Raw genomic sequence first — 56,893 nt, 5'->3', positions numbered from 1 at the left:
AAGACGAGTCGGCCACCGGGCACCCGCAGCTGACCGAGCCCGAAGCCGGCCATCGTCGCGATGAGCACCGACACCGGTACGACACCGGCCACGATGAGCAGGCTGGAGCGGAGCAGGGCGCCCATGTTCGCGGCGGTGAAGGCGTCGGCGAAGTTCCCCCACTGCGGGTCGGACGGCCACTCGAGCCCGCTGGGCACGGTGCCCCGGGGCTGCAACGCCGCCGAGAGCATGCTCACGAACGGCAGCAGGGTGACGACGATCAGGGCGATCAGGAAGACCCGGCCGGTCAGCTGTTCGCGTCGGCTCAGGTTCACGGCTTCTCCCCTCGGCTCAGGCGCTGGATCGGCAGCACACACGCCAGCACGAGCAGCATGAGTACGACAGCGAGCGCCGAGGCGAGCCCCACCTGCCGCTGCGAGAAGGCCAACCGGTAGATCTCCAGGCCCGGCACCGTGGTCTGGAGGCCGGGGCCGCCGCTGGTGGAGATGTAGACGATGTCGAAGCTCGCCAGCGCCGCGATGATCGTCACGGTGAGGCAGACGCCGATCTCCTGGCGCAGGCTGGGCAGTGTCACGGCGAGGAACTCGCGGACCGGACCGGCACCGTCCAGGCGGGCGGCCTCGTACAGCGCCGGATCGATCTTGCTCATGCCGGTGACCAGCAGAATCGTGCAGAGGCCGAGCAGGACCCAGGCCCCGATGACGCCGACGGCAGGCAGCGCCGTGTCGAAGTCGCCGAGCCAGGCGCGGGCGACACCACCCAGCCCGACCGCGCGCAGCGCCTGGTTGACCAGACCGTTCGACGAGAGCAGCCAGCTCCACGCGATGCCCGCCGCCACCAGGGGGATGACCTGCGGTAGGAACAGGATGGTCCGGACGACGGTGCCGAACGCGCCGGTGGTGATCCGGCGAACCATGCTCGCCACCAACAGCCCGAGCGCGACGGGGATGAAGCTGAAGAAGACGATCAGGACGATCGCGTTGCCGATGATTTTCAGCAGGTCGCTGTCGGTGAAGACGGTGAGGTAGTTGTCCAGGCCCACCCAGCGGGCCACCCCGATGCCGTTCCAGTCGTAGAGCGAGTACTGAAGCGTCAGGACGAGCGGGCGCAGGACGAACACCGCGTACATCACCAGGGCGGGCAGGACGTACAACCAGCCGGTCCCGGCCGCGCGGGCCCACCGGAATCGGTGGGCCCGCACGGTGGGGCGGGCGCGACGATCGTCGCGCCCGGTTGGTGCGCTGCCGAGGGCAGACGTCATCGGGACAGTTCCTTCTGATACTCGGCCTGGACCGCCTTCACGTACCCCTCGGGCGTCTGCTGACCGGCGATCAGCTTCTGCATCTCCGGCGTGATCGCGGCGGCGAAGATGCCGCCGGTCGCGTTCGCGGTGAAGTCCACGGCGCCGTTCTCCGCACCGAGCTGCTGTGACGCCTTCAGGGTCTCGGCCAGCACGGTGTTCGGGGCTGCGCTCGGCACCGGCAGGTCACTCGGGCCGCCGGGGCTGGAGCCGCCGACGGTCACCGAGATCTCGCGGGCCTTGGCGTTGGTGTGCACCCAGTTCAGGAAGTACGCGGCGGCGTCCGGATTCTTGGCCTTGGCGGAGACGCCGAAGGTGTTGGGGGCGGACATCGCCACGTGCTTTCCGCCGGGAGACTCGGTGGGGAAGAGGAAGAAGCCCACGTTGCCGGGCATCGACTTGTCGAGGTTGGCCGACTCCCAGTCGCCGTTGAACATGAACAGGCCGTTGCCCTTCTGGAACTCCCCCACCATGCCCGCGTAGTCCAGGGCGTTGGCGTCCTTGGTGAAGTAGCCGGCCTGGGCCCACTTCTGAATGGTCTGGGTGGCCTTCAGGGCGGCCGGGGTGTCGAACGTGGCCCCCGACTTCTGGAAGATCCAGTCGGCGACCTGGGTCGGGTCGCCGAACTGGTTCTGCAGTGCCTGGTGCGGGAAGTTGATGCCCGCGGTGTTCTTGTTGAACTGCATGATCGGCTGGACCCCGCCGGTCTTCGCCTTGGCCAGCAGATCCTCGAACTCGGCGACCGTGGCCGGTGGCTGGGTCATGCCGATCTGGCTGGCCAGCTTCTTGTTGTAGAAGACGCCGGTGACGCTGTAGCCGAGCCCCATCCCGTACAGCGAGCCGGTGCCCCGGGTGTTCTCGCCGACGCGCAGCTGCATGAGCTGTGAGGCGGGGAACTTGTCCCAGCCGTACGCGGTGAAGTACGGGTCGAGGTTCTTGAGCAGGTCGTCCTTGACCAGGTCGACCATGGTCGGTAGCCGGATGATGTCGGGCGAGTTGTCCGAGGCCATCACCCGCGGCGCGTTCTCCACGATCACCGTGAACTGGTCCTCACGGATGTTGAACTTGACGTTCGAGTGCTGCTTGGAGAACTCGTCGGCCAACGCCTTGGCCAGCGGGAAGCCGGTCTCCGCGTACATCTCCAGGGTGACCGGGTCGGTGCCCAGCTCCGTCTTGACGGCGGCATCGGACTTCTGGGTCGACGACCGGTCCTCGCCCGGCGCGCTACAGGCCGTCGCGGTCATCCCGACCGCCAGCAGCGACGCGAGGAGCACAGTTCTCCGTCGCGGAAACTTTGTCAGCAATTCTGCCATTTCATGACTCCTTGACATCTCCACGCGTACGCCGTGACCAGTCGCCCGAGCGCAGCACCCCGTTCGGTCAGCTAAAAGAACCATCGAAGGCGCCTCTGGATGCACCAGAAGTGGTCGCTAAACTGATTTAGCAGAGCATGCGCGCGGCACGGGAAGCTGTCAAGGACAACTTGGCAACGGTGCGGAAACGTCGGGTTCACACCACGCCGACGTGACCGGCGCTCGATCCCGGACGGCGACGCATCATGATGGGCAGGAGCGGCGCCTGTGGCACCGCGCCTGATTCGGAGGACTGATGGGCCGCAACAGAGCAACACTCGCCGACGTCGCGCGGAGAGCCGGGCTGTCCAAGACCGCCGCGTCGATGGTGCTCAACGGCAGGGAGGGCACTCGCCTCTCGGCCGAGGCGCACCAGCGGGTGTTCGCCGCCGCCGAGGAGCTCGGCTACCGGCCCAACCTCGCCGCGCGCAGCCTGCGCACCCGCAAGACGGCCACCATCGCGTTCGTCTCCGACATCGTGGCCACCACGCGGTTCGCCGGCGACCTCATCCGCGGCGCCCTCGACGCGGCCCGCGAACGGGACCACGTCCTGCTCATCACCGAGACGCAGGGCGACGCCACCTTCGAGCAGTACGCCATCGAGGCCGTCCTGGACCGGCAGGTTGACGGGGTGATCTATGCGGCGATGGCGACCCGACGGCTGACGGTGCCCGCGGCCATCCTCGGCGGCCCGGTGGTGCTGCTCAACGCCACCAGCCCCGACGGTTTGCCCAGCGTGGTCCCCGACGACGAGGGGGCTGGCCGCTCCGTCGCCACCGCCCTGCTGGAGCTTGGCCACCGCGACGCGATCGCGCTCATCGGCCGCAACCGGCTCAAGGAGGACGACCCGGAGGTCTCGCTCGCCGCCCGAGCCCGCCTGCACGGCATTCGGCAGACGCTGGACGAGGCGGAGGTCGGCCTGCTGGCCGAGTGTTTCTGCACCGAGTGGTTGCCCGAGCACGGGTACGCCGCCATGCGCGGCCTGCTGAGCAGGCCGAAGCGACCCAGCGCGATCATCTGCATGAACGACCGGCTGGCCTTCGGCGCCTACCAGGCACTCGGCGAGGCGGGGCTGACCGTCCCGGAGGACATCTCGGTCATCTCGTTCGACGACGACCCGATCGCCGCCTGGTTGCGTCCCAGCCTGGCCACCACGGCGTTGCCGCACGAGCAGATGGGGCGGCGCGCTGTCGAACTGCTCCTGGACGGGGGCGCCGCCGAACCCTCGCTCGTCCCGATGCCCCTGCGCCGACGCCGGTCCCTCGCCCCTCCGGCCGGCTGACCACCGGCCCTCCGACCCGTACCGCCGGGTTGGCCTTTACCGACGCTAAAACGGTTTAGTGCTAGGTTTCGGACCATGCTTCGTCTACCCGACCACTGGGTGTGGGACAGCTGGTACACGCGGGACGACAACGGCCTCTGGCACGTGTTCTTCCTGCGCGCGTCCCGCGCCCTGCACGACCCGCACCGCCGCCACCGCCGGGCCACCATCGGCCACGCCGTCTCGGCGGACCTGCGCTCGTGGCACCTGGTCGCCGACGCCGTGGTCCCCGCCGACGCGCCCAGCTGGGACGACCTGGCGACCTGGACGGGCTGCACGGTCCGCGGGCCGGACGGACGGTGGTACCTGTTCTACACCGGGGTCGGTCGCGCCGAGGACGGGCTCGTCCAACGCATCGGACTGGCCGTCTCCGACGACCTCATGACCTGGCACCGGCACGGCACCGAACCGATCGTCCAGGCCGACCCCACCTGGTACGAGCTGCTGGACAAGGAACTGTGGTACGAGCAGGCGTGGCGTGACCCGTGGGTGTTCCCCGACCCCGGCGGCGAGGGTTGGCACATGCTCATCACCGCCCGCGCCAACACCGGCCCGGCGAACACCCGTGGCGTCGTCGGCCACGCCACCTCCACCGACATGGTCACCTGGACCGTCGCGCCGCCGCTGTCGGCACCGGCCGGCTTCGGTCACCTGGAGGTGCCCCAGGTCGCGGTCCTCGACGGACAGCCGCTGCTGCTCTTCTCCACCGAGGCCACCGGCAGCGCTCGACGCGACGACCACCGGATCTGGGTGGCGACCGGCGAGACCACCCTCGGGCCGTGGGACATCGCGTCGGCCCAACCGTTCGCCCACCCGCACCTGTACGCGCCCCGGCTGGTCCCCGGACCCGCCGACGACTGGTCCCTCATCGGCTTCCTCGACCACGTCGACGAGACGTTCATCGGAGAACTCACCGATCCCATCCCGGTCCGCTACGGCTCCTCGACCGGGCTGACCGTGGTCGAAGAGCCGTAACCGGACAGGTCCGGGCCGAGGCGTCTCGCCCCGACCCGGACCCGTCGGTGTCCGGCTGCTAGCTCAGCTGCGCAGCTGCCACTGCTGGTTGGCGCCGCCGGTGCAGGACCAGAGGATCAACTTCGTGCCGTTCGCCGTCGCGGCGGCGTTGGCGTCCAGGCAGAGACCCGACTGCACTCCCGTGATCGTGCCGTTGGCGTTGACGTTCCACTGCTGGTTGGGCTGACCGTTGCAGTCCCAGATCACCACAGTGGTGCCGTTGCTGGTGCCCTGGCCGGAGGCGTCCAGGCACTTGGTGCCGTACACCATGAGCTGCCGGCTGGCCGTGTGGGTCCACCGCTGGTTGGTGGCCGTACTGATGCAGTCCCAGATCTGAGCCTGCGTGCCGTTGGTGGTGCTGGAGTTGCCGATCTCGGCGCACCGGCCCGACTGGGCGCCCACGATCTGCACGTTCTGCGGGTTGGTGCCGCCGCCGCTCTGCACGCCAGCCGCGTTGATCACGGTCTGCGCACCCGACGGCCAACTGCCGTTGCTGACCGTGACGTTGCCGTTGACCACGTTGCCGCGGTCGCCGTTGGTCACGTTCGTGGAGTTGTTCGTCGACCAGTTGTTAGTGACGGTGAAGTTGCCCATGTTCTCCGCGTACCAGTAGTTGGCGGTGGCCCAGGTGCCGGTGGAGGAGAACACGTTGTTACGGGCGGTGTAGTAACGCGAGCCCTCGTCGAAGTAGAGCCCGAACCAGCCGTTGGTCCGCAGGCAGTAGTTCTGGTTGATGGTTCCGCCCGGGTTAGCCGACAACGTGTAGATGCAGCCGCCGTCGGTCATCTGCTGCATCACGTCGTGCACGTAGTTGCCGATGACCTGGTTGTTGGCCGCGGTGGTCGCCGTGGTGTAGCGCGGCTGGTAGTTGTACAGACCCCGGTTCGCGTAGTGCTGACTGCCGCCGGCGTCGTTGGCGCCCCAGCCGTAGCCGACCGACAGGCCGGTGTACGGCATGTTGTAGACCTCGTTGTACGAGACCGTCGCCGTGTTCACGTAGGTGGTCAGGATCGAGACCACGCCCCGGTACTCCAGGCCGAGATCGTGCACCCGGTTGTTGCTGATGGTGATGTTGCGGTTGACCATCCGCTGGTCACTGGGGTGGTGGGCGTCGGCCCGCACGCCACCGACCACGACGCCACCGGCGGAGTTGCGCGCGATCTCGGAGCGGGTGACGGTGATGTTGCTGGCGCCCAGGCCGACACCGCTGGCGTGGGCGTTGGCGTCGTTGCCGATGCCGATCGCGGTCTGCCCGAGGTTGACGAACTGGGAGTCGCTGAAGGTGATGGTGTTGGCAGCGGAGACCTGCACGGCGGCGGGCATCTGGTTCCAGTTCGGCCGGGTGGCCTCGAACTGGGGGCAACCGGCCTGGCAGGAGGTCAGCGCGTCGGACGGCCGGGACCAGGTGCCGGTGATGTGGGCGCCGGTCTGCTGGTCGGCGAAGCCGTTGCTGCTGCTCGGGCCGAGCCAGCTGGTGCCGGTGAAGGTGATGCCGCTGAACGAGATGTGGTGTGCCGGCGAGGCGAGGGTGCCGCCCAGGTTGACCAGGGACTGCAGCTGCGGCAACTCGACGCTGACCGAGCTCATGTTCTGCCCGGCGAGGGGGATGTAGTTGAGCTGGCCGTTGCTGGGGTTGAGATACCACTCCCCCGCCGAGTCCAGGAACTCGTACGCGTTGGTCAGATAGAAGGGGCCGGCGCGGTGCGGGCTGGAGAGGGTGTCGAACCCGAAGGTGTTGTTGTTCCAGGCGGGCTGCTGCATCGTCAGGAAGTTTCCGCTGATGCTCTGCACCGGCGAGTACCGGTCGGTGAACGAGCCGACGCTCTCCACCTCGACCCGGTTCTGGTTGCCGAGGTTGTTCAGGTAGCTCAGCGCGCCGTTGGTGAACCGCATGCCGGACGTGGTGAAGGTGAAGTCGGATCGGTTCACGGCGGTGCGTGCCCGGGTGGCGACCGCCCCGTTGACGTAGAGCTGACGGGAGTCGAGCCCGGCGCCGACGTTGGCCCGCCAGATGTTCTTCCCGGAGTCGACGAGCGACCAACCGGTGACCGCCCGGGCGCCGGTGATCGTCGGACGTGCGCCGGAGGCCGCCCGCCAGATCACCTGATAGCCGTTGTTGCCCGAGTCGGCCGCGGTGAACCGCAGCGGCGACGAGAGCCGGTACGCGCCGTTGGCCAACTCGACGACGATGTCACCGGACATCGCGCTGTTGATCGCCCGCACCGCGGTCTGGGCGGCGGTCAGCGAACACGGTTGGCTGGCGGAACATGCGGTGCCGGTGCCGGAGGGGGACGCGTAGAGAGTGGTGGTGGCCGCGAGGGCCGGGGACGCCGAGGCGGTTACCGCGACCAGGGCGGTCACCGCTGTCGCGGCGGCGCCGGCCAGCAGCCGGCGCAGCGACGAGAGGGACGAGGACACGGGACGGTGCTCCTGACGTGAGAACGGGGTGGGGGTGGCGGAACGGCCTCGACCAGCGCGGGGGTGGCGGGTCGGGGCGGTTATCCGAGGATCTCCCGGAGATAGCGCAGGCCGTCCGTGGCGAGACGGTCCTGCGAGGGGGCCAACGGACGCCAGATCGCTGCGGCGGTGGCGATGGCCTCGTTCTCCGCCGTGAACGACTCGATGCAGATCGCGCCCTGGTAGCCGGTGTCCCGCAGGACGTCGAAGAAGCGGGGCCAGTCGAAGTGGTCAGCACCGGGAGCGCCCCGGTTGGTGCCGCTGACCTGGACGTGCTTGATGTGCCGGCCCGCGACGGCGAGGGCCGCGTAGGGGTCGGCCTCCTCGATGTTCATGTGGTAGGTATCGATCATGATGCCGACGTTCGGCGGGAGCCCGTCGATCAACTCGACCGTCTGCTCGATCGTGTTGACGACGCTCGTCTCGTAGCGGTTCAACGCCTCGACACCGATGCTCACGCCCACCTCGCCGGCCTGCTCGGCAACCGGCGCCAGGGCCCGCCGGAAATCCGCGTAGCAGGCCGCGCGAGCCGCCGGCGACATCCGCCAGGTGCGGCCGACCGAGGCGTACGCGGGACCGCCGACGCATCCAGCGCCGACGGCCGCCGCGCTCGCCACGCAGCCCAACAGGTACGCCACCGTCGACTCGACGACCGCTGGTGCGGCGTCGACCAGCTCCCGCCCCGGCGGGGTGACCGCGCAGACGCCGGCGGCGACGAGGCCGTGCGCCGCCAACAGGTCCCGGGTACGGATCGGGTCCCAGTCGCCGAGCTGCTCGATCGGCAACTCGACCGCGTCGAAGCCGAACGCGGCGATCCGCGGGATCAGCTCGGCCAGGGCCTTGTCGTCGACCGGCGAGGCCCAGACCCAGGGGTTGACGCCGATGGCGTACATCGGACCCTACTTCCAGCGCTGCGGGTAACCGGGCAGGTCGGTGCAGCCGCACATCGCGTAGTGCAGCGGCGGCATGCCCGCGTCGATGTACTGGTCGAGGTTGTCCTGGGTGACGGTCGGCTGCGGCAGCTTCCACGGGCTGGACACCTGCTGGCCGTCGAGGATCCGCAGCGCCGCGATGATCGGCGTACGCCACTGGTAGGTCGGGTAGGTCGGCGCGATCGCTGTGAGCTTCTTGTCCTTCCAGATCTTCAGGAAGTCGAGTTGGTCCTCACCGTTCATCGGCGGAACGGGCTTGCCCGCGTCCTGGAACGCCTCGACCGCCGCGACGGCCACCGCTCCAGCGTCCATCCAGACCCCGTCGATAGTGCCGTACCGCTGGATGTAGTCGTCGACGATCTTCTTGGTCTTGGCCGGATCACCGTCGGTGAACTCGACACCGACGACGTCGACCTTCGCCTTGTCGAACGCCACCTTCGCCGCCGACCAGCGGGTCTCCAGGACGTCGACGCCGGGCAGGATCCGCAGGGCGAGGACCTTGCCGCCGGGCTTCATCTTCTGGCTGACGAACTCGGCCCCGACGTGGCCGAACCCGTAACCGCCGATGGGGTTGATGAACGTCACCGGGCACTTCGTGTTGACACCACGGTCGAAGACGACGACCGGCAGCCCCGCCTTGCAAGCCGCCTCGACGGCCGGGGTGAGCGTGGCGGTGGTGTTCGGCGAGACGATGAGCGCGTCGCAGCCCTTGCCGAGCAGATCGTTGATGTCCGCGATCTGCTTCTGGTCCTTGCCCTCGGCGTCGACGTGCACGAACTCCTTGATGCGGCTCTTCTGCGCCTCGACCTCGGCCTGCATGGTCTTGAACCCGACCTGCCGCCAGGGGTTGTTCAAGGCCGCGTTCGAGAAGCAGATCTTGTGTGGGCCGTTCTTCTTGAACTTGGCGGTGTCGACCATCGTCGGGTTGAGCACCTGCTCCCACGGCTTGTCGGCCGGGCCCGTCGGTGCCGCGTCGAGCAGCGCCAGCTCGGCGTCATAGTCGGCCTGCACGAAGAACTTCGACTGGTCCCCGGTGCCGGACCCAGCGGCGGTGGATGCACTTCCCGACGGGCCCGCGGCCGGCTCGTCTGTGGAACAGGCGGCGAGGGACAGCAGGGTGAGAGCGGCAATCGCCGCCATGGAACGTCGCACTATGATTTCCCCTTTATCTCGACGAAGAACGCGTTGCCGAGACCGCCACGGCGAGCAGGATGATCCCGCCCTGGACGGTCGACCTGAGGGCGCCGGAGACGCCGTAGAAATTCATGAGGGCGAACAGCAGTTCGAGGGTCAGCGCGCCGAGCATCGCCCCGACGACCGCGCCGCGACCCCCGCCGAGCGCCACCCCACCGAGGACGACCGCGGTGATCGCACCGAACTCCAGGCCCGCGCCGGCCTGGAACGACACGCCGCTGTAGCCGCCCAGGAGGATCGCCGCCACCGCCGCCGCGAGCCCGCTGAGGATGAAGGCGAAGGTCCGGGTACGCCACACGCGTACGCCGCTCAGCTCGGCGGTGCGCGGGTTGTCGCCGACGGCGACCAACGTCCGGCCGAAGTCGGAGCGCATCAGCAGCACGGCCGCCACCGCAAGGACCACCAGGACCAGCAGCGCGTACGGCACGCGGCCCAGCACCGGCACGTCCTCGAAGGCCCGCCGGCCGAACCGCCGGAACTCCTCGGAGAGGCCGCCCTTCGGGGCGCCGTCGGACCACAGGTAGACCGCGCCGACGAGGATCAGGAACATGCCGAGGGTGGTGATGAACGACGGCACCCGCAGCCGTGTCGTGATCAGGCCGTTGACCAGGCCGACCAGTGCGCCGAAGGCGAGCAGGAGCAGCACCACCGGCCAGGTACGCGCCGGGTCGCTGTCGATCAGCCGGGCGGCGACCACCACCTGAGCGGTGACCAGGGAACCGACCGAGAGGTCGAACTCGCCGGACACGATCACGAAGTACTGGCCGGCAGCGAGCAGGATGATCGGCGCCGAACGACCGAGGAAGGACATCAGCGACTGCGGGGCCAGGAAGTCGGGCTGCCGAATGCCGACGAGCACCAACAGCACCGCGAGAATCGCGAGGATCGGCAGGACACCACCGGGACGCACCCGCGGCAGACGCAGCGGCAGGGAACGGGGCTGGACGGTCTGCATGGCTAGGCCGCCTTTCGCATGGCCCGGCGGGCGTAGACGGCGACCGCGGCGATGATGATGACGCCCCGGATCACCTGCTTGAAGAAGGCGTCGACCTCGAGCTGGTTGAAGATGGCGTCGATGCTGGCCAGCAGCAGCACCCCGCCGACCGTGCCGATGACGCCGCCGCGCCCACCGGCGAGGGCGGTACCGCCGATCACCACCGCGGCGATCGACTCCAGGTCGTAGAGGCCCTCGGTGCCGACGCGCGGGGCGCCCGAGCCGAGCCGACTGGCGAGGTAGATGCCGGCGAGCCCCGCGCACATCGAGCACAGGACGTGGGCGGTGACGAGGACCCGGTCGTTGCGGACGCCGGAGAGCCGGGCCACCTCCGGATCCCCGCCGACGGCGACCAGATGGTGGCCGAAGCGGGTCCGCGAGAGCGCGAACCACGCCGCCGCGGTGACCGCTATCAACAGCAGGAACGACACCGGCACCGGTCCGACGCGCTGGTAGCCGAGCGCCTGCACCAGCGAGGGTGCGGTGGTGCCCGCCGGGCCGTCGTAGCCGTTGTCGAGGTAACCCTTGAGCAGCAGCCCGACGCCGAGGGTCGCAATGAACGCGTTGACCCGGAACCTGGTGACCAGGAGCCCGTTGAGCAACCCGACGCCGGCGCTGACGACCAGCACCAGGCCGATCGCCGGAAGCACCGCGCCGTCGCTGCCGTTCATCGTCTCGGCCGCGACGAGGGTGCTGAGGCTGATCACGAACGCCACCGAGAGATCGAGCGAGCCCCCCAGGATGACCAGGGTCTGGCCCACCGCGACCAGCCCGAGGCCGGCGGCGACGTGCAGCAGACTCACAGTGGTGGACTGGTTGAAGAGCTGACCACCGTCGAGCAGGACGACCAGCCAGCCGATCGTCAGGGTCAGGGTCAGGGCCACGAACACGCCCGGTACGGAACGCCGGGCCGGCAACAGCGACAGAGCGCTCATTGGGCCACCTCAGTTCGCGACTGCGGGGCTCGCAAACCCGGCTCACTCCTCGCGCTCACTGGACGGTCTCCCGGACGGTGCCGACCGCCAGCGCGACGACCTCCTCCTCGGTCGCGCCGGCGGGCAGCTCGCCCGCGACGTGGCCGTCCCGCATGACGACGATCCGGTCACTCATCCCCAGCAGCTCCGGTAGATCGGACGAGATCATCAGCACGGCCGCGCCATCACGGGCGAGGCGGCGGACGAGGTCGTGGATGGCTGACTTCGCGCCCACGTCGATGCCCCGGGTCGGCTCGTCGAAGAGCAGGATCCGCGGGCTGAGCGCGAGCCATCGGGCCAGCACGACCTTCTGCTGGTTGCCCCCGGACAGAAAGCGAATCTCCTGGTCGTCGCCGGCGCCGCGGATCTCCACGGCGGCCAGCAACTCGCGCACCCGGGCGGTCCTCGCCGCCCGGCCGGACCGGGCAGCGAAGACGGCCCGGCTGGCGAGCAGCGCGTTGTCCAGCACCGACTGCCGGGGGACGATCCCCTCGCCCTTACGGTCCTCGGTGACGTAGGCGATGCCGGCCCGCATCGCGCTGCGGGGTGAGCGCAGTCGGATCGGCCGGTCGTCGAGCGTGACGTCGCCGGTCGTGAACGGCGACACCCCGAAGATCGCACGGGCCAGCGCCGAGCGCCCGGAGCCCTGTAGGCCGCCGATGCCGAGCACCTCGCCGGCGCGCAACTGAAGGTTGACGTCTCGCAGCTTCCGGTTTCCCGCGTCGCGAAGGTTGAGCCGCACCGGGCCCCGGTCCTCGGGGGCGGCCCGGTCCGGGTAGTAGCTGGACAGTTCCCGGCCGACCATGTGCCGCACCAACTCGTCGGCCGTGGTGTCCGCGGTGTCCACCGTGGTGACCCGCCGGCCGTCCTTGAGCACGGTGATTCGACCGGACAGGTCGAAGACCTCGGCGAGCCGGTGCGACACGTACAGCAGCCCGATGCCCCGCTCCTGGAGCCGGCGCACCAGCCCGTAGAGCAGCTCGACCTCGTGGTCGGCCAGCGCGGCGGTCGGCTCGTCCATGATGAGCAGCCGCGCGTCCAGGGCGAGCGCCTTGGCGATCTCGACAACCTGCTGCTGCGCGACACCCAGCTGCCCCACGCGGGCGTCGGCCGGCAACGTCGTCTCACCGATCGAGGCGAGCAGCCGCGTGGTGCGGTCGAGCATCCCCCGACGATCGACGAGCCCGCGCCGGACCGGCTCGTGCCCCAGGTAGACGTTCTCGGCGACGGTGCGCTCCGGGAGCAGGTTGAACTCCTGGTGGATGATGCCGATACCGGCCCGCTGCGCGTCGCGCGGGCCACGGAACGTACGCGTCGCACCGGCGAACTCGACGGTGCCCCCGTCCGGGGCGTACCCGCCCGAGACGATCTTCATGAGGGTCGACTTCCCGGCCCCGTTCTCGCCGACCACGGCGTGCACCTCGCCCGGCGCGACATCGAGGTCGACACCGTCGAGAACGCGGACTCCGAGGAAGGACTTGCCGATGCCCCGAAGGGTGAGAAGCGGCGTCGGTGGTGGGTCTGACATCCCGAAAGCCCTCACAGACAGTAGTCATCGACAAGATTAAATGCCACACTACGGTGGCTTCGAGGCGCTGAACAACAAACTTTCGTGCCAACAGCGAAGACTTACGTTCTTGCGGTGCAAACATTTCCTTGACATCGAGGAAACATCACACGTATGAAGATAGATGTTTGGATGCGGGTCCGCAATCCTCGATCAAGCCCGACTGCCAGGCCGGGCCGCGATCGGCAGGCGGTGCCGCAGCGAGGGAGCCGAGCGCGACCGCCGTCCACCGGGCAGGACGTCGGATGTTCCTTCCGTGCATTGACAGTCTTCGATCTCTAGCTCATCCTGACCTCGTGGACCACCGGGACGAGAACCACAGCCAGCATCACGCTGTGTGACGTCCCGCAGGTCTGACTGCCGTTGCGGCGAACGGCATGAGGACAGACCAGCGCGCCCGTGTCCCCTCACGTGTCCAGGGTCAACCTGACGCGTCGTAGGGCCCGTGGTCGCAATCCCTACGCCCGCCCAACCTAGGAGACGGCATGCGTCGTAACACATTGCTCATCTCGGTGATCGCCGGCCTGTTACTGGCGCTCGGACTCGCCCCACCCGCATCGGCGGCGCCGGCCTTCCGCGCCCTGCTGTTCACCAAGACCGCCGGCTACCGGCACGACTCGATCCCCGCCGGGATCGCCATGTTCCAGCAGCAGGCGGCGGCGAACAACTTCGAGCTGGTGGCGACCGAGGACTCAAGCGTCTTCACCGCCAGCAACCTGGCGACCTTCGACGTCATCATCATGTTCCAGACCTCCGGCATGGTCTGGACCTCGGCGGCCCAGCGTCAGGCGGTGGAGGGTTACCTCGCCAGCGGCAAGGGAATCGTCGGCATCCACAACGCCACCGACATGGGCATCGACACCGAGTACCCGTGGTGGGACCAGACCATCAACGGCGGCGCCCACATGCCCGAGCACTCCCCCGGCGTGCTGCCCGGCACCGCCATCGTCGCCGACAAGAAGCACCCGTCGACGGCCGGCCTGCCGGATCGGTGGAACCGCAGCGAGGAGTGGTACAACTTCGACACCAACCCGCGCGGCAAGGTGCACGTCTTGGTGACCGCCGACGAGCGCACCTACAACCCGGGATCCCGGGCGATGGGCCCGGACCACCCGATCTCCTGGTGCCGCAACACCGCCGGCGGGCGGGTGTGGGCCACCGCGATGGGCCACGCGATCGCCTCCTACAGCGAGACGAACTTCCAGAACCACGTTCTCGGTGGCGTGAAGTGGGCCGCCGGTAACGTCCCCGGTGACTGCGGCGGCACCGTCTGGGGCAACTTCGAGAAGCGCACCCTGGACGACAACACCGTCGACCCGATGGCGATGGCCGTGGCACCGGACGGGCGCGTGCTCTACGCCCAGCGTGGCGGGCAGCTGAAGATCTTCAAGCCCTCCACCAACAGCACCGTCACCGCCGGCACGCTGAGCGTCTACACCGGCGGCGAGGACGGCCTCACCGGCATGGCGCTGGACCCCAACTTCGCCACCAACGGGTACGTGTACCTGTACCACTCACCGGCGAGCAGCTCGACCGACGTCAACCGCGTCTCCCGCTACACTCTCAGTGGCGACACGCTGAACATGTCCAGCGGTGTGACGATCATCGACATCCCGGCGTACCGGGACCGGACGTTCCCGGAGCCCGGCCACACCGGCGGTTACATCGAGTTCGGTCCGGACGGCAACCTATACATCGGCACCGGCGACGACACGCCCCCGAACCTCGACCCCAACTGGCAGGGCTACGCCCCACTGGACTGGCGCTCGGGCAAGTCCAACCTGGACGCCGCCCGGACCGCGGGCAACACCAACGACCTGCGCGGCAAGCTGCTGCGCATCCGCCCCGGAGCCAGCGGCAGCTACACCATCCCGAGCGGCAACCTCTACCCCCAGGGCACGGCGCAGACCAAGCCGGAAATCTACGCGATGGGCTTCCGCAACCCGTTCCGTTTCTCGATCGACGCGGCCACCGGCTGGGTCTACCTGGCCGACTACGGGCCGGACCGCAACCCGCCCACCACCAACCGAGGCCCGGAGGGCCTGGTCGAGCTCAACGTGATCAAGACGCCCGGCAACTACGGCTGGCCGTTCTGTCACGGTGACAACCAGCCCTACGCGCCGTTCAACCCCGACACCGGCGTCGTCGGCTCGAAGTTCAACTGCTCCTCGCCGGTGAACAACTCGCCCAACAACACCGGCCTGACCAGCTTGAAGCCGGTCGTCGCGCCCAACATCTGGTACGGCTACGGCACCTCGCCGACCTTCCCGGAGCTGGGTTCCGGCGGCTCCGCGCCGATGGGCGGGCCGGTCTACCGGTACGACGCGTCAAACCCGTCCGCGACGAAGTTCCCGCCCTACTACGACGGCGTGCACTTCTTCTACGAGTGGTCGCGCAGCTACATCAAGGAGGTGCACTTCGACTCCTCCTCGGCGGTGACCCGCACCAACCCGTTCCTGCCCGGCGGTGGGTACAACAAGCCGATGGACATGGAGTTCGGTAAGGACGGCTCGCTCTACCTGCTGGAGTGGGGCACCAACTTCGGTGGTGGCAACAGCGACTCCGGGCTCTACCGGATCGACTACATCCAGGGCGGCCGGTCACCGATCGTCAAGGCCACCGGCACACCCACCAGTGGCACCGCACCGCTCACCGTCCAGTTCAGCAGCGCGGGCACGTCCGACCCGGACGGCAACACGCTGAGCTACCTGTGGACGTTCGGCGACGGCACCACCTCCACCGCGGCCAACCCGTCGAAGGTGTACACCTCCAACGGCAACTACACGGCCCAGTTGAAGGTCACCGACAGCACCGGTAAGACCGGCTTCGCCAACGTCCCGATCACCGTCGGCAACAGCGCCCCGGTGGTCACCATCACCACACCGGGCAACGGAGGCATGCTGACCTTCGGCGACAAGGTGTCGTACCAGATCACCGTGACCGATCCGGACGGCGGCACTGTCGACTGTTCGAAGGTCATCCTCAACCCGGCGCTGGGTCACGACGACCACGCTCACGAGACCACTGAGTACCCGGGCTGCTCGGGCACCATCTCCACCGACCTGCTCGGTGGGCACCCCGATGGCGCCAACCTGTTCTACGTGCTGAACGCGCGGTACACCGACAACGGCGGCTCGGGAGGCGGGTCCCCGCTCACCGGCACCGCGCAGGCGATCCTGCAACCGAAGCACAAGCAGTCCGAGTACTTCAGCAGCCAGTCGGGGGTCCGGGTCGTCGACCAGGCCGCCGCGGAGAGCACCAAGCGCATCGGTGACATCTCCACCAACGACTGGATCGCGTTCAGCCCGATGAACCTGTCGGGCATTTCGACGGTCAGCTACCGGGTGTCGTCGCCTTCCGGTGGCGGTTCGATCGAGCTGCGCGCCGGCTCGCCGACCGGCACCCTGCTGGCCACCACCACGGTGCCCAGTACGGGCGGCTGGGACAACTACCAGTCCACGACTCCGGTGAGCGTCGCCGCGCTCAGCGGGACACAGACGCTCTACATGGTGTTCAAGAACAGCAGCAACTCGTTCGATCTGGACTCGCACACCTTCGGCGGCAACGGCGTCGGAACACCCGGCACCGGCGGTGGCCTGGCGGGGAAGACCTACACGGTCACGGCACAGCACAGCAACAAGCTGATGGACGTCAGCGGTGTCTCCACCGCCGACGGCGCCCAGATCACCCAGTGGGCGTCCACCGGTGGCAACAACCAGAAGTGGCAGGCTGTCGACGCCGGCAGCGGCGCGGTCTACCTGAAGGCGGTGCACAGCGGCAAGTGCGTCGAGGTGGTCGGCAGTTCCACAGCGGCGGGTGCCTTCCTCCAGCAGGCCACCTGCAACAACGGCAACCAGCAGAAGTTCACCGCCACGGCGACGGGAACCTCCGGCGTGTACACGGTGCGCAATGTGCTGAGCGGGCTCTGCGTGGACGTCAACGGTGCCGCCACCACCGACGGCGCCCGGCTGTTGCAGTGGACCTGCCACAGCGCCGCCAACCAGCAGTGGCGGTTCACCGCAGTGTGACCCCGCGGCTGTCGCGGTGACAACTGACGTCCCGGTCGGGACCGGTATCCGAGGAACGGAGCCGGTCCCGGCCGGGACGTCGTCGTCGATCAGGCAGGCCGACCGGGCGGCGCGGCGAGCAGCCCGGCCGCCGCCAGGTCGTCCCACAACTCCTCCGGCACGACGATCCCGGACCGTCGTACCGTCTCGACCGCCTGCGCCTCGTTGCGGACGCCGACCACCGTCGACACCACGGCCGGGTGCCGGCGGACGAAGGCGAGGGCAGCCTGCGGCAGGGTCACCCCGTACGTCTCGCAGACCGTGGCGAGCCGCTGCGCCCGCTCGATCAGCGCCGCCGGGGCCTGCTGGTAGTTGTAGACGGCGTCGGCCGGCGGCCGGTCCCGCGAGAGCAGCCCCGAGTTGTAGACGCCCGCGATGACCACGCCCACCCCCCGGTTCTCGGCGGCCGGCAGCAGGTCGGCGGCCGCGCCCTGTTCGAGCAGGGTGTACCGCCCGGCGCACATCATCACGTCGACGTCGGTCTCCCGGACGAACCGCGCCAGCATCGCCGACTGGTTCATGCCGGCACCGATGGCACCCACGACGCCCTGGTCCCGCAGGTCGATCAGGGCGGGTACGGCTTCGTGCGCGGCCTGCTCCCAGTGGTCGTCCGGGTCGTGCAGGTAGACGACGTCGATCCGGTCCAGCCCGGTCCGCTCCAGGCTGGCCTCGATGGAGCGGAGCACGCCGTCGCGGCTGAAGTCCCACACCCGCCGGTGGGTCGCGGGCACATCGAACCCGTCGGAGTCCCGCAGGTGCGCGTCCTCGGGCGACGGCACCAGGAGTCGCCCGACCTTCGTCGACACCACGTACTCGTCGCGCGGCCGTTGGCGCAGCGCGGCGCCGAGACGGCGTTCGGACAGCCCGAGGCCGTAGTGCGGCGCGGTGTCGAAGTACCGGACGCCGGCCTCCCACGCGGCGTCGACCGCCGAGGCGAACTCCTCGTCCGTCGTCGTCCGGTACAGGTTGCCCCCCTGGGCCGCGCCGAAGCCCAGCTCGGTGAGCCGTAGCTGCGGGCGGCGCGGCAGTGCGCGCGCCATCATGACGGCTCCAGCCCGTAGACGCGGCGTGCCGTCCCGCCCCAGACCGACGCCCGGTCGGCCCCGTCCTGGCCCTCCAGCAGCTCTGCCAGGGTGTCGACCCACCGCTGGTACGAACTGGCGAGCAGACAGACCGGCCAGTCCGAGCCGAACATCAGTCGGTCCGGCCCGAACGCGTCGAGAGCGTCCTCGACGGCGGGTCGAAGGTCAGCCGGCGTCCAGTGCGGGAGCGGCACCTCCGTCACCAGCCCGGAGAGCTTCGCCGTGGTGTTGGGCGAGGCCGCCAGCGACAGCAGGTCCCGGCTCCACTCGGCCATCTCCGGACGGCCGAGCGCGGGCTTGCCCAGGTGGTCGAGGACGAAGCTCACCTCGGGCAGGTCGCGCGTGAGACGCGCGGCCATGGGGAGCTGGTGTTGGCGTACCAGCAGATCGAAGACGAGGCCGGCGGCGCCCACCGCCGCGATCCCCCGACGCACGTCGGGACGGTCCAGGTACGCCGGGTCGCTCTCGGACTGCACGAGGTGGCGGATGCCGACGAGGCGTTCCCCACCTCGGGCGGCCCGCAGACCGTCGAGGCGCTCCGGAACGTCGTCGGCGGTCAGGTCCACCCAGCCGACGACGCCACGGACCACTGTGTCCTCGGCCGCCACGCGCAGCAGGTCGACCGTCTCCGTGTCGGAGGCGATGGACTGCACCACCACGGTCGCGGTGATCCCGGCCGCCCGGGCCAGCGGCGCGAGATCGGCGGGTTCGAAGTCGGCGTCGATGGCCGCCATGGTCACCGGGTCGATCCACGGTTGCGGGTGCCGGGCGCGGACCCAGAGGTGGTGGTGTGCGTCGACGATCCCGGCGCGCCCGGGCTCCTGTGCCCCCGTCATCGGCCCAACCAGCCGCCGTCGACGGGCAGCACGACGCCGTTGACGTAGTCCGACGCGGTCGACGCCAGGAATACCGTGGCACCGACGAGATCGTCGGCCCGGCCCCACCGCCCGGCCGGGATCCGGCCGAGGATCGCCTGGTTGCGGTCGGGGTCGTCGCGCAGCGCCTGGGTGTTGTCGGTGGCGATGTAGCCGGGCGCGATGGCGTTGACGTTCACCCCGTGGGCCGCCCACTCGTTCGCCAGCGCCTTGGTGAGGCCGGCCACGCCCGACTTCGACGCGGCGTAACCGGGGACGGTGATGCCGCCCTGGAAACTCAACAGCGACGCGGTGAAAATGATCTTCCCTCGGCCGCGCTCGACCATCGTCCGGCCGATCTCCCGGCTGAGGATGAACTGGCTGCTGAGGTTCACCTCGATCACGTGGTCCCACATCTCGTCCGGGTGCTCCGCGGCGGGGGTCCGGGCGATCGTGCCGCCGTTGTTCACCAGGATGTCGACCGGCCCGAGGGCCACGATGTCGCGGGCCAACCGGTGCACGGCCGCCCGGTCGCCGAGGTCCGCCCGCAGCGCGGTGAACCGGCGGCCGGCGGCGTGCACCCGGCGTTCGACCTCGCTGCCCTCCGCTTCGAGCTGGGCGGAGACGCCCACGATGTCGGCGCCGGCCAGGGCCAGGGCCTCGGCCATGGCGAGGCCGATGCCGCGCCGCGCCCCGGTGACGACGGCGGTCTGGCCGGACAGGTCGAACAACGCCGTCACTGGTTACCCTCCCGCACATCGAGCAGCACCTTCATGACGCCGCCACCCTCCAGCGCCTCGAAGGCCGCGCTGGCCGCCTCGACCGGCTCGACCCGGGAGATCAGCTGCCGTGCCGGGATCGCGCCCGAGGCGACCAACCGGATCGCCTCCACCATGTCGTCGCGCTGATACAGCCGGGCACCGAGGAGTTCCAGCTCACGCCAGAAGAACCGGTGCAGGTTGACCTCGCGGGGCTGGGGATGGATCGCCACCATGACCAGCCTCCCGCGAGTGGTGAGGACGTCGACCGCCGTGGTGACGCCGGCCGGGGAGCCGGACACCTCGAAGGCGATGTCGGCGCCCGCGCCATCGGTACGGTCGTTGACGAGCGCCACGACATCGGTCGCTCGCGGGTCGACCGCCTCGATCCCGATCCCCTCGGCCACCTCGCGTCGGAACGGGTCCGGCTCGACGAGGAGCACCCGCGCGCCACGGCTCCGCGCGACGGTGGCGATGAGAACGCCGACCGGCCCACCACCGACCACGACCACCTGGTCGTCGGCGGTCACGTTCCCCCGGCGTACGTCGTGCACGGCGACCGCCACCGGCTCGACGAGCGCCGCGTGGTCGAGGGGCAACTCCTCCGGAAGCGGCAGGACCAGCTCCACCGGCACGGTCCAGGAGGACTGCATGGCACCCGGTGAGTCGATGCCGAGGAAGTTCATCGAGTGACAGACGTGGGAGTTGCCCCGCTGGCAGGCGGCGCAGCGTCCGCAGGGTCGGGTCGGCATCACGGTCACGGGCTGACCGATGTTCCAACCGGTCACGCCCTCGCCGACGGCTGCGATCCGCCCGGACATCTCGTGCCCGATGATGGCGGAGTCACCGACCCGGGCGTCCATGTCCCCGTGGTAGATGTGCAGATCCGTACCGCAGATCCCGGTGTACGCCACCTCGATCCGCACCTGGCCGCGACCCGGTGGCTCCGGGTCGCGGTTCTCGATTCCGAGGTGTCGCGCTCCCCGGTAGACGACTGCCTTCATCGTTCCTCCGTCTCGACGGTCGGTACGTCGGTCGTGCCGACCGGGCATGGCCGTGGGTGCATCGCCGTCGCGATGCACCCACGCCTTCCCTGTTCTGGTGATCAGCTCAGTGCCGTACGGTCGGCGACACCTCGTTACGGGAGTTCAGCGGCACGACAGGCACCTGGCGGGTGGGGATCACCCCGTCCACCCCGGCCAGCAGCCGTCGTCCGGCCCGCTCCGGCCGGACGTTGGGGCTGTCGGCCGTCTGCGCCTGCGGGCGGCGGTTGACCGCCCGGATCCGCTCCTCGTCCACCCGGACCCCCAGCCCGGGTGAGTCGCCGAGGATGAAGGCGCCATCCTCGACGTGCAGGTCGATGGAGACACCAACCGGCGCGTGCAGGTCCTGCAACTCGCTCGTCAGGTGGTTCGGCACCGAGGTCGCGGCGTGCAGCAGCCCGACCGGGCTGTTGCCGATCGGGCTGACCGGCAGGTCATGGGCGTGGGCCAGGGCGGACGCCCGCAGGAAGTGAGTGACCCCCCAGACGGCCGCCATCTGGACGATGTCGACCGCGCCGGCGGCGATCAGCGGACGGTACTGTTCGAGCCCGGTGAGATTCTCACCGGTGGCTACCGACGCGGACACGCCTCGGCTGACCGCGGCGAGACCCTCGGCGTCCCAGCGCCGCACCGGCTCCTCGATCCAGATGAGGTCCAGTGTGCGTTCCAGTTCGCAGACATGCCGGACCGCCTGCTTACGGGTCCACGCCTCGTTGACGTCGAGCATCAGGCCCGGCCGCCGACCGTGCCCGGCCTCGGTCAGAACCTCCTTGACCAGGCTCAGACGGTGCCGATCACGCTCGATGTCGAGGCCGCCCTTGAGCTTGGCCGCTCGCAGGCCGTGGCTCGCGTAGACCTCGTACTCGGCGACCAGCTCGTCGTCGGTGAGCCCGATGTCCAGCCCGGACGCGTAGGCGGTGACCCGTCGGTCCCGTCCACCCAGCAGGCGCCACAGCGGTTCGCCGGCGGCCTGCGCCTTGATGTCCCACAGTGCGGTGTCCAGAGCACCGATGGTGCCGAACACCGGCCCGGCGTGGCCCGCCTTGAAGGTGTGCCGCAACATGCGGTCGTACAGGGACGTCACGGCCCGGGGGTCTTCGCCCTCGATGGCTGGGAAGATCCGCTCGATCTCGACGTGCGGCCCGAGGCCGACTCCTGAAATGCCCTCGTCGGTGTCGACCATGACGATCGAGACCGGGACCACCCCGTCGGCGAACACCCCGTTGGCGTCGCCGACGGGTCGCCCCCATTCCTGGACCGTGGTGAGCGTCCGATATCCCGTGATCCGCATGTCAACCCTTCGTGGAACCGGCGGCCACGCCGTCGGCAATTTGGCGCTGGAGGAACAGGTAGACCAACAGGACGGGTATCGCGGCGATCAGCACCCCGGAGGCGAACGTGGGGATGTTGTCGGAGTACTGCCCGCGCAACGAGGTCACCCCGATCATGAGCGTCCGGTGATCGGCCGAGGGCATCATCACCAGCGCCATGAGGACGTCGTTCCAGCAGAACAGGGCGTTGAGGATGCCGACCGACAGCAGCGCCGGGGTGCCCAGCGGCAGCATGATCCGGCGGTACACGCCGTACACCGTGCTGCCGTCGATCCGCGCGGCGTCGACGATCTCCGGCGGAATGCCCTTGTAGTAACTCGTCATGAGGAAGACCGTGAAGGGCAGGAACTGGGCCACGTAGACCAGGATCAGACCCGGGTACGTGTCGATGAGCGCGGTGTCGGCCATGATCCGAGCGAGCGGCACCATGATCACCTGGAACGGGATGAAGAGCCCCGCGAGGCAACCCAGGAAGAGCGCCGACGAGCCGCGGAACCGCAGTTGGCTCAGGGCGAAGCCGGCCATCGACCCGAACAGCAGCAGCAGGAGCACCGACACCGTCACCACGAACAGCGAGTTGACGAAGTAGCGGCCCATGCCGACGCTGTTCCACGCCGCGCTGATGTTCTCCCAGCGCAGGGCATCGGTCAGGCCGAACCGGTCGAGGATGTAGTCACGCCGGGTCTTCATCGCGACGTTGGCGGTGAACAGCAGGGGGTAGATCGTCGCCAGGGCGAGCAGCGACATGGGGATGGCGATCAGCCACCGTCCCAGGCGGAGGCGGGACATCAGTCCTCCTTTCCGGATCGTTCGAGCAGCTTGATCTGCAACAGCCCCACCACGAGCATGATCATGAAGAGGATCGTCGACGCTGCCGACGCGAGAGCCGGACGGTTCATCTGGCCCTGCTGCTTCCAGATGTAGAACTCCGGCAGGTACGTCGACCCTTCTGGCCCGCCGCTGGTCATGATGTAGAGGAGGCCGAACATCGAGGTCAGCATCCCGATCATCGTGGTCACGAAGACGAACTGGATGGTGCGCGAGAGGGCCGGGATGATCACGTGCCAAACGACCTGGCCGAGCGTCGCCCCGTCCACCCGTGCGGCGTCCAGGAGCGCGGCGTCCAGCGTGGCGAAGCCGGCGAGGAACACCACCAGGGCCATCCCGAAGGTGGCCCAGATATGCACACCCACCACCATGAACATCGCGATGCCCGGGTCCCCGAGCCAGTCCACCGGACCGACACCGAACGACCCGAGCACGGCGTTGAGCGGGCCGTCGAAGGCGAGCAGCAGGTTGAAGATCGCACCGACGATGACCGGCGACAGCACCGCCGGGAAGAAGTAGACGCTGCGGTAGAAGCGGTGGCCCGGCACCCGAAGGTAGATGAACGTCGCGAGCAGACCGGGGATCGCCACCGCCACCGGCAGCAGGAGCACTAGCAGTCCGACGTTTTTCAGCGCGGTCTGGAACAACGGGTCGGCGAAGAGCTCGCGATAGTTGCCGAACCCGACAGCCGTCCCGTTCTGCTCACCGTCGCCGGTGAAGGAGAAGTTGACGCCGAGGAGCAGCGGGTAGAGCCGCAGCAGCACGATGATCAGGACGGCCGGGAGGACCAGGATGTAGGGGGCGTAGCGCTCGGCCCTCAGGCCACCACGGGTGCGACGGGGTCGTGCGCCACTTCGATGCGCGGCAGGGGTGACCGCCGCCGCCCCGCCGGTCCGTCCGGCCGAAGCCGGACGGACCGACGGTTGCGTGTTTCCCATCGGCACGAGGTCAGCCCGCCTGGTCGGAAGCGGCCAACTGCTTCACCACCTCGTCGACGGTGATCGAACCGCTGAGCAGCTGCTGGGAGAGGCGCCCCATCAGGTCCAGCGTCTTCGAGGAGAGCGCCACGTGCAGAGCGGGCTTGCCGGTCTTCAGCTCGCCGACGATCGTGGCGACGGCCGGCCCGGCCTGCGACACGTCGATGGTGGTGTCGGCGGCGATCGCGCCGGCGTCGGCGTAGAAGGCCTTCAACGCGTCGGCCGAGCTCAGGGAGCGCACCAGGTCGGCGGCAACCTTCGGGTCCTTCGTCCACTTGGCGACCGCGTAGCCGATGCCACCGTCGTACGGGAGGCTCGGGGTGGTGCCGGCGGTGACGACCGGGGCCTTCATGACGCCGAGCTTCTCCGGGGTCAGGAACTCGTTGAAGTCCTGCCAGTGCCCCACGTCCGACATGAGACCCATGACGTGCGCGGCCTTGCCGGACTGGAAGAGGGCGAAGGAGTCGTTGAACATGGCGGTCGAGTTGGCCCCGTCGCTGTTCATCTTCTTGTCGCCGGTCTCCTTCCAGAGTTGGAAGAGCCGCTTGACGTTTGCCGAGTTCCAGTCGCGCTTGCCGGCGATCCAGGCGTCGTACTCCGCGGCGGTGAGGGTGGTCGAGCCCATGCTGGAAAGCCAGAACTGGATGCCGACACCCTCCTTGTTGCCGAGGGCGAAGCACTTGGAGCCGGCCTTGGCGACGGCGGCGCAGTCGGCGACGAACTTGTCCCACGTGGTGGCCGGGCTCGCCGGGTCGAGGTTCGCCTTCTGGTAGATCGCCTTGTTGTAGTAGATGGGGTAACCCTGGAGCGTCACCGGGGCGGCGTAGGTCTTGCCGTCCTTGCCGAACGCCTCCCAGCCGGCCAACCGCTGCTTGTCCTCGGCCACGTAGTCGTCGAGCGGCACCAGCGCGTCCACCCGGTCGCGGATCTGGCCGCCACCGTTGAACAGCATGACGTCCGGGCCCTTGCCGGACTGGATCGCCGCACCGAGCAGGGTGTAGTACTGGTCGAAGGGCTGCGCGACGAACTCGACCTCGACGTCGGCGTGCTTCTTCTTGAAGTCGGCCTTGGCCTTCTCCAGATAGGATTTGGCGAACGGCTCGCCGGACTTCCAGTCCCACACGACCAACTTGCCGTCCGAGCTGGTTGACTTGCCCGAATCGCTAGCACTTCCACAACCGGCCAGGGCCAGGCCCACAACGAGGACGGCCGACCATATTGCGCGCTGTCTCATCGATTGTCACCTCTATATGGGGGGTGGCCGGCGGGTGTCCCGCGAGCCAAATGTTGACCGGAAGGTAACTCGTATGACGTGTGACGTCAACAGTCGGCCGTACACTGACCCAGACGTCGTGCCACGGCGAGCCATTCGGAGGGGGACATGACGCCACCGCAGGAGACAGCCCTGAACAGCCCGGCGACCCCGGCGTGGGTGCGTCGGCCGACCAACCTCGCCAGGGCGGTCACCGCCGAACTGGTGGAGCGCATCGTCCGCGGCGTACACCCGTCCGGGACATCTCTGCCCCCCGAGCCGATCCTCTGCGAGACCTTCGGCGTGAGCCGGACCGTCGTCCGGGAAGCAGTGAAGATCCTTCAGGAGAAGGGGCTGGTGCAGGTCCGCCAGGGCGCCGGCACCATGGTCACCCCACCGTCACACTGGGACATGCTCGACGAACTCGTCCTCGCGGCCACCATCGCTGTGGACGACAGTCTCGCCATCCTCGACGACCTGGTCGTCACCCGGCGGGTGCTGGAGTCCGACATGGCGAACGTCGCCGCCCGCCTCGCCGACAGCGAGACCGTCGAGCGACTGCGGGCCATGGTGGACCGGATGGACGAACTCGTCGACGACCACGTCACCTACCACGACCACGACCGGGCCTTCCACGACACGATCATGCAGGCATCCGGGAACCGCATCGCTCGTGGCGTCGTCCGCGCGCTGGAGAGCCAGGTCATCAACACCGCCCGGTACATGGGCCGGACCGAACGCGCGTTGTGCGTGGCGTCCAACCAGGGTCACCGACGCATCTACGAACGCATCGCGGCCCACGACCCCAACGGCGCCGCCGAGGCGATGTTCACCCACATCACCGAGGCCTGGCTGGTCCGTCGCAGTGGCTCGGGGAGCCCGGTCCGCCTCGAACGCTGACCGTCACGGGTAACAGACGGCGCCCGCCCCCAGGTACGGGAGCAGGCGCCGCCAGCTGTGGCCGACAGGTGTCACGAGAACTGGGCGAAGAACCTCCAGATCTCACCCTTGGTCCAGGTGGTGATGCCGCTCTCGGCATAGGTGCCGTCCACCGGGCCGGGCATGTGGCCGTTGTCGTACGCGGCCCACTGCACCGGGTATCCGGCCCGGCAACCCGAGTAGGCGGTCGTGATGTGGGTGCGACTGCCGCCGGCCGGCTCGCGCGGGCTCTGGGCAGTGCAACCGTTGTTGCGGACGAAGGTGTCCCGCAGCGCCCTGCCCTGGGAGATGTTCAGGACGTTGTCCGAGATGCCGTGCAGCCCGAAGTAGGCGATCGGCTGCGTACCGCCGCTGCACCCGCTGATCTGCGCGCCGGAGATGACCGCGACGGCCCGGAAGACGTTGGCCCGCGCGCACGCGACGGCGTAGCTCATGCCGCCACCCCAGCTGAAGCCGAGCGCGAACCGCTGCCTCGGGTTGACGCAGAGGCTGCTCTCGATCCGGCTGATCATGTCGTCGACGAAGGTGATGTCCTCACCGCCGGAGTTGCCCCAGCCGTTGCCGAATCCCTGGGGCGCGACCAGGATCGCGCTGTTGTTCGACTGCTCCTGCTGCCCGTAGTAGGACCACGCGGTCCCGCTGGTGCCGCCGGAGGAGATCTCCTGCATGGTGCCGCCGCGCCAGTGGAAGGCGAAGATCAGCCGGTACGGGTTGCTGTTGTTGTAGTTGGCGGGCACCCGCAGGATGAAGGTCCGGCTCTTGCCGTTGCTCTGGATCGTGTGCGTGCCGCTGGCCAGCGTCGGCGCCTTGCCGCACCCGCTACCACCCGACGGCGGCGGGTCGCCGCCGCCCACCTGGACGAGCTGCCACTGCTGGTTGGTGCCGCCCCAGTCGGCGTACTGCACGACGTTTCCACCGTCGGCCGTGGACGCGCCCTGCACCTCCACGGCCTTGTTGCTGTTGCGGTTGATCAGCCGAACGTAACCACCGTCCGAGTCGGCCAACCGGAACTGCTGGTTCGTCCCGTTCAGATCGCCCCACTGCACGATCGCACCACCGTCAGCGGTGGAGAAACCACTCACGTCGAGCACCTTGCCCGAGTGCCGCGACTTGACCCGGTAATAGCCACCCCCGGAATCCACGAACTGCCACTGCTGATTGACGCCGTTGTTACGCGTCCACTGGCTGATCCGCGCCCCGTCATTGGTGGCCGAGGCATACAGGTCCAACGCCTTACCACTGTTCCGGTTCACCAACACATACGAGGCGTTGGTGTCCACTGTCGCTGCCGCCGCTGGCGCCGCGTTGACCGCGACGAGTGTGCTGGCTGCCATGGCCGCGGCCGCCGCCGCGGCCAACCCTGACCGCCAGCGTCTCTGTCGAGAGGCGGGACGAGCCTCACCGAGGGCTTTCATGGTCCACTCCTTCGATCGGGGTCACCCGCGAGCAGAACGCCCGCGCGTGCCCTGGCGTGCGTGCCGGCGTCTGGTGGTGGCGTCAGCACGTCTGGGGGATGTTGTGCGGGCAGCCCGCGGCCAACGGCGTCCGTCGATGGCGATGCCACGATCCGGGCTTCGTGGCAGGCCCGCGCCAAACCCGCGCGGTGCGACGTCCTGGCTCCCGGTGACCGGGTGGCCCGCAGGGTGAAATTAGCGGTCAAGACGTCATACGTCAAACGATTGATATCGATCCGCGCGATCGCGGCCAGCGGCATCCTGACGGCCATGGCGGCCCGCCCCGAAGAGGGCGGGCCGCCACTCGTCACACCTCGCCGGGGCGGGCGCCGGCCGGATCCCGAGCGGCCGGCAACTCCCGCTCCCCCAGGCGATGGCGGCGGTCGTCAGCCGATTCGGACCATTTGCCACTGCTGGTTGTTGCCGCCCCAGTCGGCGTACTGGACGATGTTTCCACCGTCGGCGGTGGATGCGCCCTGCACCTCCACGGCCTTGTTGCTGTTGCGGTTGATCAGACGCACGTAGCCGTCAGCCGAGTTTGCGAGTCGGAACTGCTGGTTCGTGCCGTTGAGATCGGCCCACTGCACGATCGCCCCGCCGTCGGCGGTGGAGAAGCCGCTGACGTCGAGCACCTTGCTGGAGTTGCGGGCCTTCACCCGGTAGTAGCCACTCCCCGAGTCGACGAACTGCCACTGCTGGTTGACGCCGTTGTTGCGCGTCCACTGGCTGATTCGCGCCCCGTCGTTGGTGGCCGAGGCGTAGACGTCCAGCGCCTTGCCGCTGTTCCGGTTCACCAACACGTACCAGGCGCTGGTGTCCACCCCGGAGCCCGGCGGGGGCGTGGTGGGCGGGGTCGAGCCACCGTTCAGGGCGTCCAGGACGGCGGTGTACGCGGCCTTCTTGTTGCCGTTGCAGTCGAACAGCAGAGCGTTGTCGGACCCACGCCACGAGTCGCAGTCCCGCACACCCCAGGTGGTGATGCCGGTGCAGCGCGAGACGGCCAGGCAGGCGCGGGTGACGGCGCCGAAGATGTTGGCCTGGTTGCCACCGGTCATCACGTCCAGCTCGGTGATCTGCACATCCACACCAAGGTCGGCGAACCGCTGAAGGTTGGCCTGGTAGTCACCGGCCAGCGAGGTGCCCAGGTGCGACTGGAAACCCACGCAGTCGATCGGCACGCCACGGGACCTGAAGTCCCGCACCATGTTGTAGATCCCCGTCGACTTCGCGTTGATCCCGTCGGTGTTGTAGTCGTTGTAACACAACTTCGCACCCGGATCCGCGGCCCGCGCCGCCCGGAACGCCGCCTCGATCCAGTCGTTACCGGTGCGCTGCAGGTTCGAGTCGCGACGCCCACCGCTACCACCGTCGGCGAACGCCTCGTTCACCACATCCCACGAGTGAATCTTCCCCCGGTAGTACGTGGCGACCTGGGTGACGTGGTTGATGGCCGCGTTACGCAGCGCGCTGCCGGACATGCCCTGCGCCCAGCCGGGCTGCTGCTGGTGCCACAGCAACGCATGGCCCCGCACGCTCATACCGTTGGCCTGGGCGTGACTGACCAGACGATCACCACCGGTATAGCTGAACCGACCCTGCTGCGGCTCGGTGGCGTCCCACTTCATCTCGTTCTCGGCCACGACACTGTTGAACTCACGGTTCAGAATCGTCGTGTAGGCGCTGGTGGACAGCTTGCCCGTCGCGACGGCCGCGCCGAAGTAACGGCCCTTCTCGGCCGCGGCCGCCTTCAGGGTCGTGCCGGCACCGGATGCGGGAGTCAGCGCCACCGTCATACCGGTGGTGAGGGCGACGGCGATGGTCGCCGCCGCCAGCATCGTTCTCATGGGTTTCATGGCGTTCCTTTTCAGTGGTTGCATCGGTGGTGGTGATGTGCCACTTCGCTCGGGGCGACTGATCGGGGCGGTCATCCTGGCCGCCCGGCATCAGCACGCACAGTCCGAGAGGGCTGTCGCCGGCAACTGCCGGGTCCCGAGTGACGTCCGCATGCCCTTGCGAACGTCGCGATCGGAGGTACGACCCGTGCGGCTCGCCCGGTGAGCCACGGGAACGATCGTCCTCTATATCGAGAGTGAGCGATAACATGCCGTTCGTCAAGACGTAACGGGCCGTTCACGCCGATCTCCCGGAACGCCACGTTTAGCCCGGTACCAAAGGCCCAGGGCAACTGTGCTCAGCCGCCGCGCGATCAGCGGACGAGTCGTACCACCGCGCCGCTCGGAGCACGCCGGACGGCAACCCTGTTATCGCTCACAGTCGCCGGCCGCGACTATTCGCGGTTCACGAGCACCTGGTGGCCGAGCTACTCGGAGACGGCTGCGCCGGCGCGTATTCCGGCGACCAGGTCGGCGGTGGTATGGGCCTCGATGCCGGGCTGCGGAGCGTCTGCGAACCGCTCGACGACCGCCCGGACGTGTCGCTCGGCGGGTGCCGCGAGGCCGTCGTAGACGGCCGCGAACAACTCCCGCGCCGGCTGCCTGAGCCAGTCCCGTGGCAGGAGTTCCACCGGCAACTGCGGATCGAGGACGGGGAAACGCCGGAAGGTGTCCATGACCTCGGTACGGGCCCGCACCGCGGCGGCGCCGTCGACCTGCCCGGACAGCACCCCGGGCAACAGTGGCGTCCACCGCCGGAGGAACGCGTCGTAGCTCCGGCTGATCGCCTCGATGTCCCAGGCTTCGATCGGTGCACGGTGAATGGTCGAGGCGAGCGCGGTCTGCCGCCCGCGAAACACCGTCACGGCACCGAGGGTGAGCCGGTCGAGCTGAGCCCGAGCCGCAGGAGTCAGCTCCTGCGGCGAGATCCACAACCCGTCGTACAGCGGTGCGTAACCGAGCCACCGGAGTTGTGCCCGCAGGGCCCGACGCTGCGTACTGCGATCCTGCGGCAGCGAGAAGGCGACGATCGTCCAGCACCCGTCCCACCGCGCCGTCGAGGTGGTGGAGGCGAGGATCCAGTGCCCTCCGGCGGAGAGGTTGGCGGCGGCGGCGCGACTGAGCCGGTAGGAACTGCGCCGCCCCAGCCGGCTGCCCTCCAGGACACCACGGCGCGCCAACCGGCTGATCGCGGTCCGCGCGCCGGCCGTCGTCACGCCGGTCTCCCCGAGCAACGCGACGATGGCGGCGGACGGGAGGGCGACCCGGGTCCGCAGCGTGTAGTCCGCCAACAGGGTCACCGCGACACCCTGGGGCGAGTTGCCGACCTGCCTGCGGGGCAGCCGGAGTGGGTGGTCTCCGTCGTCCGGATAGATCTCGTCGATGTCGAAGAGGCTTGCCACAGACGCTCCGTGCTCCTCGGGGACGGTATGACGACTGTAGACGGACCTCCTCGACGCAAATAGAGAACCCTCGATTGACACTTGTTGGCCCGAGGGGAACACTAATTGCCACGCGATGCCATCCGAAGCCGGGCTGGGCGAGCCACAGGTAGCGGGCAGCGTGCGATCACCGCGGGAGTCGGGCAGACCCGCGACCGGGTCGCACGGCCAATCCAGCCTGCACAGGCAATCGAAGGAGTCGTCAGTTGAGAATCAGAAGGAAACTGCTACTCGCCCTGGCCGCGTCACTGGTGGCGGCCGGCATGGTGGTCCCCACTGTCGGGCCCGCGTACGCGGCGTCACTGACCGAGGTGACCAGCTTCGGCGACAACCCGGGTCGGATGCGCATGCACGTCTACGTGCCGGACAACCGCCCGGCCCGGCCGGCGGTCGTGGTGGCCATGCACGGCTGCGGCGGGTCCGGCCCGGGCTTCTACTCCGGGAGCGAGTTCGCCAGCCTCGCCGACCGCCACGGGTACATCGTGATCTACCCGTCCGCCACCCAGCAGGCCGGGTTCGGCAACTGCTTTGACACCTGGTCGGACGCCGCCAAGCGGCGTGGCGGAGGCAGCGACCCGGTGTCTCTCATCTCGATGATCCGGTACGTGCAACAGCAGTACGCTGCCGATCCGGAGCGGGTCTACGCCACCGGCAGTTCGTCCGGCGGCATGATGACCAACCACATGCTGGCGCTCTACCCCGACGTGTTCAAGGCCGGCGCCGCGTTCATGGGCGTGCCGTTCAACTGCTTCGCCAACGCGGCGGACTACCCGCCCGGGAGCAGCCAGTGCACCGGCGGAAACATGAACCGGACCCCGCAGCAGTGGGGCGACGCGGTCCGCCAGGCGTACCCCGGCTACTCCGGGCCCCGCCCGCGGGTGCAGCTGTGGCACGGCACCAACGACACGCTCGTGCCGTACTCGCTGTTGCAGGAGGCGATCGAGCAGTGGACGAACGTGTTCGGGCTGAGCCAGACACCCACCTCCACCGACACCCCTCAGGCCAACTGGAACCGGCGCCGGTACGCCGACAGCGGCGGCACCGTCCAGGTCGAGGCGTACAGCATCCAGGGTGCCGGGCACAGCCTGCCCTCCGGTGGCATGGCCGCGTCCGCCATCGCGTTCTTCGGACTGACCAACCCCACGACGCCGCCCCCGACCACACCGCCGCCGACCACGCCGCCCCCCACCACGCCGCCGCCGACCACCCCACCGCCGGCTTCCGGCGCCTGCCGGGTGACTGTCGACGTCAACGCCTGGAACACCGGGCTGACCGAGAACATCACCGTCACGAACACCGGCACCAGCGCCGTCAACGGCTGGTCCCTGGTCTTCACCCTGCCGGATGGGCAGACCATCACCTCGGGCTGGAACGCCACCTACTCACCCAGCTCGGGGCAGGTGACGGCCCGCAACGTCGCCTACAACGGCGGCATTCCCGCCAACGGCTCGGTGAGCTTCGGCTTCCAGGCCACCCACACCGGTAACAACGCCCGACCGTCCTCGTTCACCCTCAACGGCGCGTCCTGCACTGTCGGCTGAGACCGGGTCGACGGCCACCGCGCGTGCGCCGGTCACCACCTCGTGGTGACCGGCGCACGACTCGTTCGGGCGTCGCCAGGATCAGCGGTATCCCGCGGTCACCACGTTGGCCTGCACGGCGTTCTCGATCGCGTCGGACGGATAGCCGGCGACCATCGCCCCCTCGTAGAAGGTGCCGGCGCTCAGGTTGGCGCCGCCGTCGGGCTTGCAGCAGTCACCGCCACTGCCCAGGATGATCGCACCCTGCTTCTTCATCGGGCTGTATCCCGGCGGGAGCGAGCCGTCCCACAGCGTGTACAGGCTGCCGGCCTGCGCGTCGCTGCCCTTGATGGCGAAGCGGGACACGCCGTTGTTCTTGAGCGTCGCGGTGACGAACTTGCTGGTGAACGCGCGTTGGTTCGGGTTCCAGGAGCTGCTGCCACCCGGGAAGAGACCCCACTCGAGGTCGGCCTGCACCCACGGGCCGCTGCCGGAGCAGCCGCCGAACCAGCACTGCTTGCCGAAGTTGATGGCGTCCATCGCCCCGGCGGCGTCGGCCTTCCTGGTCGTCTCGCTGTTGCCGTAGTCGAAGCAGCAGCCGCTGTTGACGTGGGTCCCGCTGGTCACCATGTACATGCCCTCGGGCGCCGCGCCGGTCGGCACGCCGGTGAGGTGCCCGTCGCGCCAGTAGCTGTTGCCGGGGTTGATGTAGAGCGAGTACGCCTTCGCGCCGCCCACGGTCAGCGACTCCGAGGTCGCGATCGCCGGCCTGCTCTGCGGGGAGCCCGGAACGACGCTCGACCCCTGGTACCAGAGGTCGTTGCCGCGCCCGGACTGGTCGAAGACAACAGTGATCACGCAGGTCGTGCCGGAGCAGAACGAGTCCTGCGTCGCCGCGTTGGCGGTGCCGCCGGTACCCGTGAGCCCGATGTTGCGGGTCGTGTTGTCCGACGAGCGTCGGACCTGGTAGAGGTTGCCGGCGTACGCCTCGTAGAGCGCCCGCGTGGTGCTGTGCGCCGCGATGCACGGGGTGCCGCCGGAGGCGTAGATGTCGCACGGGCGCGCGCCGGTCGGTGGGTTGGTCGGCGGCGGGGTGGTGGTCGGCGAGGCCCACTGCTGGTTGGCGCCGCCGTTGCAGGCCCAGAGGATGATCTTGGTGCCGTTCGCGGTGGCGGCCGCGTTGGCGTCGAGGCACAGCCCGGACTGCACGCCGGTGATGGTGCCGTTGCTGTTGACGTTCCACTGCTGGTTGTTCTGGCCGTTGCAGTCCCAGATGATCACCTGGGTGCCGTTGGCGGTGCCGCGGCCGGAGGCGTCCAGGCACTTGTTGCCGTACACCTGGAGTTGCTTTGTCGACGTCCACGTCCAGGCCTGGCCGGCACTGCCGTTGCAGTCCCAGAGCTGCGTCTGGGTGCCGTTGGTGGTGCTGGAGTTGGGCACTTCGAGGCAGCGGCCGGACGGCGTACCGATGATCGGGGTGCTCTGCCCGACGACGATGGCGGCAGCCGATACGGGTGCCGCAGCGGCGGACAGTGACGTGCCTTGGGTGGCGCCGATGCCGACGAGCACGCCGACCAGCGCACCCGCCAGGGCGGTCAGACGTCGGGCGCGCTGACGTCTCGGGATGAGTTCACGGGCTTTTCCTGGCCCGGTGGGGGACGGGGTTCGCACGAGGTGGCTCCTCGGAGTCGTGGAAGCGCGGTGGGGGTGTCGACGCGCCCGGGGGTGGTGGCGGTGGCGAATCGATTCGCAGCGAATCGTATGACCTTTGTTTAATTCATGTCAATGAATGTAGTTCCGAGGTGATGCGCTGGCCGTTGGGCGGACGGCCAGCGCATCACCTCCCCCGGGACGTCTACCGCCCCAGGAGCCGCCACGTCTGGTTCAACGGGCTGCCCTGGTTGACCGCCCTGCAGGTCCACTGGTGGACCAGTGCGCCGGCCGCCGTGGAGACCGCGTTGACATCGACGCACTTGCCACTGTGCCGAGCGACGAGTTGGTAGTCGTGCGAGTCGTTGCCCGAGTAGGTCACCTTGCGCAGTGTGAACTGCTGGTTGAGGGCGTTCAGGCAGGTCCACTGGTGCACGGCCGCGCCGTCGGCGGTGGAGACGCCGCTGACGTCGAGGCACTTGCCGCTCTGCTGGTTGACCACGGTGTAGGTGTTGGCCACGCCGGCGACCGGGCGGAAGTTCCAGAGCTGCTGGTCACCGCCGTCGCAGTAGTTCTGCTGTTGGACGTTGCCGTCGGCGGTGCTCAGTCCGGCGTTGTTCAGGCACTGCTGGGAGTGTTGGGCCACCGCCACCGACTGGAAGCCACCGTCCGCGGGAGGCAGCAGCGTGACGGTGTAGGTGTCGGTCTGGTTGGTGTACGGCAGGGTCACGGTGGCGTTGTTGTTGGACACCCCGACCACGCTGTTCGAGACGGTGACCGGCCCCGCCACCGCGCCGCCACCGTTGTGCGGGACGCGTTGGGTGAGCACCCGAACCTGGTTGTTCTGCACGATGCCGCTGGTGGTGTCCAGGCGTTGCAGGTTGACGGTCAGGTTCCCGGTGGTACGACCACCGCCGATGAGCACCTTCGCCACCCCGGCCGTCTTCGTGGCGTACGCGTCGTACGACTGGCTGGGGGTCACCGCGACGTTCTCCCCGACCTGGGAGGCGTAGTAGCGGTAGTTCCACCACTCCCCCTTGGGCTGGTGCTGGCCGGCCGAGTTACGGATCAACAGGTTGCCGAGGTCGTTGTGCAGGCTGCCGCCGCTGGCCCAGTTCGCCCGCAGGCCGTCGGCTCGGGCCCGTTCCAGGCGCGCGATGTACCAGGCGCCGTCGGCCGGGTTCTGCTCGTCGGGCGCGCCGTACTCGTTGATCTGGTACGGACGCGGGTGGGCGATGCCACGCGGGTCGAGGGTGGCGTTGGCGGCGGCGACGTTCGCCACCGGGTCACCGGGCAGCGAGTGCCAGCTGATGATGTCCGGCACCGTGTTTGTCGAGCGGACGAAGTCCAGGTACTGGTTCCAGAAGGTGTGCGTGGTCGACGGTACGCAGGCGCAGCTCGGCCCGACGATGAGCTGGCTGGGGAACTCCGCCCGGATGCGCTGGTAGGTCCGCCGCCACAGTTCGAGGTACTGGGAGATCGGCCGGTTCCAGAAGATGGTGATGTTGGGCTCGTTCCAGATGTCCCACTGCACCGACAGCCCGGATGCCCGGACGTCGTTGATCAGGCGGGTCAGGAAGTTGTCGTAGTCGGTCCAGTTGCCGTTGTCCCCGGGGAAGCGGGAGATTCCGGCACCGTCGGCACCCCAGAGGTCGTGCGGCAGGATGATGAACTTCCCGCCGAGGGCGGTGGTCCGACGCGCCTGGGCGACTGTGGAGTTCCAGCGACGGTCGTAGGTTCCGCCGACCCAGCCACTGCCCGGGAGCTGCGCGCCGCCGGCGCGCATGTACTGGAACTTGACGTCCCGATAGAAGTGGTCGGCCGGACCGCTGGCGTTCTCGGTCATGCCGTAGATCCAGCCGGAGGCGCGGTAGGTCGGCGCACCGCTGGTGGTGGCGAAGTTGACGCTGATCGACTCGTCGGCGGCCTGGGCGGGGGACGAGACGGCGGTGACGGCGGCAGCGGCGGCGAGCAGGCCGACGACGAGTCGGGCCACGAACACACGGGCTCGTCCTGACCTGCTGCGGGACGGGGTTTTCACGGGCGGCTCCTTGGTGGGGCGCGGGGGACGCTCTCCGGAGGGCAGCGCTTGCGAATCGATTCGCACGGATCGTAGGACCGGGAACTGAACCATGTCAATGAAATGACAGCGGGGTGACGTCCGTGTTGCCCAGGGATCCTCCCGGCGCGGCCAACTGACCCTTGACCCCCGGGCATGGCCAGACCTATCTTCGGGCGAACCGATCCGTCGAATCGATTCGCCTCATAGTTGGACAGGTCCAACCCGCGACGATCAACCCCACACACCCCACCTGACGATCGATTTGAAGTGAGGCACCACATGACCGGACTCAGTCGTCGGCGGCGCCTGGCCGCCGTCGCCGTGATAGCTCTCGCCGCAGTGACGGGCAGCGCCTGCTCGTCGTCCGCCGACGGCCCCGCCGACGGTGGCGCCTACCTCGTCTGGGACCCGTATCCGCAGTTCGCCGACGACTCCGAGTGGGTCGCGCTGCTCAAGAAGTGCGGCACCTCCGCGGGCGTGACGGTCGAGCGAACCGGCTACGACACCACCGACCTGACCAACAAGGCGCTGCTCGCCGCCCAGCAGGGAAACTCACCGGACGTGCTGATCGTGGACAACCCGGTCATCTCAACTCTGGCCGAAGCCGGTGCGCTCACCACCACCGACGACAACAAGCTGGACGTCTCGGCCATGGAGAAGAACCTGCTCGGCGCCGGCCAGAGCGACGGCAAGACCTACGGGGTGCCGATCGGGGCGAACACCCTCGCCCTCTACTACAACAAGGATGTGCTCACCGCCGCCGGCGTCGACCCCGCCGCCGTCAAGGACTGGACCGCACTGAGCGCGGCGCTGACCAAGGTCAAGGCCAAGGGGAAGAAGGGCATCACCTTCTCCGCGATCGGCACCGAGGAGGGCAGTTTCCAGTTCCTGCCCTGGTTCTGGGGGTCGGGGGCCCAACTGACCAGTCTGGACTCGCCGCAGGCGGTGTCCGCGCTGACGCTCTGGACCGACTGGCTCAAGCAGGGCCACGCCCCGAACTCCGTCATCAACAACACCCAGACCACGAGCTGGCAGGAGTTCGCCACCGGCGACTACGCGTTCGCCGAGAACGGCACCTGGCAGCTGGCCAACGCGGAGAAGCTCGACTTCTCGTACGGCACGATCGCGATCCCGGCCAGCGCGGGCGGCCCGGCTCCGGCGCCCACCGGCGGTGAGTTCGTCTCCATTCCGGTGCAGAAGAAGACCGGCCGGTACGAGACGTCGCAGAAGCTCGTCACCTGCCTGACCAACGCCGACAACCTCCTCACCACGGACACCACGCTCTCCTACGTCGCACCCGTCGCCGCCGTACAGGAGCGACAGGCCACCGCGGACCCCAAGCTCAAGGTCTGGGTGGAGGCGGTCCGGGCAGCCAAGGGCCGCACCGGTGACGACCTCGGCACGAAGTACCCGAAGATCTCCGAAGCGCTGTGGACCGCTGTGCAGTCGGCCCTCAGCGGCGGAAAGTCGCCACAGGAGGCACTGGCCGCCGCGCAGACCGCCGCCACGACCAGGTAAGCGATCCGAACCGACACCATGCCCTCCACGACAGAGACCTCCACCGCCGTACGAGACCAGGGTGGGGCGGCGACCGCCGCCCCACCCTGGCCTCCCCCGTCCCGTGCCCGCCGGCCCAGCCGATGGTGGGCGTGGGGCTTCCTGGCACCCGTGACCATCTACCTGGCGGCCTTCTACGCCTACCCGCTCTACCGCAACGTCGAGTTGAGCCTGCGCGAGTACACCGTCCGCTCGTTCGTGCAGGGCGGGGCGCCCTTCGCCGGCCTCGACAACTACCGGACGGTCCTGACCGACCCGGCATTCGGGCCGACGCTGACGCACACACTGGTCTTCACGGCGGCCTCGCTCGCCTTCCAGTTCACCATCGGCATGGCCCTGGCCCTCTTCTTCCACCAGCACTTCCCGCTGTCGCGCACGCTGCGAGCACTGATCCTCGTACCGTGGCTGCTGCCACTGATCGTCTCGGCGTCGACCTGGTCGTGGCTGCTCAACAGCGACTCGGGGCTGGTCAACGCAGCGCTCGGCGTCGTCGGAATCGACCCGGTCAACTGGCTCACCTCGCCGGGCTGGTCACTCACCTCGGTGATCATCGCCAACGTCTGGATCGGCATCCCGTTCAACCTGGTGGTGCTCTACAGCGGCCTACAGGCGATCCCGACCGAGATGTACGAGGCGTCCGCGCTCGACGGCGCGACGGGGTGGCAACGGTTCTGGGGGATCACCTTCCCGTTGCTGCGCCCCGTCTCCCTGATCACGCTGCTGCTGGGGCTGATCTACACGCTGAAGGTCTTCGACATCATCTGGATCATGACGAAGGGCGGCCCGACCGGCTCCTCGGCCACGCTCGCCACCTGGTCGTACCGGCTCGGCTTCGGCAACCTCCTGCCCGAGTTCGGCCCGGGCGCTGCCATCGGGAACCTGCTCATCGTGCTGGCCCTGATCGCCGGCCTCGCGTACATCCGGATCGAGCGGAGGCAGCAGCTGCGATGACCACCTCGACGCAGCGAACCTGGTGGAAGACCGGCATCGGTCTGGTGCTGACCGGGCTGATGCTCTTCCCCGTCTACTGGATGATCAACGTGTCCTTCACGCGGGACCAGGACATGCGGGCCAGTCCCCCACACCTGTTCCCCACCAACGGCACCCTGGACGGCTACCGGGCGGTGCTCGACCAGCAGCTGCCGTACCTCGGAACCAGCTTCCTGGTCGGCCTCGGCACGGTGGCGCTGACCGTGGCACTGGCCGCCCCCGCCGGCTACGCGCTGGCAAAGCTCCGGCCACCCGGCGGCCCGGCACTGAGCTTCGTGCTGCTGATCGCGCAGATGATCCCGGGGATCATCATGGCGATGGGCTTCTACGCCATCTACCTCACCCTCGGCGTCCTCAACACGCTGCCCGGCCTGATCCTGGCCGACACCACGCTCGCGGTGCCGTTCGCTGTCCTGATCTTCACGGCCTTCATGTCCGGCATCCCCGACGAGCTGCTCCAGGCCGCCGTGGTCGACGGCGCCGGTCGGCTGCGAACCTTCTGGTCGGTCGTGCTGCCGGTCAGCCGCAACTCGATCGTCACGGTGTCGCTCTTCGCGTTCCTGTGGTCCTGGTCGGACTTCATCTTCGCCTCGACCCTGGCCGGCGGCGGCGACTACCAGCCGATCACCCTCGGCATCTACCACTACATCGGCAACAACAACCAGCAGTGGAACGCCATCATGGCCACCGCCGTCGTCGCCTCGATCCCCGCCGCCGTGCTGCTGCTCCTGGCCCAGCGGTACGTCTCGATGGGCGTGACCGCCGGCGCCGTCAAGGACTGACCATCCGCGGCGGTCGAGGACTGACCACCCGCACCACAGAAAGGCACCCGCCACCCATGACCGTCGCCCCGTCCGGTCCGGAGTTCGGAATCCAGGACATCCCGTTCAGCTACCGCGGATCCTGGTTCAACATCTCCCCGGTGGTAGCCGAGAAGACGTACGCCGACGACCTGCACCTGGTCTCGCACCAGACCGGTCTGCACCCCGTACTGCGTCTGGCCCCCGCGGTCGCCGGCACCACCGTCGTCGCCACACCCGCGCTGCTGACCTGGCGCGACGGGGCCGACCGGATCGAGGCCGTCTACGACGGGCCGGACACCCTGCGGATCCGGGGTCACCGGCTCGGCCTGCGGGTGGCCGCGGCGGCACACACCCTCACGCCGTTCAGCGGCACCTACCTGTACGCCGACCCGGTCGACGGATCACACGTGTTCACCTCGTACGAAACCGGTCGCCGCTACCGCATCACGGTGCTCTCCGGCGCTCTGCTGCGGACCGACGGCGCGCAGGCGCTCGGCACCGCTGACCGCTCCCTGGACCTTGCCGGCGACCAGCCCTGGGAGATCGCGATCGAGGAGTACGCCACCGCCCGCCGTCCGTACGCCGGATCCGTCAGCTTCGAGCAGTTGTGCCGCGACCGGTTCGCGGAGTTCACCGCGTTCGTCGACGCGATCGCGCCCTGGCGCGGTCCGGAGACGCCGGCCGCCGAGCTGGCCGCGTACGTCCTCTGGTCGGCCACCGTCGCCGCGGCGGGCTTCGTCACCCGGCCGGCCGTCCTGATGTCCAAGCACTGGATGGACAAGGTATGGAGCTGGGACCACTGCTTCAACGCGATCGCCCTGGCGGCCGGCGAGCCGGAGCTGGCCTGGCACCAGTTCCAGCTGCCCTTCGACCACCAGGACGAGGCCGGCGCCCTCCCCGACTCGGTCACCCACTCCGAGGTCCTACACAACTACGTCAAGCCCCCCATCCACGGCTGGGCCCTCCGACACCTGCGCCGACGCCTTCCCCAGCCCCCGGACCGGGCGGCGCTGGCGCAGACGTACGACCGGCTCGCCCGCTGGACCGGGTTCTGGCTCGACGCGCGGCGTGCTCCCGGCCACGACCTGCCGCACTACCAGCACGGCAACGACAGCGGCTGGGACAACGCCACCACTTTCGACGACAACCGGGTCCTCGAAACGGCTGACCTCGCCGCGTTCCTGGTCTCGCAGCTTCGCTGCCTCGCCGACCTCGCCAGCGAATTGGGTGAGCCCGCCACCCGCTGGTCCCGGGAGGCCGACCGGATCCACCGGGCCATGCTGCGCGACCTGTGGGACGGCGAGCGCTTCTGCGCCCGGGACCCCCACACCGGGCACCGCCGAAGGAGCCGCAGTCTGCTCGACCTGATGCCCGTCGCGCTCGGGGCCGACCTGCCGGCCCCGGTCGCCACCGCGCTGGCGCGCGGCGTCGAAACCCACCTGACCACGCACGGGCTGGCCACCGAACCGACGGACTCGGCCCACTACCTCGCCGACGGCTACTGGCGTGGCCCGATCTGGGCGCCCTCCACCGTCCTGGTCGAGGACGGCCTGCGTCGGGCCGGGCAGACCAGGATCGCCGACGACATCAGTCGGCGGTTCCTCGCGCTGTGCGAGAAGTCCGGCTTCGCGGAGAACTTCGACGCCGAGACCGGCACCGGGCTGCGGGACCGCGCCTACACCTGGACCGCCAGCAGCTATCTCATCCTCGCCGGTGCCCAGGAGGAGCGGCGGGTCAGGGGCGGGTAGCCGGCTCGGATCAGCGGGCCCGGACCGGGCCGGTGCTGGAACGCAACGAGATGGGCGGGCTGTACAGGCGGTGTCGTGGCACGGCGCCGGGAGCCGCGATGATCTCCAGCAGCAGCGACACCGCCTCGGCGCCCATCTCGACCATCGGCACGTCGGCGGCGGTCAGCGGCGGGCGGAAATCCTCCGCCCAGTGCTGCGCGGCGACTCCGGTGACGGAGAAGTCGCGTGGCACCGACAACCCGGCGCCGGTCAACGCGCGCTGCATTCCGGGTAGTGCGGCCTCGTTGATGGTGGCCACCGCCGTGACCTCCGGGTGCGTCGCGAGCAGTTGCTCCATACACGCCTCGCCGGAGGCGGTGTCGTCGCCGCTGCAAACCTCCACGCCGGTCAACCCCCGCTCCACCGCCGCCGCACGAAAGCCGGTCAGCGCGCGATGGCTGGGGCCGTATCCGGCAGCCACCAACTCGGCGGACCGGTTCACGAGTGCCACGTGCCGGTGCCCCAGGTCGGCCAGGTGCTGCACGCACCGGGCGATCAGCCCGGCGTAGTCGATGTCGATCCAGCTCATCCCGTGCGGCTCGGCGGTCCGGCCGATGGTGACGAACGGCAGCCCGGCCTTGGTCAGCCGGGTCACCCGGTCGTCCGCCAGCCGGATCTCCATGAGGACCACGCCGTCCACCCGACGCCCGGTGACGATCCGCTCGAACGACCGGTCATGGTCGCCACCGGAGGGGGACAGCAGCACGTCGAGGTCGTGTCGGGCGGCGGCCTCGACGACGCTGGCGACGAAGCCCAGCTGCATGTCGGTCAACCGCTGGCTCGCTGGCGGGATGACCAGCCCGAGGGTGCGGGTGCGCCCCTCCTTGAGAGCACGGGCGCTGGCGTTCGGCCGGTAGTCCAACTCGTCGATGACCGACTGGATCCGTTGCCGGGTCGCCTCCGACACGCTGCGTTTCCCGCTGAGCACGTAGGAAACGGTGCTGCGGGACACCCCCGCCCGGCGAGCGATCTCCCCGATGTTCATCAATCGCCCTCGAATCGATTTTTGCCCCGATACGGGGACGCACCTTGCTCCGCTGACCAGCATATCCGTCCTCAGGCTCATCGATCGATGACCAACGCGTGCCAACTAGCGCTAATAGATGGACGCCCATTAATGTCACAGGTATGACGTGTTACGTCAATTCCACCGCCGCACCCCTCCCCCACCACGCAACCGAAAGGATCCGATGAACGTGAAGAGAAAACTGGGTCGCCTGATGGCCGCCGCCGGGACCCTGTTCGTCCTCGTCGTCGGCGCTGGCGCCTATGTGGTCTCGGACGCGCCGGGCGTCGCCCACGCCGCCGGCACCGGCCCGTGTGACATCTACGCCTCCGGCGGCACGCCGTGCGTGGCCGCGCACAGCACCACCCGCGCGCTGTACGGCGCATACAACGGCCCGCTCTACCAGGTCCGACGCTCGTCGGACAACACCACCCGCGACGTCGGCGTGCTCAGCGAAGGCGGCTACGCCAACGCCGCCACCCAGGACACGTTCTGCGCCAACACCAACTGCGTCATCACGGTCATCTACGACCAGTCCGGCCGCAACAACCGTCTCACCCAGGCGCCCCCCGGCTACTTCGTCGGCCCCGCTCCCGGCGGATTCGACAACCTCGCCGACGCGAAGGCGGCGCCGGTCACCGTCGGCGGCCAGAAGGCGTACGGCGTCTACATCGCCCCCGGCACCGGCTACCGCAACAACAACACAAACGGTGTCGCGACCGGCGACCAGCCCGAGGGCATCTACGCGGTCGTCGACGGCACGCACTACAACCAGTGGTGCTGCTTCGACTACGGCAACGCGCAGACCAACAACCTCGCCGACGAACGCGCCATCATGGAGACCGTCTACTTCGGCGCCAACAAGCAGTGGGGCTACGGGGCGGGTGCCGGGCCCTGGATCATGGCCGACCTGGAGTGGGGGCTGTTCTCCGGGGTCAACGCGGGCTACAACAACATCGCGTCGATCAACCACCGCTTCGTCACCGCCATGGTGAAGGGCGAGCCGAACCACTGGGCGATCCGGGGCGGCAACGCCCAGTCGGGCAGCCTGACGACCTACTTCGACGGGCCACGCCCCAACGGCTACCACCCGATGAAGAAGGAAGGCGCCATCCTGCTCGGCATCGGCGGTGACAACAGCATCACCGGTCGCGGCACCTTCTTCGAGGGCGTACTGACCTCCGGCTACCCGACGGCGGCCACCGAGAACGCCGTCCAGGCCAACATCAACGCCGCCGCCTACGCGCCGGTCGGCGGCGGCAACCCGCAACAGAACGTCCAGGTCGTGGGCGGCCAGTCCAGCCGCTGCATCGACGTTCCGAACGGCAGCACCACCAACGGCACCCAGGTCCAACTCTGGGACTGCCTCGGCAACACCGCGCAGCGCTGGACCTACACCGCCGGCAAACAACTCCAGGTGTACGGCAACAAGTGCCTCGACGCGAACGGCCAAGGCACCACCAACGGCACCCAAGCCATCATCTGGGACTGCCACGGCGGCACCAACCAACAGTGGAACCTCAACTCCACCGGCACCATCACCGGCGTCCAGTCCGGGCTCTGCCTCGACGCCAACGCGGCCGCCACCGCGAACGGCACCAAGCTCATCCTCTGGGCCTGCAACGGCGGCACCAACCAGCGGTGGGCCACCCGCAGCTGACCCACCGCACGATTGATCACCCGTGCCGCCCCCGCAGCGCCGCCGGGGGCGGCACGACCTTGAGTTGCCTGGCGGCCTGCACCGAGCGCTCGGCTGGTCCGCCCTGTCGATCTGCCGTTGAGCGGTATACCTCAGCGGCATATTTATACCGCTGAGGTATACCGCTCAAAACCGCATCCGCCCTGACCAAGATGACCGACGGTCACCGTCCCAGCCACACCAAGTCGACGAGCGTGTGGGTGCGGGTGCCAGAAACGGGCGATCGCCCGCCGCCCGGGCCGGGTAGGTTTCGGGGCTGGGCGAACAGCGGGGGTCGCATGGTCAGGGGTTGGCACGGCTGGCTCGGTACGTTCAACGGCGTCGTCCTCATCACGGTGGTCGTCCTGCCGTTGGCCGCGCTGGCCGTATGGGCCCTGGCACGCCGCCGACGTGCCGCCGGCATTACGTCGGCGTGGCGGACGTCGCTGGCCGACGTCGGCATCGTCTACGGCACCGTGCCGTGGGTATGGATGATCATGTTGCCGGGTGACCAGGCCGGCGTCGTCTCCGGTCGGGTGACCCTGGTGCCGCTGCGGGACCTGCTCACGATCTTCTCCGACGGGGGGCCGCTGACGGCGACGGTCCAGGTCGTCGGCAACCTGCTGGTCTTCGCGGCCCTGGGGTTCTTCGCTCCGCTGCGGTTCCCGGCGCTGGCGTCGGTGCCACGGATCCTGGTCCTCGCGGCCGGCTGCTCGGTCCTGGTGGAGACCGCCCAGTACGTCCTACGGCTGGATCGGGTGTCGTCGGTGGACGACGTCCTGCTCAACGCCGCGGGCGCCGGGCTGGCGGCGCTGGCGTCCCGCCGCTGGTGGCGCGCCACACCCGACACGTCCACGGAGCGCGAACCCCAGCCGGCCCCGGCAGCGGGACGCTGAGCGTCGGAGGAGGGAGCTACCATCCGCTGGTGATCGAGGAATTGATCAGCAGAGCGGCGGACGAGGACGGCGACGCGATCGAGGAGTTGAGCGAGATCGCCGCCGCCGATCCACAGAGGCTTTCGCCGTACCACGGGGCCCTGCTCGACCTCGACCTGCTGTGGCCTGCGACGTTGTACCGGGCGGCGGGCACCGACGTGGTCGGCCGGGTCATCGAGCAGGTCGACGGCGGGCGGACGCCGGACCGGCTCAACCATCTGCTCCTCATCCTGGCCCACAGCGCTCACCCGCTCGCCGAGAACGCCCTGCGTCGCTGGTCGACGCACCCGCCAGCCGGTGCGGACGACCTGCACGTCGGTGCGCTGAGCTACGCGCTCGAGGGCGGTTGGACGATCGGCCCGGGCGGCAACCGACGTGACCTGTGCGCTGACGTCGCGTACCGGTGGGTCATGCGGGACGCGCCAGCGCCCGCGGCCCGGCCCGCCTGCCCCTGGTGCGCGTCACCGCTCTGGGTCGCCGCCGACCTCGACACCACCGACCCCGCCGTCGGCGCCGCGCTGGCCCACACCGGCTGGTCCGGCCGCCTGGTGATCGAGACCTGTCACTTCTGCGCCTGCTACACGACGTTGTACAGCCGGGTCACGCCGGCCGGTGCCACCACCTGGTGGGCTGACAACACCCGGCCGAGCTACCTGGGCGACGATGCCGGACCGGAGGACCCGCCGACGCTGCTCCCGGTCCCAGGGCCGGCCCTGGCGAGCCCGTACCAGGCCAGCGCCTGGAACCAGGGCGGCTCCACCCTGGGCGGCCGACCGGACTGGATCCAGGACGCCGAGCACGCCGACTGCCCCGGCTGCGGGGAACCGATGGACTACGTGGGTCTGATCGGCGGCGCGGACCTGGACGACGTCGGCGAGGGCGCCTACTACCTGCACCTGCACCAGCCGTGCGGGTTCGCCGCGGTGAACTACCAACAGAGCTGACCTTAGGATCAGGTGGGCGGCTCTGCCAGCCGCTCCAGCCGCGCCAGACCATCCCAGCCACGCTCGCGCATCAGATCCAGCAGTCGCTTCACCCGCGGGTCCGCCTCGACGGCCAGCGCGTCCAGAAGGTCGAACGGCAGATCGTCCTGCGCCACCTCACCGAGGTCGATCTCGCCAGAGCGGTATGCCTGCTCGGCGAGGCCGGCCAAGATGTCAGCGGCCTCCACCAGACGCGCGTCGTCGCCGGTGTCGCTCTCGAACATCTCCGACAGGATCCGATAGAGCCGAATGAGTTGCGGGTCGTCAAGCTGCGCGATCTTGCTGGGCATCCATTCGCGGACACGATCGGGCCAACGAGCCGACATCAGGATCCAGCTGTCCCGCTCACCCGCCACCACCCGCTCGGACACGCCAATGTCGCGGAGCCGTTCGAGGTAGGTGATCACCTCTGGTGCGAGCGCCAGACGATCCCCGGCGGCGAGTTGCGCGATCTGCTTCCGGCTGGCCTCCAGTCGTGCGATCTCGTCGCCCAGCTGCCTGTCGATCTCCTCAACCGCGGCCGCGAAGGTCGACGCGTCGGCCTCCAGCATCTGACCGATCTGGGACAGCGGCACGCCGGCGTTGGCGAGAATCCGGATCCTGATGAGGGACACCACCGCCCCTGCGCTGTACCGCCGGTAGCCCGAGGCGTCCCGCTCGGGCTCCGGCAGCAGGCCGATCTGGTGGTAGTGGCGTACCGCCCGCACCGTGACGCCGGCGTACGCCGCGAGTTGACTGATCGTCAGCATGCTCTGATCCTGCCCCTCGAGTCGCTCGGCCCCACTCGAATCCCGCTCAGGAGATCTTGCGGCGGTAGGTCAGGTTGGCGAACAGGTAGGCCACCACGAGGATGCCGACGCACCAGGCCAGGGCGGTCCAGATGCCCGACCCGACCGGCTCCTGCGCGAAGAGGTCTCGGATCGCGTTGACGATGGCGGTCACCGGCTGGTGCTCGGCGAAGGCGCGCACCGGGCCGGGCATCGACGCGGTGGGCACGAAGGCCGAGCTGACGAACGGCAGGAAGACCAGCGGGTACGAGAAGGCGCTCGCACCGTCCACGGACTGGGCGGTGAGGCCGGGAATGATGGCGATCCAGGTGAGCGCCAGGGTGAACAGCACCAGGATGCCGGCGACGGCGAGCCAGCCCAGCACGCTCGTGCCGGTGCGGAAGCCCATCAGCAGGGCGACGAGGACGACGACCACCAGCGAGATCAGGTTGGCGACCAGCGAGGTCAGCACGTGTGCCCAGAGCACCGAGGATCGTGCGATCGGCATGGACTGGAACCGTTCGAAGATGCCGCCCTGCATGTCGAGGAAGAGCCGGAAGGCGGTGTACGAGATGCCCGAGGCGATCGTGATGAGCAGGATGCCGGGGAGCAGATAGTTCACGTACGAGTCGGAGCCGGTCTCGATCGCGCCGCCGAAGACGTAGACGAACAGCAGCATGAAGGCGATCGGCATGACCGCGGTCGTGATGATGGTGTCCGGACTGCGGGCGATGTGGCGCAGTGAGCGCCCCAGCAGGACGGTGGTGTCGCCGAGGAAGTGCTTGTTCATCGTTGTTCCTTCTCCGTCTTGGCGCCTACGAGGGTGAGAAAGACGTCCTCGAGGGTCGGCTGCTTCTCGACGTACTCGACCTCGGCGGGTGGCAGGAGCTGCTTGAGCTCGTTGAGGGTGCCGTTCACGATGATCCGTCCCCCGTGGAGGATCGCGATCCGGTCGGCGAGTTGTTCGGCCTCGTCGAGGTACTGGGTGGTGAGCAGCACCGTCGTGCCGCCACGGGCGAGTTCCTTGACCGCCTGCCACACCTCGATGCGCGCCTCCGGGTCCAGCCCGGTCGTCGGCTCGTCGAGGAAGATGACCGGCGGGTTCCCGATCAGGCTCATCGCGATGTCGAGACGGCGACGCATACCGCCGGAGTACGTCCGCACCCTCCGGGTGCCCGCCTCGGTCAGCGAGAAGCGCCTCAGCAGGTCGTCCGCGATCGCACCGGGCTCCTTGAGGTGGCGCAGCCGGGCAACCAGAACCAGGTTCTCCCGCCCGGTGAGGATCTCGTCGACCGCCGCGAACTGCCCGGTGAGGCTGATCGACTGCCGTACGTCGGCGGGCTGGGTCGCCACGTCGAAGCCGGCGACCCGAGCCGTCCCGCCGTCGGCCCTGAGGAGCGTGGCCAGGATCCTCACCACCGTGGTCTTGCCGGCACCGTTCGAGCCGAGCAGGGCGAAGATGCTGCCCCGCGCGACGTCGATGTCGACGCCACGCAGCACCTTCAGCTGCTTGAACGACTTCTCCAGGCCGTGCACGTGGATCGCGGGCTGCTCGGCCTGAGCTGTTGTGTGCGAATTGCTCATGGCGGCAGCATGGAGGGTTGACGCAGCGTCAAGGTCAAGCCCGATGCCGCCGGCCTCAGTCGGGCTTCGGTTGGGACCGCAGGCGACGCATCTGGGCGTGGCTGAGGTCATGCGCCCGGTTCATGTGGCGCGTAATCACCTCTAGCTCCGCTGGCCCAGGTTCGGCAGCGGTCCACCGACCTGGGCGGCCATGTTCGGCTACTTCAGCACCGTGGGCCTGACCGTCGACGTCGCCGCGCTACGCCGCGACCACCCGGAGGTCGGCTGGCACAGCTTCGCCGAGTGGGCCCTCGCCCAGGACTGGCAGCCACTGCTGCCCGCGACGCGTACGCGACCCTGACTCTTAACTCCGATGTCACCGCCCGATCCCACGGGTGACGTGTCGCTGTCCGCCCGAAGGAGTTGGCTGCCAGTCGTCGCACTTTGTCTTGACCAGGAGTTGATCCACGTGCCTTCCTCTCGTCGTACCTTCCTCGCCAGCGGCGCCGCCGCCGGCGTCGGCCTTGCCGTCGCGGGCGGCCTGCCGTCCCTGGCCCAGGCCAGTCCGGCCCGGCCGCACCCGCCGGTGAAGCCCGGTAACGTGCCCTTCCCGCCGCTCGTGGACGACCCCAAGGGAGTCCTGGCCCTGCCCAAGGGCTTCAGCTACACAGTGGTCACCCGGACCGGCGTCACCCGGCTCGACCGCGGCCAGGGCACCACCCCGTCGGACCATGACGGCATGGCCGTCTACGACGCCGGCCACGGCAGGTACACCCTGATCCAGAACCACGAGATCGACCCGGGCGCCGAGTTCGGCGTGCCGCACGTCAAGGGCACGGTCTACGACGCGGGCGCCGTCGACGCCGGCGGTTGCACCGTGATCAAGACCGACCTCGCGGGCCGCAACCTGGGTGAGTTCGTGGCGCTCTCCGGCACCATCTCCAACTGCGCCGGCGGGCCGACCCCCTGGGGCACCTGGCTCACCTGCGAGGAGACCGAGGACCGGGCCGGCGACAAGTGGGAAGAGGGCGGCCGGTCCGGCGTCTACCAGAAGGACCACGGCTACGTCTTCGAGGTGTGGGCCGACGGCAGCGCCGACCCGAAGCCGATCAAGTGCCTGGGCCGCTACTCCCACGAGGCGCTGGCCGTCGACAAGGACCGCACCCGGGTCTACCTCTCCGAGGACGCCGACGAGCCCAACGGTCTCTTCTACCGCTGGACGGCGCCACACGGCGTCAAGCTGGGCCCGGGCGTGCTCACCCGCCTCGCACCGAACGCCGGTGTCCTCGCCGCGATGCAGATCATCATGGATGACGGTTCGGTGCTGCCGGACGTCGCCTACCTGACCTCCGCCCAGCTGGGCCGTCCCTTCCCGGTCCGGTGGATCGAGGTGCCGGACCGCGACGCGCGCACCAAGTCGGTGCGCGAGCAGTTCGCCGACGGCCAGGTCACCCGCGGACGCAAGTTCGAGGGCGTGTGGGCCACCGACGAGGGCGTGTACGTGGTCAACTCCTACGCCTGGGACGAGGGTGACCTGCCGGCGGACGCGGCGCCGCACGACGGAATGGTCTGGTTCTACAACTACAGGAACCAGACCATCCAGCTGGTGACGTACTTCCCGCACCAGACCGCCTCCGAGCAGGGTGCGCCGGTCAAGTACACCGACCTCACCTTCGACGGCCCGGACAACGTGACCGTCACCCCGTGGGGAAGCCTCGTGCTCGCCGAGGACGGCACGGGCGCCTCGCACGTGCTCAGCACGATCCCGGGTGGGCCCACGTACGCGATCGCCCGCAACCAGCTCAACGACTCGGAGTTCTGCGGGCCGACCTTCAGCGCGGACGGCAAGGTGCTCTTCGTCAACATGCAGGACCCGGGCCTCACCCTGGCCATCACCGGTCCGTGGGAGAAGTACCTGGGCTGATCGAGCCCGAACGTGGGGGCCAGGCGACCACGCCTGGCCCCCACCAGGCTCGGCCGCGGTCAGGAGACGCGCGGCAACGCCAGCCAGTCCTGCCAGGCGATGTCGCGCCCCAGATAGCAGGGCTGGCGGAACGGCCAGTCCGCGGCGATCCACTGCGGCACCAGCGCGTCGACCGCGGCCTCCACCTCGCTGCCCACCAGGTCGTCCACCACCCACCAGGAGACCTCGCCGTCGGAGCCGGTGCGCTCCGGCGGGTCGATGTAGACGCAGCCGAGGATCGCCGTCTCCCCCTCGTCCAGCAACGCGTAGTTGAACGACTGGTGCGCGGCTATCTCCTCCTCGTGCCGCAGCAGGTCGACGCGATCCTCTTCGTACGTCATCGTCTCGCTGGGCCACCCCCACGCCGGGCCGAAGATCTCCCACAGGCGCTCGCGGGAACCCATCACTGCGGGGTAGTCGAGCGGGGTGTCCGCCTCGCGGATCGGCCGCAGATGCAGCGCGGTGTCGGGCACCGGCACGTGGACGGGGTGGACGAACTCATCGGGCAGCCAGGTCATGAGGGCCGAGGCTAGCGCCATTCGGCAGGTGCCCGGGCACCTAGTCGAGACAGAACTCGTTGCCCTCGACGTCCTGCATGTTGAGGCACGACTCGTTCTCTTCGTCGGCGAGCAACAGCTGCCCGCGTACCGCGCCGAGCGGGATCAGTCGCGCGCATTCGGCCTCAAGGGCCGCCAGGCGCTCCTCGCCCACGAGCCCGGTGCCGACCCGCACGTCGAGGTGCACCCGGTTCTTGACGACCTTGCCTTCCGGCACCCGTTGGAAGTACAGGCGCGGGCCCACCCCCGAAGGGTCACTGCACGCGAACCACGAACCCTGCTCGGAATTGACATCGTCCCAGGTGGCGCACCCCTCCGGGGGCGGCGGCGGGACGTACCCCAACATTTCACACCAGAAACGACCGACGCGCACAGGCTCTGCGCAGTCGAAGGTCACTTGAACTTGCTTGACCGACATTCGTTCACCTTAAGGTTCGCGCTGCCGCCGCTGGCTAGGCGGTAGGGGTGACGCGCTGGCGTTGGTAGTGGCGGGCGGCCTTGGCGCGAGCGCCGCAGCCGTCCATCGAGCACCAGCGTCGGGTGCCGTTGCGCGACGTGTCGTAGAAGTGCAGGACGCAGGCGGGGTTACCGCAGCGTCGGATGCGGTTGGGTTGCTGGCGTAGCAGGTCCAGGTAGTTGACGGCCGCTCGCCAGGAGGGGAGCCAGCCGGCGTCGACGTCATGCCGCTCCTGCGCGGCCCCCTCGCGAAGTGTGTAGCGCGAGGCACCACGGGCGAGGATCGCGTTGACCCCCCGTTCGGCGTCCTCGTCAGGCTGTTCGAGGAGGCGGCGCAGCGCCGAACGCGTCTCCCGCAATGGGGTCTCCACCGCTGCGGGGTCACCCTCCAGGTGGTGTTCGGCGAGCCATCCCCGCAGACCGTCCGGCTCGTCGAACAGGTCGACCATGCGGCCCCGCTCGACCCACTGGGTGTTGACCAGGTCCAGTGCGAGGGGTTCGCCCCCCAGTGGCCGACGCGTCATGCCGGCAACCTTACCACCGTCCGACGTTTGACAGGTTAGTCACTGCGACGTATCTTCTTACCGGCAAAGGTCGTAACGATGGTTAGGTGGGACCCGTCCGTTCGCCGGAGCGCCGACTCCTACCGGCCCGGCCCGACCTCTGGAAGGTGCTCGTCATGCCACATCGCTACCTGGAGGAGCTGACCACCGCGTCGGTGGTCGCCGCGCAACAGCGCTACGGCAGCCGGCCCGCCATCCAGCGCATGACCGCCGGGTGGGACACGGATGCGACATTCAGTGACGATGAGGCCGGTTTCATCACCGAACGCGACAGCTTCTACCTCGGCACCGTCGGCGAGAACGGCTGGCCGTACCTACAGCACCGCGGCGGCCCAGCCGGCTTCCTGCACGTCCTCGACCCCGTCGACGGGCACAGCGTCCTCGGCTGGGCCGACCTGCGCGGCAATCGGCAGTACCTGTCGGTCGGCAACCTCGCCACGTCACCCCGGGTCTCGCTGCTGCTCATGGACTACGCCCACCAACGCCGACTCAAGATCATCGGCACGGCGCACGTCACCGACGCGCGAGACCCCGGGTTCGAGGACCTGCTGGAAAGGCTGAGCGTGCCCGGGCCAGCGGGCCGGGTGGAGCAGTTGATCACCGTCAAGGTGCAGGGCTACGACTGGAACTGCCCCCAACACATCACGCCCCGCTTCAGTGAGGCGGAACTCTCGGACGCGCTCGCGCCGGTGCGCGACGAACTCGCCCGCCTGCGCGCCGAAAACCAGGCCCTCCGCGAGCAGGCGAATCACCAACCAGGGAGAACACCATGAACAAGCTGACCGTACGCACCGTCGGCGGCCCCACGGCCGTCCTCGACTACGCGGGCCAACGCGTCGTGCTGGACCCGACCTTCGACGATCCGCGCACGTACCAGGACGGGCCGGTCGCCGCCACCAAGTTCACCGGCCCGAGCGCGGCGCCCACGGACCTCGACCCGGTCGACGTCGTGCTCGTGTCGCACGAACACCACATCGACAACCTCGACGTCTCCGGTCGGGAGTACGCGCGCCGGGCCCGACGGGTGTTCACCACCACGGCGGGGGCACCGAATCTCGGGCCAGGGGCGACCGGCCTGCGGCCCTTCGAGTACGCCGAGGTCGGCGACGTGCGCGTCACGGCGGTGCCGGCGCTGCACGGTTCGCCGGAGATCGGCGTGGTCAACGGCCCGGTGATCGGGTTCGTGCTGGAGGCGACCGGTTGGCCGACCGTCTATGTCAGCGGCGACAACGCCTCGCTGGATGTGGTGGCGGTCGTCGCGGAGCAATTTCCGGCGATTGAGATCGCGATCCTCAACCTCGGCGCGGCCCAGATCGCGGTGCGCGGCGAGGCGTTCCTCACCCTGACCGCGGAACTGGCGGCACGAGCGGCAACCCTGCTCGGCGTCCGGGCGGTTATCCCGGTTCATCAGGACGGCTGGGCGCACTACACCCAGGGCGCCGACGACGTCGTGCGCGCCTTCGAGACCGCGGGCCTGACGGACGTGCTCGTCGACCTGCGACCCGGCGACTCAGCGACCGTCTGACCAGGGTTCGTACCGGCCCGGTGCTGCCCTGGGGTTCGGTCGCCGTGGTCGAGCGCCGCGACGACCACGGCGACCACGAACCCCGCAGACGTCAGTGCGTGCTCCGCGGCATCGGTGTCGCCGCTGCGCCCGAGCGCTTGAGCAGGAACGCCCCGCCGACGATGAAGACGACACCGAGGATCACCCCGACGAGGTTGCCCTGAGACAGGCTGGAGACAATCCCCAGCACGCCCACGACGACCGCCAGCACGCCGAGGATTCGCATGGTGTAGCCACCGACAGACCTGACCCGATCATTCGTCATGGTGTGCCTTCTGCCCGAGGCGCCGATCGCGTAAACGGTGCGGCGTGGATCAGGCCGCTGTTGTCCGCCCGGCCGTGGAGATCTCACTCCACCTTGGTGAGAAGTGGTTTCCCCTTCTCGACGACGTACGTGGCCAGTTCGACAGCGATACCGTCGCCGACGTTGCGGGCCTGGTGGTGCACACCGTATGGGACCGTGAGCGCGTCGCCGGAATTGCACACCATGGGTGGCTGCCCCTCCAGCCGATATTCGAGCGTTCCCTGAAGGACGCAGATGATTTCCTCGCCGGGGTGGAAATGCTTGAACGGTGGCGAATCCGGCGTGAACTCCACCCGAGTCTGAATGACCTCTCGCCCGGGGATGCTGAGGTCGTGCCGTTGCAGATCGATCCGCCACAGCCCTGGTGCTGACTCCACCGCTGTGGGGCTGATCCCCTCGGGTCGATCCGTGCTGCTCATGACGGCCTCCTGTAAGCCGTCGGGCCGACGGCCACTACTCGGATTGGTGCATCCCCGTCGAGAATAGGGAGCGGTAGACGATCAGGGGCGGGGATGCCGACACGGGGGGCCGATTCCGCGAAGCCGGCCCGTGCCGGGCGCGCAAATCGGCTTGTGCTGTTTCATGAGGGCTGCTTCGCTGTCGCCCGTGACCGAACTTCGTACGCCGCGACTGCGCCTGCACCCCATCGACACCGCAGAGGGTGAACGCATCGTCGGGCGGCGCTCCGGGGCCGGGGACGACTGGGCGGAGGACTTCCCTTTCGATGGTGACGTCCTCGGCGTGCGGGGCTTTCTCGCCGCCACCGCCGCCTACGGCGACCGACGTCCATTCGGGCACTACCGGATCACCCGCACCGCCGACGGGAAGGCCATCGGAGGCATCGGTTTCAAGGGTCGGCCGGAGAACGGACGCGTCGAGGTCGGTTACGGCCTAGCCCCGTCAGCCCGGGGAAACGGCTACGCGGCGGAGGCGCTCGCCGCCCTGCTCGACCTCGCGACCGCGCACGGACTGTCCCGCGTTGTCGCCGAAACCACCGGCGACAACGTCGCTTCCCGGCGGACCCTCGAACGTGCCGGCTTCCGGCACACCGGCACCAACGATGATCTCTACCAGTACGAGGTGCTCCTCGGTGCCCCCTCGCGACCGATTCGGACGCGGTAGTTCGATCCCCCAGCGGCCCGCGGCAGCCGAGTTCACTGACGGGGCAGCAGCCCTCGATCGGTCATGTAGCCGCACAGCGTCTCCGCGTCCTCGGCGGACATCAGCCAGCGCGGGATCACTGTCGCCGGCATTCGGCCGACGTACACGACCCAGAAATCTCCGGCGTCCCGCACCTGGGCGACCCCGTCCCAGGCGATGCCGCCGGACTCCGAGCCGCTGCGCATCATGATGTTGTCATCGGTGATGTCGTAGGCGCCTTCGACGGCGTAGCTACCGGAGCGGCGTCGGGCGCGCGCCAGCACCCACGGCCGGTACAGCATCGACAGCACGCCGGCCACGACCAGCGCGGTCCACAGCGGCGAACTCCGCTCGCCCCACCCGAACCCTCGCGAGACGACGAGACCGATGACCCCGACCGCTGTCAGGACCGCCCCGATGTAGCCGAATCTGCGTAGCCGGGCGTTGCCGAGCGCGGCGGCCACCCGGCCGGGGTAGGCGGGATCGGCGGGGACGTCAAAACGGATGTGCACGCCAGAACGATAGTGCCTCCACCCGCCCCCGAAGGCGCCTTGCCCCCGCCCCACCTGACGAGCCGTGGGCATCCTGGTGCGGCAGTCTGATGAGGTGAACGCCGACGACGTCCGAGTGCCCCGGGCCCAGGCGGGGTCGAGCCCGCAGCATCTGCTGACGACCCTGCTCGGCGAGTACCTCGACTCCTCGGACGCCGACCTGCCGTCGACGGCGGTCATCGCGATACTGCGGGAGTTCGGGGTCAGCGAGTCCAGTGCCCGCGCCGCGCTGTCCCGGCTGGTCAAGCGGGGTCTCATCGCAATGCGGAGGAAGGGCCGGTCGCCGGTCTACCACCTCACGCCGCAGGCGATCGCCAAGCATCGCTCCCGGATGCGGCACTTCCTGAACTTCGGCTCCCGCCCGGCGCCCTGGACCGGCGAATGGGTGCTGGCGTCCTTCTCCGTTCCGAACGCCGGCCAGGCGTCCCGTCACGCGCTCCGCAGGTCGTTGAGCGCGCTGGGGTTCGTGGGCCTGTACGACAGCGTGTGGATCCGGCCGGGATCCGACGCCGCACCGGCGCAGGAGGCGCTGCGCGAGCTGCTGCACCACGTTGAGGGTGCCCGATGGTCGGTTCTGCATGCCCGGTTCGACGAGGAGACCGGGCCGCACGGTCCGGCCTCCGCGTACGACCTGACCAGCCTCGCCTCCGCGTACTCCAGCTTCATCGAGCAGTACGCGGAGCTGCGGGCAGCCGCGCGCAAGGGCGAGGTGGACGCGGCCCGAGCGTTGGTGGCTCGGACCTCCGCCATGGATTCCTGGCGGAAGTTCGCCGACATCGACCCGGATCTCCCCCCGCACCTGCTGCCGGAGCCCTGGCCTCGCCAGGAGGCCAGGGAGACCTTCCTGGACATCCACACCTTGCTCGGCTCGCTCGCTCAGGCGCGTCTGGTGGAGGTGGCAACTCCGCACTGGCCGGATGCCGCCTCGTGGATCACCCACTTCCAGGCGTCGAGGGATCCCTCGCGGCCGGAGCCGACCGGCGGAAAGCACCGCAGCAGCCCACTCGCCGGCTGACGACGTCGCGGTTGGTCAGAGCCAGCAGGACATTGACACTTTTCGTTGCGACAGTGATAGTAACTGCATACAGCTCCCATCGGAGCGCCTGTAGGGACCGCGGCCGGGCGGTCGCCGGCGCTGAATGAGCGGGCAGTGGCGACCGAGGGCACGGCCGCCACCCAGGCCGCGACGCGCCCCGTCGACCAGACCCGTGGCCAGCGCTGACCACTCTCGTCGGGGCGCGAGTGACACAACCGCCACCGCAGGGAGCGCCACCGTGACTGTTCCTGGAGGATTCGATGAGTAGGCGAGCAAAGATCTACGCGGGGCTGGCGGCCGCCATCGTCCCGGTCACCTCCGTGATCATGGCGCTCGGCGGGACACCGGCGTCCGCCGCCATCGGCGGTTCCGGCCCCTACCCCGCCGACTACGAAACCTCGGCCACCCTGGCCAACCACACCATCTTCCGGCCG

50 protein-coding genes and 1 pseudogene (2 of these 51 cut by a window edge) are annotated in these 56,893 nt (G+C 69.0%); 19 read left to right on the top strand and 32 right to left on the bottom strand.

The window, feature by feature from the left end:
• The 3 genes in view from ACQRWP_RS03965 to ACQRWP_RS03955 are tightly spaced (each overlapping or abutting the next) and all read right to left on the bottom strand, a layout consistent with a single transcriptional unit that may run on beyond the window.
• Positions 1 to 314: the 5' end (the start) of a carbohydrate ABC transporter permease gene (locus ACQRWP_RS03965; RefSeq protein WP_124860646.1), read on the bottom strand. It extends 511 nt beyond the left edge of the window; only the first 314 of its 825 coding nucleotides appear in the window; it begins with the start codon at positions 312 to 314; the stop codon falls past the left edge of the window.
• Entirely contained in the window at positions 311 to 1,261 is a 951-nt protein-coding gene (locus ACQRWP_RS03960; RefSeq protein WP_430500841.1) for a carbohydrate ABC transporter permease, read from the bottom strand. The genes ACQRWP_RS03965 and ACQRWP_RS03960 overlap by 4 nt, the downstream gene beginning before the upstream one ends.
• Complete coding sequence (locus ACQRWP_RS03955) at positions 1,258 to 2,613, bottom strand: ABC transporter substrate-binding protein (RefSeq protein ID WP_430500840.1); 1,356 nt, start codon at positions 2,611 to 2,613, stop codon at positions 1,258 to 1,260. Before ACQRWP_RS03955 ends, ACQRWP_RS03960 begins: the two co-directional genes overlap by 4 nt.
• Before the next feature lie 295 nt (positions 2,614 to 2,908).
• On the opposite strand from ACQRWP_RS03955, the gene ACQRWP_RS03950 reads away from it, so the two are divergent.
• Positions 2,909 to 3,934 carry a LacI family DNA-binding transcriptional regulator gene (locus ACQRWP_RS03950; RefSeq protein ID WP_430500839.1) on the top strand — a complete coding sequence of 342 codons (1,026 nt, stop codon included), beginning with the start codon at positions 2,909 to 2,911 and terminating at the stop codon, positions 3,932 to 3,934.
• 54 nt (positions 3,935 to 3,988) lie between these two features.
• Positions 3,989 to 4,948: pseudogene (locus ACQRWP_RS03945) on the top strand (family 43 glycosylhydrolase); the annotation flags it as partial.
• 63 nt (positions 4,949 to 5,011) lie between these two features.
• On the opposite strand, the gene ACQRWP_RS03940 reads toward ACQRWP_RS03945, so the two are convergent.
• The 6 genes from ACQRWP_RS03940 to ACQRWP_RS03915 form a co-directional block, all read right to left on the bottom strand.
• Positions 5,012 to 7,405, bottom strand: a complete 2,394-nt coding sequence (locus ACQRWP_RS03940) for an RICIN domain-containing protein (RefSeq protein WP_430500838.1) — start codon at positions 7,403 to 7,405, stop codon at positions 5,012 to 5,014.
• 80 nt (positions 7,406 to 7,485) lie between these two features.
• Positions 7,486 to 8,337 (bottom strand): sugar phosphate isomerase/epimerase family protein, encoded by an 852-nt coding sequence (locus tag ACQRWP_RS03935; RefSeq protein WP_430500837.1) that lies wholly within the window; start codon positions 8,335 to 8,337, stop codon positions 7,486 to 7,488.
• A gap of 6 nt (positions 8,338 to 8,343) precedes the next feature.
• Positions 8,344 to 9,516 (bottom strand): substrate-binding domain-containing protein, encoded by a 1,173-nt coding sequence (locus tag ACQRWP_RS03930; RefSeq protein WP_430500836.1) that lies wholly within the window; start codon positions 9,514 to 9,516, stop codon positions 8,344 to 8,346.
• Positions 9,517 to 9,541: 25 nt separating this feature from the next.
• Positions 9,542 to 10,525, bottom strand: coding sequence for an ABC transporter permease (locus ACQRWP_RS03925; RefSeq protein WP_091401048.1), 984 nt, complete (start codon positions 10,523 to 10,525; stop codon positions 9,542 to 9,544).
• A gap of 2 nt (positions 10,526 to 10,527) precedes the next feature.
• Entirely contained in the window at positions 10,528 to 11,499 is a 972-nt protein-coding gene (locus ACQRWP_RS03920) for an ABC transporter permease (RefSeq protein WP_430500835.1), read from the bottom strand.
• Positions 11,500 to 11,554: 55 nt separating this feature from the next.
• Positions 11,555 to 13,066 (bottom strand): sugar ABC transporter ATP-binding protein, encoded by a 1,512-nt coding sequence (locus ACQRWP_RS03915; protein ID WP_430500834.1) that lies wholly within the window; start codon positions 13,064 to 13,066, stop codon positions 11,555 to 11,557.
• A gap of 524 nt (positions 13,067 to 13,590) precedes the next feature.
• On the opposite strand from ACQRWP_RS03915, the gene ACQRWP_RS03910 reads away from it, so the two are divergent.
• Positions 13,591 to 17,133, top strand: a complete 3,543-nt coding sequence (locus ACQRWP_RS03910; protein WP_430500833.1) for a ThuA domain-containing protein — start codon at positions 13,591 to 13,593, stop codon at positions 17,131 to 17,133.
• An 89-nt stretch (positions 17,134 to 17,222) separates the two neighbouring features.
• Here ACQRWP_RS03910 and ACQRWP_RS03905 read toward each other — a convergent pair whose 3' ends face one another.
• The 8 genes from ACQRWP_RS03905 to ACQRWP_RS03870 form a co-directional block, all read right to left on the bottom strand.
• The gene (locus ACQRWP_RS03905) at positions 17,223 to 18,215 is read right to left on the bottom strand and encodes an aldo/keto reductase (protein WP_430500832.1); all 993 of its coding nucleotides are present in this window, start codon (positions 18,213 to 18,215) and stop codon (positions 17,223 to 17,225) included.
• Positions 18,212 to 19,090 carry an amidohydrolase family protein gene (locus ACQRWP_RS03900; RefSeq protein ID WP_430500831.1) on the bottom strand — a complete coding sequence of 293 codons (879 nt, stop codon included), beginning with the start codon at positions 19,088 to 19,090 and terminating at the stop codon, positions 18,212 to 18,214. The genes ACQRWP_RS03905 and ACQRWP_RS03900 overlap by 4 nt, the downstream gene beginning before the upstream one ends.
• The gene (locus ACQRWP_RS03895; protein ID WP_430500830.1) at positions 19,087 to 19,848 is read right to left on the bottom strand and encodes an SDR family NAD(P)-dependent oxidoreductase; all 762 of its coding nucleotides are present in this window, start codon (positions 19,846 to 19,848) and stop codon (positions 19,087 to 19,089) included. Before ACQRWP_RS03895 ends, ACQRWP_RS03900 begins: the two co-directional genes overlap by 4 nt.
• On the bottom strand, positions 19,845 to 20,870 hold the full coding sequence (locus tag ACQRWP_RS03890) for a zinc-dependent alcohol dehydrogenase (RefSeq protein WP_430500829.1): 1,026 nt from the start codon (positions 20,868 to 20,870) through the stop codon (positions 19,845 to 19,847). Before ACQRWP_RS03890 ends, ACQRWP_RS03895 begins: the two co-directional genes overlap by 4 nt.
• 106 nt (positions 20,871 to 20,976) lie before the next feature.
• Positions 20,977 to 22,200, bottom strand: a complete 1,224-nt coding sequence (locus ACQRWP_RS03885; protein WP_430500828.1) for a mandelate racemase/muconate lactonizing enzyme family protein — start codon at positions 22,198 to 22,200, stop codon at positions 20,977 to 20,979.
• A 1-nt stretch (position 22,201) separates the two neighbouring features.
• On the bottom strand, positions 22,202 to 23,029 hold the full coding sequence (locus ACQRWP_RS03880; protein WP_430500827.1) for a carbohydrate ABC transporter permease: 828 nt from the start codon (positions 23,027 to 23,029) through the stop codon (positions 22,202 to 22,204).
• Complete coding sequence (locus ACQRWP_RS03875; protein WP_430500826.1) at positions 23,029 to 24,006, bottom strand: carbohydrate ABC transporter permease; 978 nt, start codon at positions 24,004 to 24,006, stop codon at positions 23,029 to 23,031. Before ACQRWP_RS03875 ends, ACQRWP_RS03880 begins: the two co-directional genes overlap by 1 nt.
• Before the next feature lie 10 nt (positions 24,007 to 24,016).
• Positions 24,017 to 25,279, bottom strand: coding sequence for an ABC transporter substrate-binding protein (locus ACQRWP_RS03870; RefSeq protein ID WP_430500825.1), 1,263 nt, complete (start codon positions 25,277 to 25,279; stop codon positions 24,017 to 24,019).
• A 147-nt stretch (positions 25,280 to 25,426) separates the two neighbouring features.
• Here ACQRWP_RS03870 and ACQRWP_RS03865 point away from each other — a divergent pair, with 147 nt between their 5' ends.
• Positions 25,427 to 26,197, top strand: a complete 771-nt coding sequence (locus tag ACQRWP_RS03865; RefSeq protein WP_430500824.1) for a FadR/GntR family transcriptional regulator — start codon at positions 25,427 to 25,429, stop codon at positions 26,195 to 26,197.
• A 71-nt stretch (positions 26,198 to 26,268) separates the two neighbouring features.
• Here ACQRWP_RS03865 and ACQRWP_RS03860 read toward each other — a convergent pair whose 3' ends face one another.
• From ACQRWP_RS03860 to ACQRWP_RS03850, 3 genes are all read right to left on the bottom strand, one after another.
• Positions 26,269 to 27,651 carry an RICIN domain-containing protein gene (locus tag ACQRWP_RS03860; protein ID WP_430500823.1) on the bottom strand — a complete coding sequence of 461 codons (1,383 nt, stop codon included), beginning with the start codon at positions 27,649 to 27,651 and terminating at the stop codon, positions 26,269 to 26,271.
• A 425-nt stretch (positions 27,652 to 28,076) separates the two neighbouring features.
• On the bottom strand, positions 28,077 to 29,543 hold the full coding sequence (locus ACQRWP_RS03855) for an endo-1,4-beta-xylanase (protein WP_430500822.1): 1,467 nt from the start codon (positions 29,541 to 29,543) through the stop codon (positions 28,077 to 28,079).
• Between the two features lie 467 nt (positions 29,544 to 30,010).
• Complete coding sequence (locus tag ACQRWP_RS03850) at positions 30,011 to 30,985, bottom strand: PaaX family transcriptional regulator (protein WP_430500821.1); 975 nt, start codon at positions 30,983 to 30,985, stop codon at positions 30,011 to 30,013.
• A gap of 245 nt (positions 30,986 to 31,230) precedes the next feature.
• Between ACQRWP_RS03850 and ACQRWP_RS03845 the strand changes: the two genes are divergently transcribed.
• On the top strand, positions 31,231 to 32,565 hold the full coding sequence (locus tag ACQRWP_RS03845) for an extracellular catalytic domain type 1 short-chain-length polyhydroxyalkanoate depolymerase (protein ID WP_430500820.1): 1,335 nt from the start codon (positions 31,231 to 31,233) through the stop codon (positions 32,563 to 32,565).
• An 81-nt stretch (positions 32,566 to 32,646) separates the two neighbouring features.
• On the opposite strand, the gene ACQRWP_RS03840 is transcribed toward ACQRWP_RS03845, so the two are convergent.
• A complete protein-coding gene (locus tag ACQRWP_RS03840; protein ID WP_430500819.1) occupies positions 32,647 to 34,215 on the bottom strand; it encodes an arabinofuranosidase catalytic domain-containing protein in 1,569 nt (522 codons plus the stop codon).
• 184 nt (positions 34,216 to 34,399) lie between these two features.
• On the bottom strand, positions 34,400 to 36,235 hold the full coding sequence (locus tag ACQRWP_RS03835; RefSeq protein ID WP_430500818.1) for an RICIN domain-containing protein: 1,836 nt from the start codon (positions 36,233 to 36,235) through the stop codon (positions 34,400 to 34,402).
• A 300-nt stretch (positions 36,236 to 36,535) separates the two neighbouring features.
• Between ACQRWP_RS03835 and ACQRWP_RS03830 the strand changes: the two genes are divergently transcribed.
• From ACQRWP_RS03830 to ACQRWP_RS03815, 4 genes are all read left to right on the top strand, one after another.
• On the top strand, positions 36,536 to 37,774 hold the full coding sequence (locus ACQRWP_RS03830; protein ID WP_430500817.1) for a sugar ABC transporter substrate-binding protein: 1,239 nt from the start codon (positions 36,536 to 36,538) through the stop codon (positions 37,772 to 37,774).
• 150 nt (positions 37,775 to 37,924) lie between these two features.
• A complete protein-coding gene (locus ACQRWP_RS03825; protein ID WP_430500816.1) occupies positions 37,925 to 38,764 on the top strand; it encodes a carbohydrate ABC transporter permease in 840 nt (279 codons plus the stop codon).
• Positions 38,761 to 39,585 (top strand): carbohydrate ABC transporter permease, encoded by an 825-nt coding sequence (locus tag ACQRWP_RS03820; protein WP_430500815.1) that lies wholly within the window; start codon positions 38,761 to 38,763, stop codon positions 39,583 to 39,585. Before ACQRWP_RS03825 ends, ACQRWP_RS03820 begins: the two co-directional genes overlap by 4 nt.
• A gap of 56 nt (positions 39,586 to 39,641) precedes the next feature.
• Positions 39,642 to 41,354, top strand: coding sequence for an amylo-alpha-1,6-glucosidase (locus tag ACQRWP_RS03815; protein ID WP_430500814.1), 1,713 nt, complete (start codon positions 39,642 to 39,644; stop codon positions 41,352 to 41,354).
• A 10-nt stretch (positions 41,355 to 41,364) separates the two neighbouring features.
• Here ACQRWP_RS03815 and ACQRWP_RS03810 read toward each other — a convergent pair whose 3' ends face one another.
• Positions 41,365 to 42,378, bottom strand: a complete 1,014-nt coding sequence (locus ACQRWP_RS03810; protein ID WP_238658243.1) for a LacI family DNA-binding transcriptional regulator — start codon at positions 42,376 to 42,378, stop codon at positions 41,365 to 41,367.
• 205 nt (positions 42,379 to 42,583) lie between these two features.
• Between ACQRWP_RS03810 and ACQRWP_RS03805 the strand changes: the two genes are divergently transcribed.
• The 3 genes from ACQRWP_RS03805 (at position 42,584) to ACQRWP_RS03795 (ending at position 45,956) form a co-directional block, all read left to right on the top strand.
• Positions 42,584 to 44,059: an arabinofuranosidase catalytic domain-containing protein gene (locus ACQRWP_RS03805; protein WP_430500813.1), complete on the top strand. Its 1,476-nt coding sequence runs from the start codon at positions 42,584 to 42,586 to the stop codon at positions 44,057 to 44,059.
• 317 nt (positions 44,060 to 44,376) lie between these two features.
• Positions 44,377 to 44,973, top strand: a complete 597-nt coding sequence (locus ACQRWP_RS03800) for a VanZ family protein (RefSeq protein ID WP_430500812.1) — start codon at positions 44,377 to 44,379, stop codon at positions 44,971 to 44,973.
• 29 nt (positions 44,974 to 45,002) lie between these two features.
• Positions 45,003 to 45,956, top strand: coding sequence for a hypothetical protein (locus tag ACQRWP_RS03795; protein WP_430500811.1), 954 nt, complete (start codon positions 45,003 to 45,005; stop codon positions 45,954 to 45,956).
• 8 nt (positions 45,957 to 45,964) lie between these two features.
• Here the strand turns inward: ACQRWP_RS03795 and ACQRWP_RS03790 are convergent, their stop codons facing one another.
• The 3 genes from ACQRWP_RS03790 to ACQRWP_RS03780 are packed head-to-tail and all read right to left on the bottom strand — an operon-like array spanning position 45,965 to position 48,346.
• On the bottom strand, positions 45,965 to 46,744 hold the full coding sequence (locus ACQRWP_RS03790; protein WP_430500810.1) for a MerR family transcriptional regulator: 780 nt from the start codon (positions 46,742 to 46,744) through the stop codon (positions 45,965 to 45,967).
• Positions 46,745 to 46,790: 46 nt separating this feature from the next.
• Positions 46,791 to 47,552, bottom strand: coding sequence for an ABC transporter permease (locus ACQRWP_RS03785; RefSeq protein ID WP_430500809.1), 762 nt, complete (start codon positions 47,550 to 47,552; stop codon positions 46,791 to 46,793).
• Positions 47,549 to 48,346, bottom strand: coding sequence for an ABC transporter ATP-binding protein (locus ACQRWP_RS03780; protein ID WP_430500808.1), 798 nt, complete (start codon positions 48,344 to 48,346; stop codon positions 47,549 to 47,551). The genes ACQRWP_RS03785 and ACQRWP_RS03780 overlap by 4 nt, the downstream gene beginning before the upstream one ends.
• Before the next feature lie 190 nt (positions 48,347 to 48,536).
• On the opposite strand from ACQRWP_RS03780, the gene ACQRWP_RS03775 reads away from it, so the two are divergent.
• Both ACQRWP_RS03775 and ACQRWP_RS03770 read left to right on the top strand, forming a co-directional pair.
• Complete coding sequence (locus ACQRWP_RS03775; RefSeq protein ID WP_430500807.1) at positions 48,537 to 48,686, top strand: hypothetical protein; 150 nt, start codon at positions 48,537 to 48,539, stop codon at positions 48,684 to 48,686.
• Between the two features lie 108 nt (positions 48,687 to 48,794).
• Positions 48,795 to 50,249, top strand: coding sequence for an alkaline phosphatase PhoX (locus tag ACQRWP_RS03770; protein ID WP_430500806.1), 1,455 nt, complete (start codon positions 48,795 to 48,797; stop codon positions 50,247 to 50,249).
• 59 nt (positions 50,250 to 50,308) lie between these two features.
• On the opposite strand, the gene ACQRWP_RS03765 is transcribed toward ACQRWP_RS03770, so the two are convergent.
• Genes ACQRWP_RS03765 through ACQRWP_RS03755 form a run of 3 tightly spaced genes read right to left on the bottom strand, consistent with a single transcriptional unit; the run spans position 50,309 to position 51,825 of the window.
• Positions 50,309 to 50,806 (bottom strand): N-acetyltransferase, encoded by a 498-nt coding sequence (locus tag ACQRWP_RS03765; protein WP_430500805.1) that lies wholly within the window; start codon positions 50,804 to 50,806, stop codon positions 50,309 to 50,311.
• A gap of 40 nt (positions 50,807 to 50,846) precedes the next feature.
• The gene (locus ACQRWP_RS03760) at positions 50,847 to 51,263 is read right to left on the bottom strand and encodes a VOC family protein (RefSeq protein ID WP_430500804.1); all 417 of its coding nucleotides are present in this window, start codon (positions 51,261 to 51,263) and stop codon (positions 50,847 to 50,849) included.
• Between the two features lie 34 nt (positions 51,264 to 51,297).
• Complete coding sequence (locus ACQRWP_RS03755) at positions 51,298 to 51,825, bottom strand: CGNR zinc finger domain-containing protein (RefSeq protein WP_430500803.1); 528 nt, start codon at positions 51,823 to 51,825, stop codon at positions 51,298 to 51,300.
• A 155-nt stretch (positions 51,826 to 51,980) separates the two neighbouring features.
• Between ACQRWP_RS03755 and ACQRWP_RS03750 the strand changes: the two genes are divergently transcribed.
• Together ACQRWP_RS03750 and ACQRWP_RS03745 are read left to right on the top strand one after the other, a co-directional pair.
• Positions 51,981 to 52,637, top strand: a complete 657-nt coding sequence (locus ACQRWP_RS03750; RefSeq protein ID WP_430500802.1) for a pyridoxamine 5'-phosphate oxidase family protein — start codon at positions 51,981 to 51,983, stop codon at positions 52,635 to 52,637.
• Positions 52,634 to 53,389 (top strand): MBL fold metallo-hydrolase, encoded by a 756-nt coding sequence (locus tag ACQRWP_RS03745; RefSeq protein WP_430500801.1) that lies wholly within the window; start codon positions 52,634 to 52,636, stop codon positions 53,387 to 53,389. The genes ACQRWP_RS03750 and ACQRWP_RS03745 overlap by 4 nt, the downstream gene beginning before the upstream one ends.
• 91 nt (positions 53,390 to 53,480) lie before the next feature.
• Here the strand turns inward: ACQRWP_RS03745 and ACQRWP_RS03740 are convergent, their stop codons facing one another.
• Positions 53,481 to 53,693 (bottom strand): hypothetical protein, encoded by a 213-nt coding sequence (locus tag ACQRWP_RS03740; protein WP_430500800.1) that lies wholly within the window; start codon positions 53,691 to 53,693, stop codon positions 53,481 to 53,483.
• Positions 53,694 to 53,776: 83 nt separating this feature from the next.
• A complete protein-coding gene (locus ACQRWP_RS03735) occupies positions 53,777 to 54,151 on the bottom strand; it encodes a cupin domain-containing protein (RefSeq protein WP_430500799.1) in 375 nt (124 codons plus the stop codon).
• 187 nt (positions 54,152 to 54,338) lie between these two features.
• On the opposite strand from ACQRWP_RS03735, the gene ACQRWP_RS03730 reads away from it, so the two are divergent.
• Positions 54,339 to 54,854 carry a GNAT family N-acetyltransferase gene (locus ACQRWP_RS03730; RefSeq protein WP_430500798.1) on the top strand — a complete coding sequence of 172 codons (516 nt, stop codon included), beginning with the start codon at positions 54,339 to 54,341 and terminating at the stop codon, positions 54,852 to 54,854.
• Positions 54,855 to 54,886: 32 nt separating this feature from the next.
• Here ACQRWP_RS03730 and ACQRWP_RS03725 read toward each other — a convergent pair whose 3' ends face one another.
• Positions 54,887 to 55,384, bottom strand: coding sequence for a YcxB family protein (locus tag ACQRWP_RS03725; RefSeq protein WP_430500797.1), 498 nt, complete (start codon positions 55,382 to 55,384; stop codon positions 54,887 to 54,889).
• A 94-nt stretch (positions 55,385 to 55,478) separates the two neighbouring features.
• Between ACQRWP_RS03725 and ACQRWP_RS03720 the strand changes: the two genes are divergently transcribed.
• Complete coding sequence (locus tag ACQRWP_RS03720) at positions 55,479 to 56,438, top strand: PaaX family transcriptional regulator (protein ID WP_430500796.1); 960 nt, start codon at positions 55,479 to 55,481, stop codon at positions 56,436 to 56,438.
• 281 nt (positions 56,439 to 56,719) lie between these two features.
• A protein-coding gene (locus ACQRWP_RS03715; protein WP_430500795.1) for a cellulose binding domain-containing protein crosses the window boundary here: on the top strand, positions 56,720 to 56,893 show its 5' end (the start). It continues 1,032 nt past the right edge of the window; 174 of the gene's 1,206 nt are visible here — the first part of the coding sequence; the start codon lies at positions 56,720 to 56,722; its stop codon lies off the right edge, out of view.

The sequence above is a fragment of the Micromonospora trifolii genome (assembly GCF_050516465.1).
GTDB classification, from domain to species: Bacteria; Actinomycetota; Actinomycetes; order Mycobacteriales; family Micromonosporaceae; genus Micromonospora; species Micromonospora trifolii.
Note: the sequence above shows the minus strand (reverse complement) of the source record. Positions and strands in the feature narration are given on the sequence as shown.

Excerpts from the sequence above, each read along its gene's own strand:
- ACQRWP_RS03960 (WP_430500841.1), bottom strand. The coding sequence starts at position 1,261 with ATGACGTCTGCCCTCGGCAGCGCACCAACCGGGCGCGACGATCGTCGC.
- ACQRWP_RS03955 (WP_430500840.1), bottom strand. The coding sequence starts at position 2,613 with ATGGCAGAATTGCTGACAAAGTTTCCGCGACGGAGAACTGTGCTCCTC.
- ACQRWP_RS03950 (WP_430500839.1), top strand. The coding sequence starts at position 2,909 with ATGGGCCGCAACAGAGCAACACTCGCCGACGTCGCGCGGAGAGCCGGG.
- ACQRWP_RS03935 (WP_430500837.1), bottom strand. The coding sequence starts at position 8,337 with ATGTACGCCATCGGCGTCAACCCCTGGGTCTGGGCCTCGCCGGTCGAC.
- ACQRWP_RS03930 (WP_430500836.1), bottom strand. The coding sequence starts at position 9,516 with ATGGCGGCGATTGCCGCTCTCACCCTGCTGTCCCTCGCCGCCTGTTCC.
- ACQRWP_RS03925 (WP_091401048.1), bottom strand. The coding sequence starts at position 10,525 with ATGCAGACCGTCCAGCCCCGTTCCCTGCCGCTGCGTCTGCCGCGGGTG.
- ACQRWP_RS03920 (WP_430500835.1), bottom strand. The coding sequence starts at position 11,499 with ATGAGCGCTCTGTCGCTGTTGCCGGCCCGGCGTTCCGTACCGGGCGTG.
- ACQRWP_RS03915 (WP_430500834.1), bottom strand. The coding sequence starts at position 13,066 with ATGTCAGACCCACCACCGACGCCGCTTCTCACCCTTCGGGGCATCGGC.
- ACQRWP_RS03910 (WP_430500833.1), top strand. The coding sequence starts at position 13,591 with ATGCGTCGTAACACATTGCTCATCTCGGTGATCGCCGGCCTGTTACTG.
- ACQRWP_RS03905 (WP_430500832.1), bottom strand. The coding sequence starts at position 18,215 with ATGATGGCGCGCGCACTGCCGCGCCGCCCGCAGCTACGGCTCACCGAG.
- ACQRWP_RS03900 (WP_430500831.1), bottom strand. The coding sequence starts at position 19,090 with ATGACGGGGGCACAGGAGCCCGGGCGCGCCGGGATCGTCGACGCACAC.
- ACQRWP_RS03890 (WP_430500829.1), bottom strand. The coding sequence starts at position 20,870 with ATGAAGGCAGTCGTCTACCGGGGAGCGCGACACCTCGGAATCGAGAAC.
- ACQRWP_RS03885 (WP_430500828.1), bottom strand. The coding sequence starts at position 22,200 with ATGCGGATCACGGGATATCGGACGCTCACCACGGTCCAGGAATGGGGG.
- ACQRWP_RS03880 (WP_430500827.1), bottom strand. The coding sequence starts at position 23,029 with ATGTCCCGCCTCCGCCTGGGACGGTGGCTGATCGCCATCCCCATGTCG.
- ACQRWP_RS03875 (WP_430500826.1), bottom strand. The coding sequence starts at position 24,006 with ATGGGAAACACGCAACCGTCGGTCCGTCCGGCTTCGGCCGGACGGACC.
- ACQRWP_RS03870 (WP_430500825.1), bottom strand. The coding sequence starts at position 25,279 with ATGAGACAGCGCGCAATATGGTCGGCCGTCCTCGTTGTGGGCCTGGCC.
- ACQRWP_RS03865 (WP_430500824.1), top strand. The coding sequence starts at position 25,427 with ATGACGCCACCGCAGGAGACAGCCCTGAACAGCCCGGCGACCCCGGCG.
- ACQRWP_RS03860 (WP_430500823.1), bottom strand. The coding sequence starts at position 27,651 with ATGAAAGCCCTCGGTGAGGCTCGTCCCGCCTCTCGACAGAGACGCTGG.
- ACQRWP_RS03855 (WP_430500822.1), bottom strand. The coding sequence starts at position 29,543 with ATGAAACCCATGAGAACGATGCTGGCGGCGGCGACCATCGCCGTCGCC.
- ACQRWP_RS03830 (WP_430500817.1), top strand. The coding sequence starts at position 36,536 with ATGACCGGACTCAGTCGTCGGCGGCGCCTGGCCGCCGTCGCCGTGATA.
- ACQRWP_RS03820 (WP_430500815.1), top strand. The coding sequence starts at position 38,761 with ATGACCACCTCGACGCAGCGAACCTGGTGGAAGACCGGCATCGGTCTG.
- ACQRWP_RS03815 (WP_430500814.1), top strand. The coding sequence starts at position 39,642 with ATGACCGTCGCCCCGTCCGGTCCGGAGTTCGGAATCCAGGACATCCCG.
- ACQRWP_RS03810 (WP_238658243.1), bottom strand. The coding sequence starts at position 42,378 with ATGAACATCGGGGAGATCGCTCGCCGGGCGGGGGTGTCCCGCAGCACC.
- ACQRWP_RS03805 (WP_430500813.1), top strand. The coding sequence starts at position 42,584 with ATGAACGTGAAGAGAAAACTGGGTCGCCTGATGGCCGCCGCCGGGACC.
- ACQRWP_RS03800 (WP_430500812.1), top strand. The coding sequence starts at position 44,377 with ATGGTCAGGGGTTGGCACGGCTGGCTCGGTACGTTCAACGGCGTCGTC.
- ACQRWP_RS03790 (WP_430500810.1), bottom strand. The coding sequence starts at position 46,744 with ATGCTGACGATCAGTCAACTCGCGGCGTACGCCGGCGTCACGGTGCGG.
- ACQRWP_RS03785 (WP_430500809.1), bottom strand. The coding sequence starts at position 47,552 with ATGAACAAGCACTTCCTCGGCGACACCACCGTCCTGCTGGGGCGCTCA.
- ACQRWP_RS03780 (WP_430500808.1), bottom strand. The coding sequence starts at position 48,346 with ATGAGCAATTCGCACACAACAGCTCAGGCCGAGCAGCCCGCGATCCAC.
- ACQRWP_RS03775 (WP_430500807.1), top strand. The coding sequence starts at position 48,537 with ATGTTCGGCTACTTCAGCACCGTGGGCCTGACCGTCGACGTCGCCGCG.
- ACQRWP_RS03765 (WP_430500805.1), bottom strand. The coding sequence starts at position 50,806 with ATGACCTGGCTGCCCGATGAGTTCGTCCACCCCGTCCACGTGCCGGTG.
- ACQRWP_RS03760 (WP_430500804.1), bottom strand. The coding sequence starts at position 51,263 with ATGTCGGTCAAGCAAGTTCAAGTGACCTTCGACTGCGCAGAGCCTGTG.
- ACQRWP_RS03755 (WP_430500803.1), bottom strand. The coding sequence starts at position 51,825 with ATGACGCGTCGGCCACTGGGGGGCGAACCCCTCGCACTGGACCTGGTC.
- ACQRWP_RS03750 (WP_430500802.1), top strand. The coding sequence starts at position 51,981 with ATGCCACATCGCTACCTGGAGGAGCTGACCACCGCGTCGGTGGTCGCC.
- ACQRWP_RS03745 (WP_430500801.1), top strand. The coding sequence starts at position 52,634 with ATGAACAAGCTGACCGTACGCACCGTCGGCGGCCCCACGGCCGTCCTC.
- ACQRWP_RS03740 (WP_430500800.1), bottom strand. The coding sequence starts at position 53,693 with ATGACGAATGATCGGGTCAGGTCTGTCGGTGGCTACACCATGCGAATC.
- ACQRWP_RS03735 (WP_430500799.1), bottom strand. The coding sequence starts at position 54,151 with ATGAGCAGCACGGATCGACCCGAGGGGATCAGCCCCACAGCGGTGGAG.